Genomic DNA, 57671 nt, shown 5'->3' with positions numbered 1-57671 from the left:
AGTTCCGCTGGGAACATAATCAGGATCCGATGGCAGTCGAAAAGCTGGCGGAGGGGATCCGCCTGTTCGCTGTCGATCAACGCAAACTGGAAGATCTGCTTGCCGCCAAACTGTCACTTTAGTCTCACGGAGAAAACTATGTCCCGAAGAGAGCTTGCCAACGCCATCCGCGCCCTGAGTATGGATGCGGTGCAGAAAGCCAATTCCGGCCACCCCGGTGCGCCAATGGGGATGGCAGACATTGCCGAAGTGCTGTGGAACGATTTTCTCAAGCACAATCCGCAGAACCCTGGCTGGGTGGACCGCGACCGCTTTATTCTGTCCAACGGCCACGCGTCGATGCTGCTCTACAGCCTGCTGCACCTGACCGGCTACGATCTGCCGCTGTCAGAACTCAAGCAGTTCCGTCAGTTGCACTCTAAAACGCCGGGCCACCCGGAGCATGGCTATACTCCCGGGGTGGAAACGACCACTGGCCCGCTGGGCCAGGGGCTGGCGAACGCCGTCGGCATGGCCATCGCCGAACGCACCCTGGCGGCGCAGTTTAACCGTCCTGGGCATGAGATTATTGACCATTACACCTGGGTTTTCATGGGCGATGGCTGCCTGATGGAGGGGATCTCCCATGAGGCCAGTTCGCTGGCCGGCACGCTCGGACTCGGTAAGCTGATCGGTTTTTACGATCACAACGGCATCTCCATCGATGGCAAAACCGACGGCTGGTTTACCGATGATACGGCGGAACGCTTCCGCGCCTATCACTGGCACGTTATTGGCGACATTGATGGCCACGATCCACAGGCCATTAAACAGGCCATTGCGGAAGCACAGGCGGTGAAAGATAAGCCGTCGCTGATCATCTGCCGGACCATTATCGGCTTCGGTTCGCCCAACAAAGCGGGGTCGGAAGAGTCTCACGGCGCGGCGCTGGGCGAAAAAGAGGTGGCCCTGGCCCGCCAGCAGTTGGGCTGGAAATATCCGCCCTTTGAGATCCCGAAAGAGATCTACCAGGGCTGGGATGCGCGTCCGCGTGGCGAGAAAGCCGAGCACGCCTGGAACGAGAAATTCGCCGCCTACCAGCAGCAGTTCCCGGAGCTGGCCGCTGAGCTGACCCGCCGCATGGATGGCGCCCTGCCGGAAGATTTTGCCGCGACGGCCCATCACTACGTGGCGAAGCTGCAGGCCGAGCCGGCGAAAATCGCCAGCCGCAAGGCCTCGCAAAACGCGCTGAACGCCTACGGCCCACATCTTCCGGAACTGCTGGGCGGTTCGGCGGATCTCGCGCCGAGTAACCTGACCATCTGGTCTGGCTCGACATCGATTAAAGACGATCCTGCGGGCAACTATATCCACTACGGGGTGCGCGAATTTGGCATGACCGCAGTGGCCAACGGCATCGCCCTGCACGGCGGTTTCATCCCTTATACCTCGACCTTCCTGATGTTCGTGGAGTACGCCCGCAACGCCGCGCGCATGGCGGCCCTGATGAAGGCCCGGCAGATCATGGTCTATACCCATGACTCCATCGGTCTGGGGGAAGACGGCCCGACCCACCAGGCGGTGGAACAGCTGGCCAGTCTGCGTCTGACGCCGAACTTCAGCACCTGGCGCCCCTGCGATCAGGTGGAGACCGCCGTCGCCTGGCAGGCGGCCATTGCGCGCCAGAATGGGCCAACGGCGCTGATCCTGTCGCGACAAAACCTGGCGCAGATGCCGCGCACCCCGGATCAGGTGCAGGCTATCGCCCGGGGGGGCTACGTGCTGAAAGATGCCGGCGGTAAACCCGACCTGATCCTCATCGCCACCGGGTCGGAAGTGGAGATCACCGTGCTGGCCGCAGAAAAACTGTTGGCGAACGGGGTGAATGTGCGGGTGGTCTCGCTCCCTTCCACCGATGTGTTTGATGCCCAGGATGAGGCCTGGCGCGAGTCGGTACTGCCGTCGGACGTCAGCGCCCGGGTGGCGGTCGAGGCCGGGATAGCAGACTACTGGTATAAATATGTCGGCTTAAAAGGCAAGATCGTCGGTATGACCGGCTATGGTGAATCCGCGCCTGCGGAGCAGCTGTTCCCGTTCTTTGGCTTTACGGTCGACCATATCGTCACCACTGCGGAGCAGGTGCTTAACGGGTGATCCACAGCGTGGGCCAGGCGTCTGGCCCCTGCCAGTTATCACACGTCGGCTGCTGCGCGTAGCGGGAGAGACTGAACCGCTGGCCGTCAAAACGCCAGCGGGTCTGGATCCCGCAATCGCCGGCCTCGCGGCCTTTATCCAGGGTCACCAGCTCATGGCGGCGATCATCGTAGCTGGCGTTGATAAGCTCAATCTCCCGCGGCGCCTCGCCCGGCGGCTGAAACGGCAGCGTCAGCCGCACCTGACGGGCGACATAGGGCCGCTGGCGGGAGACCAGCCAGGCCAGCCAGACGGTGTTGTACGCGCCGGATTCGCAGCTGGTCATCAGCAGCACTTTGTCATCCGTCAGCGCAGTAACGCGAATTTCGCGGCGGAAGGGATCGAGGGAGCAGTTACTGTTGTTCATCCGCTCATTACCGTAGTCCATCAGATCGTTGAGCTCCTCACGCCCCAGCGGCGACTGCGCTGTTTCCGCGGTCGCCACCGCGCGCAGCGCCGGAGCCGGCGGTACACTGAGCGGTGGCTCTTCCCCTTTGCCGACCCAGGCCGTTTCGCTGCCTACCCGTTTTTGCCGATCGTCGATAAAAAACAGGGCCGCTTTCAGCCCCTGCAGGGAGATGCTCTGCAGGCCATTGGCCAGCGAGAGCGTTTTCCCCTCCTGAACCTGCTGGAGAAACGCATCGATCGTCACGCTGTCGCTGGTTTTAATGAGCTTATCTTCAATGTGCCAGCGCTTGTCGGTCAGGGACAACGGCTTGCCATCCAGCAGCAGGCGCGGCGCTATTGGCGCGAGCGTCGCCACCGGATTGCCGGTGCCACCCAGTTCGATACGCAGGCTGGCGTCAGTCACCGCCCCGGCGCTGCGGCTGAGGGTCATCACCAGCCCATAATGCAGCCCCACGTTGCGGGTGACGCAGAAATTTTGGTTGTTACAGGTGACCTGCCAGTCGTTGAAGCGCTGCTGCGTCGGTGCCGACCATGCCTGCGAGCAAGGCAGCACCGCCAGAAAGAGGAAATAAATGATGCGAAAAAGCATGAACCGCCCGACCCCAGATAAACCCGACCACGGCGCCTATCCTGGACAACGGCAGCCGCTTACTCAATCGGATTTGTCAGAGTTCCCCGACATCAGGCCGGAGGTTTGCAGATACTGCAGCAGAATAACCGCCTTACCGTCGCGGATCTCCCCATTAGCAACCATCTGCAGCGCTTGGCTAAAGGGCAGCTCAAGCACCTCGATGGCTTCATCATCCACCCCGCCGCCGCTGGTGGTTCGCTGCGCATCGCTGTACTCAGCGATAAAGAAATGCACCACTTCGGTAACGCCACCTGGCGACATAAACAGCTCAAACAGCTTACGCACCTCACCCACTTCATAGCCGGTCTCCTCCACCGCCTCTTTACGAATGCACGCTTCCGGTTCGTCGTTGTCCAGCAGCCCGGCGCAGGTTTCAATCAGCATGCCGTCATGATTACCATTGACCCAGGTGGCGACCCGAAACTGACGCACCAGGACCACCGTTTGCTTGCGGCGATTGTACAGCAGCACGGTAGCGCCGTTGCCACGATCGTAGACCTCGCGTTTATGGCGCACGACGCTGCCATCCTCGCGCGTCAGCTCATAGGTCATGTTGCGTAACACGAACCAGTTTTCAGAGAGGATTTTATCTTTAATGACGTGAATATTGAGTGACATACCGACCCCACAGCGTAAAAGGACGTCCTCATACTACGCTGCGGGGCCGGGTTTGTCGTCAGTGAAGCGGCGTCGTTTTCAGCGCCAGATAGTCCAAAATCCCCTGCGCCGCGTGACGGCCTTCCGCCATCGCCGTCACTACAAGGTCTGCGCCGCGCACGGCATCGCCGCCGGCAAAGATCTTCTCCTGACTGGTCTGGTAACGGTAACGGCTCTCGACGCCGGCTTTGATGCGCCCCTGGCTGTCCAGCGCCACGCCCGCCGCTTCCAGCCAGGGCATGCGGTGCGGGTGGAAGCCAAAGGCCATGATCACCGCATCTGCCGGCATAACAAACTCACTGCCGGGGATCGGCGTCGGGCGGCGTCTTCCTCCCGCGTCCGGGGCGCCCAGTTCGGTGCGCAGAAAACGTACCCCGTTCACCCGCCCGCTCTCGTCCAGCTCCAGGGTCACCGGCTGGACGTTAAACTCAAAGACCGCCCCCTCTTCGCGGGCGTTTTTGACCTCTTTTTTCGAGCCCGGCATGTTGGCTTCATCCCGCCGATAGGCGCAGGTCACCTGGCGGGCGCCGTGGCGCAGCGCGGTTCGCACGCAGTCCATCGCGGTATCGCCACCACCCAGCACGACGACGTTCAGCCCGGCGGTGTTGATATAGGGCTCCTGAGCCGATGCCGCCAGCCCCATCACCTGTTTGGTGTTGGCGATAAGAAACGGCAGCGCATCGTAGACGCCGGGGGCCTCTTCGTTCGGCAGCCCCGCCTTCATGGAGCGATAAGTTCCGGCGCCAACGAACACCGCGTCATAATCGGCCAGCAGCGTCGCCATGGGGATATCTTTCCCCACCTCACAATTGAGCTCAAAGCGGATACCCATCTCGCTGAAAATTCCCCGCCGCCGGGCCAGCAGCGATTTATCCAGCTTGAACGCCGGGATGCCGAAGGTCAGCAGACCGCCGATCTCCGGATGACGGTCAAAGACCACCGGCTGGACGCCGTGACGCACCAGCACATCGGCGCAGGCCAGCCCGGCCGGCCCGGCGCCGATAATCGCCACCCGCTTACCGCTCGGCTTAACCTGCGAGAGGTCCGGACGCCAGCCGCTGGCCAGCGCCTGGTCGGAAATATAGCGCTCAATGTTGCCGATGGTGACTGCGCCGCTTTCATCGCGCAGGGTGCAGGCACCTTCACACAGCCGGTCCTGGGGGCAGACGCGACCGGTGATCTCCGGCAGGCAATTGGTCTGATGGGAAAGCGCGACCGCGGCGGCGATATCCCCCGCCTTAACCAGCTCGACCCACTGCGGAATATGGTTATGCAGCGGGCAGGTCCATTCGCAAATACTGTGTTCCCCACATGTGAGGCAGCGGGCGGCCTGCTGCTGCGCCTGCGTCGGGGTGAACGGCTGATAGATCTCCTCAAAGTGGCTCTTACGCACCTCCGCCGCCAGCTTATCCGGCTCCCCGCGCGGCGGCGTCATCGCCATTTGGCTGGCCTTCGCGCCAGCATTGGGCTGGCTGCAGGGCGGCGTACCGCGCTGCCACGGCTGCGCCTCCTGGCATGCCGAGCGCAAACGCCGCTGCTTCGCCAGCGTGGTCAATGTCTCATCATCGGCGAGGGTCAGCGCCTGCGCGGGACAGTTTTCCACACAGGCCGGTCCCGCCTCGCGGCCCTGGCACAGATCGCACTTCTGCGCGCTGGCCTTTACCTGACCTGCAGCCTGCGGCGTCACCACCACCTGCATCACCCCGAACGGGCAGGCCACCATGCAGGATTTACAGCCAATGCATTTCTCCTGACTGACCTGAACGCTGTCGCCGGACTGGGCGATAGCGTCGTTGGGACAACTGCGGATGCAGGGTGCGTCTTCACAGTGGCGGCAGGTGATAGCGTTACGCTGGCCCTCCGCTTTGATGACGGTGATACGTGGCAAAAAGCGCTGCGGGGTCAGCACGTGTTGCTCCTCGTTATGCGCCATTACGCAGGCCACTTCGCAGGCCTGGCAGCCGATACATTTTCGACTATCGCTCAAAATAAAGTGGTTCATGGCTTCCTTTTGTCTTATTGGTGAATAACCCCTCAATACGCATGCCTATTTATTACCCGACAAGACGGCGCCGGAACAATGTCCAAATGCCCAGGATAAACTTTTTCTGGAGAGAATCCGTTTTGGATCAATTTTTTTGACTTAACTGAAATGAGGTTTCACACCGGCAAGGGATAATGCGCCCCGGCTGCGGCAGAGAAGCTGAATGTCTGCCTGCTGACAGGAAAGTTCGATGTTTCTTTACGATACGGCAAAAGCAACATGATAAATTACACTATCTCCTTAATTTCTCCACGATTGCCGGAGGCGCTGGCGCTAAAGTGGCACAGGCTGTGCAATAACAAAAAAATGTGCATATGAGGTCTTTATTCTGATGGCGAATTTCTTTATCGATCGCCCCATTTTTGCGTGGGTGCTGGCAATCCTGTTATGTCTGACGGGCACCCTTGCCATTTTGTCGCTTCCGGTTGAACAGTATCCCGACCTGGCCCCGCCGAACGTGCGGATCACCGCTAACTATCCCGGAGCCTCCGCGCAAACCCTGGAAAATACCGTCACCCAGGTTATCGAGCAGAATATGACCGGCCTCGATAACCTGATGTATATGTCATCCCAGAGCAGCGCCACTGGCCAGGCGACGATCACGCTCAGCTTTACCGCCGGTACCGACCCGGATGAAGCCGTGCAGCAGGTTCAGAACCAGCTGCAGTCGGCGATGCGTAAACTGCCGCAGGCGGTGCAAAACCAGGGGGTGACGGTGCGCAAGACCGGCGACACCAATATCCTGACCCTCGCCTTCGTCTCCACCGACGGCAGCATGGATAAACAAGATATTGCCGACTACGTCGCCAGTAACATCCAGGACCCGCTCAGCCGCGTCAACGGCGTGGGGGATATCGACGCCTACGGCTCGCAATACTCAATGCGCATCTGGCTCGACCCGGCGAAGCTCAACAGCTACCAGATGACCACCAAGGATGTGACCGACGCCATCAGTTCGCAGAACGCCCAGATTGCCGTCGGCCAGCTTGGCGGGACGCCTTCGGTCGATAAGCAGGCGCTAAACGCCACCATCAACTCGCAATCGCTGCTGCAAACCCCGGAGCAATTCCGTGATATCACCCTGCGCGTCAATCAGGATGGTTCAGAGGTGACGCTGGGCGATGTCGCCACCGTCGAGATGGGTGCAGAAAAGTACGACTACCTCAGCCGCTACAACCGTCAGGCCGCTTCTGGTCTGGGAATAAAGCTCGCTTCCGGCGCCAACGAAATGGCCACGGCGGAGCGCGTGATCAATCGCCTCAATGAGCTGTCGCAGTTTTTCCCCCACGGTCTGGAATATAAAGTTGCCTACGAGACCACCTCCTTTGTGAAAGCCTCTATCACCGACGTGGTCAAAACGCTGCTGGAGGCGATCCTGCTGGTCTTCCTCGTGATGTATCTGTTCCTGCAGAACTTCCGCGCGACCCTGATCCCTACTATTGCCGTACCGGTGGTGCTGATGGGCACTTTCGCGGTGCTGTATGCCTGTGGCTACAGCATCAATACCCTGACGATGTTCGCAATGGTGCTGGCAATCGGCCTGCTGGTGGATGACGCCATCGTGGTAGTGGAGAACGTCGAGCGCATCATGAGCGAGGAAGGCCTGTCGCCGCGCGAGGCGACCCGCAAATCGATGGGGCAAATTCAGGGCGCGCTGGTGGGGATCGCCATGGTGCTGTCGGCGGTGTTTGTGCCGATGGCCTTCTTCGGCGGCACCACCGGGGCCATCTATCGCCAGTTCTCGATCACGATCGTCGCGGCGATGGTCCTTTCAGTGCTGGTGGCCATGATCCTCACCCCGGCCCTCTGCGCGACGCTGCTCAAGCCGGTTAAGCCTGGTGAATCCCATGAAAGAAAAGGCTTCTTCGGCTGGTTCAACCGCACCTTCAACCGCAGCGCCAGCCGCTACGAAACCTTTGTCGGCAAAATTCTTCACCGCTCGTTGCGCTGGATGCTGATTTACGTTGTCCTGCTCGGCGGGATGGTATTCCTGTTCCTGCATCTGCCCACCTCGTTCCTGCCGCTGGAAGATCGCGGGATGTTCACCACCTCGGTCCAGTTGCCGAGCGGCGCTACTCAGCAGCAGACGCTGAAAGTAGTGCAAAAAGCGGAAGATTACTTCCTCAATAATGAGAAGCAGAACGTCGAGTCGGTATTTGCCACCGTCGGTTCCGGCCCCGGCGGCAACGGGCAGAACGTGGCCCGCATGTTTGTGCGTCTCAAAGACTGGGACCAGCGCGACCCGGAAACCGGCTCCTCCTTTGCCATTATTGAACGCGCCACCAAAGCGTTTAATCAGATCAACGAAGCGCGAGTCATCGCCAGCAGCCCGCCGGCCATCAGCGGCCTCGGTAGTTCGGCAGGCTTCGATATGGAGCTGGAGGATCACGCCGGTAAGGGGCACGACGCGCTGATGGCGGCACGCGATACGCTGCTTGAACTGGCCGGCAAAAACCCGCTGTTGACCCGCGTCCGCCATAACGGGCTCGACGACAGCCCGCAGCTGCAGGTCGATATCGATCAGCGTAAAGCGCAGGCGCTGGGCGTCTCCATTGACGACATCAACGATACGCTGCAAACCGCGTGGGGGTCGAGCTACGTCAACGACTTTATGGATCGCGGCCGAGTGAAGAAAGTCTACGTCCAGGCAGCGGCGAAATACCGGATGCTGCCTGACGATATTAATCTCTGGTATGTCCGCAACAGCAGCGGCACGATGGTGCCGTTCTCGGCCTTCGCCACCTCACGCTGGGAGACAGGCTCACCGCGTCTGGAACGCTACAATGGCTACTCGGCGGTGGAGATCGTCGGTGAGGCGGCGCCGGGTATCAGTACCGGCACCGCGATGGACATGATGGAGAAGCTGGCCGCGCAGTTGCCAACCGGCTTTGGCCTCGAATGGACCGCCATGTCCTACCAGGAACGCCTCTCTGGCGCTCAGGCGCCGGCACTGTACGCGATTTCGCTGCTGGTGGTGTTCCTGTGCCTGGCGGCGCTGTACGAGAGCTGGTCGGTGCCGTTCTCGGTGATGCTGGTGGTCCCGCTCGGGGTGATTGGCGCCCTGCTGGCGACCTGGATGCGTGGCCTGGAGAATGATGTTTACTTCCAGGTGGGCCTGTTGACGGTGATCGGCCTGTCGGCGAAAAACGCCATTCTGATCGTTGAGTTCGCCAACGAGCTGAACGAGAAAGGCCAGGATCTGCTCAGCGCCACGCTGTCGGCCTGCCGTCAGCGTCTGCGCCCCATCCTGATGACCTCGCTGGCGTTTATCTTCGGCGTGCTGCCGATGGCGACCAGCACCGGTGCCGGCTCCGGCAGCCAGCATGCGGTCGGTACCGGGGTGATGGGCGGGATGATCTCTGCTACCGTACTGGCCATCTTTTTCGTGCCGCTGTTCTTTGTGCTGGTACGCCGTCGCTTTCCGCTGAAAGAGCGTGCGCAATAAAACCTCGGGCGTTGGCGGCGAGGCGTAATAACAGAAAAGGCGACCATTAAGGTCGCCTTCTTTATGTGTTCAGAACCATGACGCGCTTATTTACTTCGCGTTATTCCCCTGCTCACATTGCGGAAATTTATTTACGAAGCATGCCTTCAATAAAATCTTTCCAGTTCCCCAGTTCATGTTCAATCATAATAGCCTCTCTTATTATTATGGTCGATTCTATATAACTTCATTGCTGATGGGAAGTTGTGCTCCCCTATTGCTCTGATTGTCTAGTGGACCGCTGACAGAGATAAAACCTCTGGATGCCGCCACTATGCCGCCTCGCATGTAAAAATTATGTGACACAGAGCACCCTCAAACCACATTTTTGCAATATTGTTAATGACCTCACATCACGCCCGTGAGTGGGCAAAAATTAATCACCTGAGTCCATTGTCTGAGATCCCCGGTAAAAAGTTATATTTATTCATCTGAATCACGTATTATTTCATTAAGACTTATATATTCGGAAATATCTGAGTTAACCGCTTAATTGAATGTAAAAGGGTTATCTATGCTCACCATGTACGGAATTAAAAACTGCGATACCATTAAAAAAGCCCGTCGCTGGCTGGAAACGCATCAGATTGCGTATCAGTTTCATGACTACCGCGCCGATGGCCTTGACCGCGCGCAACTGGATACTTTTATTGCCGAACTGGGCTGGCAGGCGCTGCTGAATACCCGCGGCACCACCTGGCGCAAACTCGACGAGTCGCTGCGCAACAGCATCGATAATGCCGACGCTGCCGCCGCATTGATGCTGGAAATGCCGGCGATTATCAAACGCCCATTGCTCTGCGCGCCCGGTCGTCCTATGCTGCTGGGTTTTAGTGAAGCAAGTTATCAGCAGTTTAACGAGGTATAGTCTATGTCTTGCCCGGTCATTGAGCTGGCTCAGCAGCTTATTCGCCGCCCTTCCCTTAGCCCCGATGATGCGGGATGCCAGGCGTTAATGATTGAACGCCTGCGTGCGATCGGCTTTACCGTTGAACCGATGGATTTCGGCGATACACAGAATTTCTGGGCCTGGCGCGGCCACGGTGAGACGCTGGCCTTCGCCGGCCACACCGACGTGGTTCCGCCGGGCGACGCTGACCGCTGGATCAACCCCCCGTTCGAACCGACCATCCGCGACGGCATGCTGTTCGGCCGCGGTGCAGCAGATATGAAAGGCTCGCTGGCGGCGATGGTGGTGGCGGCGGAACGTTTTGTCGCGCAGTACCCGAATCATCGCGGCAGACTGGCGTTCTTGATCACCTCAGATGAAGAGGCCAGCGCCAAAAACGGCACCGTCAAAGTGGTGGAAACGCTGATGGCGCGTAATGAGCGTCTGGACTACTGTCTGGTCGGCGAACCCTCCAGTACCGAGGTGGTCGGCGATGTGGTGAAAAACGGCCGCCGCGGCTCGCTGACCTGCAACCTGACCATTCACGGCGTGCAGGGCCATGTCGCCTATCCGCACCTTGCCGATAACCCTGTCCATCGCGCGGCGCCGATGCTGGCGGAGCTGGTCAATATCGAGTGGGATAAAGGCAATGAATTTTTCCCGCCAACCAGCATGCAGATTGCCAACGTGCAGTCCGGTACCGGTAGCAACAACGTGATCCCCGGCGATATGTTCGTCCAGTTCAACTTCCGCTTCAGTACGGAACTGACGGACGAGATGATCAAAGCCCGCGTGGTCGCCCTGCTGGAAAAATACCAGCTGCGTTACAGCGTGGAGTGGTGGCTCTCCGGCCAACCGTTCCTCACCGGGCGCGGCAAGCTGGTGGATGCGGTGGTGAGCGCAATTGAGCACTATAATGAGATCAAACCGCAGCTGTTGACCAACGGCGGCACCTCTGACGGACGGTTTATCGCCCGCATGGGGGCGCAGGTGGTTGAGCTGGGCCCCGTGAACGCAACCATTCACAAAATTAATGAATGTGTGAACGCCGCCGACCTGCAACTGCTGGCACGGATGTATCAACGCGTAATGGAACAGCTGGTCGCCTGACGAATTGACGTAAAGAGGAAGCGCGCATGGAATGGCTTATTAAACACTGGTGGATTCTGGTTCTGGTCTTTTTGGTGGGGGTGATTATCAACGTGATCAAAGATCTGAACCGCGTTGACCACAAAAAATTCCTTAACAACAAACCCGATCTGCCGCCGCACCGCGATTTTAACGATAAATGGGACGATGACGACGACTGGCCGAAGCACGACCAGTCGAAGAAACCGTAAGTTTGCCTTTATCGCGGTACTGCCCGCCTGTAACCCCGTCCGCCGGGGTTACAGCATTTCGATGATATCGTCCCCTTTTGGCGTACTGCCGCTCAGCGCCTCATCAAAATAGTGCTTCGGCACGGTATAACGCAGACGTTCGATCGCGAACTGCATGCTGCGATCGTCAATGGCATGCCCCAGATCGTCAACAATATCTAACGTCACGTCGCCGCCCGCCTGCTGTAATGCCTCCTGAGCCGACACCGCCCACGCCAGATCGATAACCCGATCTTCGCCCCCGTGGATCAGGTGAATGGTGGTGGCTGTCGTTGCCGTCACCGGCAGCGTCGCGTAGCGGCCATTAAAGGCAATCACTCTTGAAGCCAGAGCCGGCGCCGCTTTGATACTCTCCAGCGACATAATCGCCCCCTGAGAGAAACCGATCAGCGCGGTGGCCAGTGGGCTGACGCCGCTTTTCTCCTGCCAGTAGCGCACAATGTCAATGAAGGTCGGCATAATGGCATCAATGCGCTGCTGACGATTCTCTTCCGTCACTCCCTGCACCGAAAACCACTGCCGACCGTTGGGGCCGCAAGGTTCGACCCCGCCGATGCTGACAATTAGCGCATCGGGAAACTGCGGCGCGAACCAGCTGCCGATTTGCCCCATAGAGACCGGGTTATCACCCACACCATGAAACAGCAGCAACAGCTGTTGCGCAGGCGTCGCAGGGCTTTGAACAATAAAATGATCGTGTTTCATGGCTGTCTCCTTAGTGTATGCGGGCAGTTTACGCCGCTCGCCAGATATGACCATGTCATTTAACTGAATGAGTTAGTTAAAAAAATTGCAGATGCGCCACCTGCTGACGCAGCGCCTCAGCACGTGCTGCATCGAGGAAGCATAAGGCGTCAGCGGCCTCAACACGCCATCTCGCCAGCAGGGCTTTACGCCCCGTCAGCCGCAGCGCAGCGCACAGCGCAGCTTCCTCTTCTCCCTGCAGACGCCCGCGCAGGGCCGGTAACGGCATGTCGACCTGCATCAGCAGGCGGTTGAGGCAGCCCAGCGCCGCGGCCAACGGGCGATGGGCGAAGGCAAAGCTCGCCGCTTCCAGCCAGTCTTCATCACTAAGCATAGCGTCTGCGACGGCCGGCAGCGGCGCGGATTCCTCCCGCCATGGGCGAAGCCAGTGTTCATCGCGCTGCAGCCGCTGCGCCTCCCGCTGCGCGAGCTGGTGCCCCGTCGCGGTCAGCGGGAACAGAGCCATCGCGGTATAGCAGCCGCTGCTGGCCTCGCGATGGGTTCCCAGCCGCACGAGGATAAACCCGCAGCGTTGCCAGAAGCGCCACAGCTCAGGGGTATAGCCGAAGCTGACGGACAGATAGTCATAGCCTGCGGCAGCGGCGGCGATATCGGCGATCATCTTCTGCCCGAGACCTTCGCGCTGACGGGCAGGATGGACAGCGATCCGACTGACCCGCAGCCCGGACAGCGTCGCCGCCAGGGGACTGCCGCCATGGGCCGCCAGCGACTGAGCGACCAGATTACCGCGCGGCCGGCGAAACCCTGCCCACACCGCCCGGCTGAGTTCGGGAGAAAGTCCCCCCTCGGCCACCAGCCACAGCGCGCCCGCCACCGCGCCGCCGGCGCGAGCACAGTGAAAAGCCTGGCCCGGGGCATCCATCATGCGCCGCAGATCGAGCGGGGAAGTCCGGTAATGCGCCCCGGACAATAGCTGATACATCGCCTCCGGTAGCGCAGGCAGCGATTGCCAGCAGGACTGATTGACCGCCTCCAGCACCACCTCCCCCGTCGGCTCGTCGCGAAATGCCTCATCATTAAAGATCAGCAGTTGACGGATGGCTGACTCCAGCGGACAGCCCGCTGCCCAGCGGATCGGGGCGCTCAGGCTGAATGACTGCAGATGGGGCAAGCTGGCGCAAAATTTCAGCAGGAATCCGCGACCAGTGCCTTCATAACCCTGTACCGTCGTGGTGAGCAGCGTGCGGGGAAAACGGCTTACCAGCTGCCGGAGAAGCGGAGCCGGGATCGACGCGGCCTCATCGACAATCAGCCAGGCCGCCGTTTCTTGCGACGCCAACAGCGCATCCGGCGCCATAAAGCGAAACGCCTCGCCGGCAAAGCTCGCCAGCACCTCGACGGCGCTACGCGTTGGGGCGATGACGATGGCCTCGCCCCCAAGCTGGCGCAGCAGCATGCCCGCGAGAGCGGATTTCCCTCGCCCGCGCTCTGCCGTCACCGCCGCGATACCGGGCGGCAGCCGCGACAGTTGCTCCAGGATTAGCGCCTGCTCGGCCTGGGGGTGGCCATCGGCGGGATGCCAGTCAGGGCGCGGGGCGGCCAGCGGGAAGCGCGGCCGGTCCGACTGCTGCCAGAGCAGCACCTCCGGATCGGCGATAAACTGCCGGCAGCAGCGGTGAACAAAGTTGGGGGTAACGATAGGGTCGGGAGTATCGCTCCAGCGCAGGGAGTCCTCATCCGCCCGGGTCAGCCAGTCGGCGAAGGGGGGCGTCAGCAGCACCAGCCAGCTTCCCGCCCGCAGCGTTCCGCTCAGGGCCGCCAGGGCCGCCACGTCACACCCGCGCCGGGCATCGAAAAAGGCGTGCATCACTTCCCGCCCCAGCAGCGTCTTCAGGGCGCCGGGCGCCACGCAGGGCGCAAAAACCGGATCGGAGCCTACCCACAGACCATCGCCGCCGAGCCGCTCCCGTAGCGCCTGCGCCTGCTGCTGCGTCCAGGCCTCATCGCCGCTGAGCACCAGCAGGCGACGGATCCCCTCTCGCGCCATCTGCGCGGTGAGGTTAAGCAGCGTGTCCATCATGGGCGAGGATTACAGCGCGCTGCCGAAGGTGTTGCACTGCGCCGGATCGCCGCTGTCGAAACCGCGTTTGAACCAGGTATAACGCTGTTTTGACGTGCCATGAGTAAAGCTGTCCGGCACCACGCGCCCCTGGCTCTGCTGCTGCAGACGGTCATCACCGATGGCTTCGGCAGCGTTCAGCGCCTCCTGCAGATCGCCGGTTTCCAGAATATCCTGCTGCTGCATATTATGGCCCCAGACGCCGGCGAAGCAGTCCGCCTGCAGCTCCATCTTCACCGACAGACGGTTGGCTTCGGCCTCGGTGGCATGCTGCTGTTGCTGGCGAACTTTCGGCTCAATGCCCAGCAGTTTTTGCACATGGTGACCCACCTCATGGGCAATAACGTACCCCTGGGCAAAGTCGCCATCGGCGCCCAGTTTATTTTTCATCTCATCGTAGAAGGACAGATCGATATAGACCGTGCTGTCGGCAGGACAGTAGAACGGCCCCATCACCGACTGGCCGGTGCCGCAACCGGTACGGGTCGCGCCGCGGTAGAGCACCAGTTTTGGCTGCGGGTACTGGCGGCCCATCTTTTCAAAGATCGGTCCCCAGGTATCTTCGGTGGTGGCCAGAATCACGGAAGTAAACTTCGCTGCTTCATCGTCTTTCGGACTGATGGAGCGCTGCGTGGAGGTCTGCTGCTGCGGCATCGGCTCCCCGGTCAGCATGCCGGTCAAATCCACGCCGTAGTAGCCCGCCACCAGCACGATAATCAGCAGCACAATGCCGCCCTTCCCGCTCGGCAGACGGAAGCCACCGCCTCCACCACCGCCAAACGGCGAGCCTGATTGACCACGTCGATCTTCAACATTGTCGCTTTCGCGACGCCCTTGCCAGCGCATAAGCACCTCATTCCCTGTTATGTATCAATAGCAGAGATCGTAGGCGGTTCAGCGCAGGATTACCACAGGAAACAGCAGGAAGCGCGCCAGAAGATGAAGCTATCTTCTGGCGGCAGGCGGGTTAGTCGAGCTTAACACCCAGGCGGTGAGCCACTTCTTCGTAGGCTTCAATCAGGCCGCCAAGACTCTGGCGGAAGCGGTCTTTGTCCATTTTATCGAGAGTGTTTTTGTCCCACAGGCGGCTGCCGTCCGGCGAAAACTCATCGCCCAGCACCACTTCGCCTTTGAACAGACCAAACTCCAGCTTAAAGTCCACCAGAATCAGACCGGCGTCATCGAACAGCTTTTTCAGCACATCGTTGGCTTTGTAGGTCAGCTCGCGCATCCGCGCCAGATTCTCTTTGCTCACCCAGCCGAAGGTTTCGCAGTAGGAGTCGTTGACCATCGGATCGTGCATAGCATCGTTTTTCAGGAACAGGTCGAACAGCGGCGGGTTCAGCTCGATACCTTCTTCAATGCCTAAACGTTTTACCAGCGAGCCTGCCGCACGGTTACGCACCACGCACTCTACCGGCACCATATCCAGTTTTTTCACCAGACATTCGGTATCGGAAAGCAGCGCTTCCATCTGGGTAGGGATGCCCGCTTCTGCCAGTTTGCTCATAATGAAATGGTTGAACTTGTTATTCACCATGCCTTTACGATCGAACTGCTCGATGCGCGCGCCATCACCTGCTGACGTATCGTTACGGAATTCCAGTACCAGCAGGTCCGGATTATCGGTGCTGTAAACGGTCTTCGCTTTACCACGATACAACTCAGCTAGCTTTTTCATCTTTCACCACTCCAGTGATATTAAGCCCAAAAAAATACGTCGCAGCCTATACACAAAAGCATTCAAAGTGCATCGAGGCGGCAACTGAGCGAATCCCCGGGAGCTTACAGAAGTAAGTGACTGGGGTGAACGAAGGCAGCCAACAAAGAGGCGATTTGAAGGATAATGTGTATACGCACACGTTTGCGTCACTATACATTAAAAAGGGCCGGATTGCTCCAGCCCTTTTGATTACTTGTTAAATGCGGCCTGGAATACGGCTACCAGGGCGTCATTTTGCGACTGCGTCAGGGTGTGGCCTTTCGGGTCGATGAACTGCAGGCTACTGCGGTTATCGAGGTCGCCGACCTGCAGTTTGTAGTCACCGGAAACCAGCTGCGGATCGCGTGCACCCAGCTCCTGCCAGCTGCTGTCAGACAGCGGCTTGTAGGTCAGCGCCATGCTGCCCTGAGAGCGCGTGCTGTCGGTCACTTTCATTCCCACTTTTTCGAGGGCTCCCGGCAGACGTTGCCACACCATGTTAAACGGCGCGCGAACGACAAGCATCGGCAGGCCGGTATCGTCGGCAGCGCTCTGCACGTCGAAGGTGGCGCCAGCACTGCGCTGGGCCGCGTTCTGGGCGCTGGTGGCGCTCGCATCAAGGCCTTCAGAAATGACGTTCAGCATGGCGGTGCTGTAGCGCTGCAGTGACGCCGGATCGGCAACCGGTTTACCCGCCTGCTCCAGATTCACCAGCTTAACGACCACCGCTTGCTGATAGCCCTGCGGTTTGACGGAGATTTGATAACGACCGCGATACTGCTGATCTTCATCAAGGCGGTTCCACTCAACCCAGTCGGTGTTCAGCGTCTGGCTCGCATCATCGCGTTTCGCGATAACGTAGTTCTTCGACTGAAGGATACTGGTGACCTGCGCCCACAGCGAGCCGCTGCGGCCGTTCTCAACCATCAGCGTCGCGGTATCGCCATTAAACTGGGTCCGCGCACCGCTGACCAACGCCAGCGGCTGCGCTGGCGGGCGAATGTCCAGCGCTTTGCCCACCGCGCCGGTGCTGTTGGCCACAGGAATGTTGTAATCACCCACCTGAATCGGCAGGATCATCCCCGCCGGCGCGTGAAGTTCGCTCAACGGTGATGCCTGTAAATAGGCCTCATCACCGCTCACCTGACGCTTATAGCGCGAGTCGGAACTACAGGCCGCGAGGAGTAGAACCAGCGAAACACCCGCAACCTTCGCCAGGCGCGACTTCTGTACTGAGTAAGCCATCAAATCTCCCTAAACTTTACAGCAAACCGGCATGCTTCAGCGCGGCGGTGACAGCTTCACGACCGTGGTCAGTGATGGGCGTCATCGGCAAGCGCAGCGTATCGGTCGCCACAAGACCCAACGCCTTGCATCCCCATTTCACCGGGATAGGATTGGGTTCGACAAATAATTTTGTATGCAGTGGCATCAGACGCTGATTAATCGCACGCGCTTCGGCAAATTGACCCGCCAGCGCCAGACGGCACATGTCGGCCATTTCACGCGCCGCCACGTTGGCCGTGACGGAAATCACGCCCACACCGCCGAGCTGCATGAAGTCCATACCGGTCGCATCGTCACCGCTCAGCAGGATAAAGTCGTCTGAAACCAGCTCTTTGATCTGGTGAACTCGACTTAAGTTCCCTGTTGCTTCCTTAATACCGACAATATTTTTAATTTCCGCCAGACGGCCAACGGTTTCCGGCAGCATATCGCAACCGGTACGGGACGGCACATTATACAGAATTTGCGGCAGGTCAGTATGTTCAGCGATAGCTTTAAAGTGTTGGAACAGGCCTTCCTGGGTCGGACGGTTATAGTAAGGAGTGACCGTCAGGCAGCCGACAACACCGCTGTCGTTAAAACGTTTGGTCAGGCTAATCGCCTCTGCGGTTGCATTGGCTCCCGTTCCAGCGATAACCGGGATACGCCCGTCAGCCAGTTCCAGCGTCATCATCACCACGTCGCCATGCTCTTCATGGCTCAGCGTTGCGGATTCACCGGTAGTCCCTACCGAAACGATCGCCGAGGTTCCGTTGGCGACATGGTAATCAATCAGTTTTTTCAGGCTTGTCCGGCAGACATTACCGTTTTCATCCATCGGCGTGACAAGCGCTACAATACTTCCCGTGAACATGGGCCATCCTCAGAGCAGAAGTGCGACAAGATTCTCAATGTTACGTTTGGAGCTGCAATAAAAGCAAGAGACCCGACGCCATCAGGGATGTTGTATGGCGGTTTTTTTTATGCTTTCCTAATGTTACCTCACCTTTTTAAAGGAAGAACAGGTTTGACAGCCTCATTACAACACTATCTGGTTATTACCGCCCTGGGGGCTGACCGTCCCGGCATCGTGAATACGATCACTCGCCACGTCAGCAGCTGCGGTTGTAATATCGAAGACAGCCGGCTGGCCATGCTCGGTGATGAGTTTACGTTTATCATGCTGCTTTCCGGGTCGTGGAATGCGATTAACCTGATCGAATCAACCCTGCCGCTGAAAGGTGCGGAGCTGGAACTGTTGATCGTGATGAAACGCACCACCGCGCGCCCGCCGCAGGCTATGCCAAACACCGTTTGGGTCCAGGTTGAGGTGCCGGACTCACCGCATATCATCGAGCGCTTTACTGCCCTGTGCGATACATGGAATATGAATATCGCGGAACTGGTGTCCCGCACTCAGCCGGGAGACGGCGATTCCGCGCAGCTTTTTATCCAGATAACTGCCCACAGTCCTGCGACGCAAAATGCAGCAAATATCGAACAAGCGTTCAAAGCCCTATGTACAGAACTCAACGCACAAGGCAGTATTAACATCGTTAATTATTCACAGCATGATGAACAGGATGGAGTTTAACCCATGACCCCACTGAAAGCCGGTGATATCGCACCGAAATTTAGCTTACCGGACCAGGACGGCGAGGAAGTAAATTTAACCGACTTCCAGGGACAACGTGTCCTGGTTTATTTTTACCCGAAAGCCATGACCCCGGGCTGCACCGTACAGGCGTGCGGCTTGCGCGATAATATGGACGACCTGAAGAAAGCCGGTGTAGAAGTGCTGGGTATCAGCACCGATAAACCGGAAAAGCTTTCGCGTTTCGCCGAAAAAGAGTTACTGAACTTCACGCTGCTGTCTGATGAAAACCATCAGGTGTGCGAGCAGTTTGGCGTCTGGGGCGAAAAATCCTTTATGGGGAAAACCTACGACGGTATTCACCGTATTAGTTTCCTCATCGATGCCGATGGCAAAATCGAACATGTCTTTGATGACTTCAAAACCAGCAATCACCACGACGTGGTGCTGAACTGGCTGAAAGAAAACGCCTGATGCAAAGCAAGACGCCGGGGGAGGAAATCCTCGCCCGGCGTCTTTTTTATCCCGACCCCGTCAGTCGTCGTCAACCACCAGACCATCCGGCCAGGCATGCACCACCGCTTTAATTAGCGTGGCCAGCGGAATGGCGAAGAAGACGCCCCAGAACCCCCACAGTCCGCCAAAGATCACCACCGACAGGATAATCACCAGCGGGTGTAAATTGACCGCTTCTGAGAATAGCACCGGGACCAGCAGGTTGCCGTCCAGTCCCTGAATAATCAGATAGACCGCGAACAGGCTCCAGAACTCGGTGCCAGCGCCAAACTGAAACAGCGCCACGCCCACCACCGGGATAGTCACCACAAACGCGCCAATATAGGGGATCAGCACCGAGAAGCCCACCAGCACAGCCAGCAGCAGCGAGTAGTTGAGGCCAAACAGAATAAAGCCTATCCAGGTGGCGACGCTGACGACAATCATCTCCAGCACCTTACCGCGAATGTAGTTGGTGATTTGCTGATTCATCTCCTTCCACACCTGCCCGGCGAGCCCGCGGTTGCGCGGCAGCACACGGCGCACCGCGTTAAGCATTTGCTCTTTATCCTTCAGCAGGAAGAAGACCATCAGCGGCACCAGCACCAGATAGACCGCCAGGGTGAGCAGCCCCACCAGCGAGGCCAGAGAGTACTTCACTACCGAGTCGCCCACCGTCAACATCCGATTGCGCATATTTTCCGCCATCGCATCGATGATGCCGGCATCCATTAACGCCGGATAGCGCCGCGGCAGCGTGGCAGCGAAATCAGAGAGTTTGTTGAGCATGCCCGGCATATCGCGGATAAGATAGATCCCCTGCTGCCAGGCCACCGGCATTACCACAAAGGCCAGCAACAGCAGGATGCCAACGAACAGGATCAGCACCAGCGAGGTCGCCCAGGTGCGCGACAGGCCAATCCGCTCCAGACGAACCGTCGGCCACTCCAGCAGATAGGCCAGTACGATAGCCACCAGTAACGGGGCTAACAGACCGCTGAAAAAGAACATGATGCCGAAACCGGCAAGCAAAATAACCAGCAGCGCTATCGCCTCAGGGTCGCTGAATCGACGGCGGTACCACTGCATTAACATCTCAAGCATAAAACCTTCCCTGAAGGGCCAAGCGGCGACAATCCGGGGAATTGTATCGAAATGTCACAAAAAAGACTTCGCTTTTTGATGCGCCGCAGACAAACCGTTCTCCGCCGTGAAGATCATATTTTCAAGGCGGCCAACGCCAGCTAAACTCGCTGGGATGCGGCCAGGGAACATTGCGTCGCACAATCGGTCAAACTGGCACACCCACATTACAGGACAGAGGTTATGTTCAGGCAGTTGAAGAAAACGCTGGTGGCGACCGTCATCGCCTCGCTGACGCTGGGTTCGATAGGCCCTGCTTTTGCTGACTCCGCAGATACGCTGCCGGACATGGGGACCTCTGCAGGAAGCACGCTGTCAATTGGTCAGGAAATGCAGATGGGGGATTACTATGTGCGCCAGCTGCGCGGCAGCGCGCCGCTGATTAACGATCCCCTGCTGGTACAATATATCAACGGGCTGGGCATGCGTCTGGTGGCGCACGCGAACTCAGTGCGCACCCCGTTCCATTTCTATTTGATTAATAACGACCAAATCAACGCCTTCGCCTTCTTTGGCGGCAACGTGGTCCTCCACTCCGCCTTGTTCCGCTACTCTGATAATGAGAGCGAACTGGCCTCTGTCATGGCGCACGAAATCTCCCACGTCACGCAGCGGCATCTCGCCCGTGCGATGGAAGATCAGAAACGCAATGCGCCGCTCACTTGGGTCGGTGCCCTAGGTTCGATTCTGCTGGCGATGGCCAGCCCGCAGGCCGGAATGGCGGCGCTGACCGGGACACTGGCCGGGACTCAACAGGGTATGATCAGCTTCACCCGGCAAAATGAAGAAGAAGCCGACCGGATTGGCATTCAGGTTCTACAGCGCTCGGGTTTTGACCCGCAGGCCATGCCGATGTTTATGGGTAAACTGCTTGATGAGTCGCGCTACTCGACGCGGCCGCCGGAAATGCTGCTCACCCACCCCCTGCCGGAAAGCCGACTGGCCGATGCCCGTAACCGCGCCAACCAGATGCGCCCGGTGGTCGTGCAGTCCTCGGCAGACTTCTATCTGGCGAAGGCACGTACCCTTGGGATGTACACCAACGGCGACAATAAACTGGGCACCGATCTGCTTAACGCCTGGGATAAGGGCAACATCCGCCAACAGCATGCCGCGCAATATGGCCGCGCCCTGCTGGCGATGGAAAGCAACAACTTTGACCAGGCACGCAAAACGCTGCAGCCGCTGCTCAGCGCCGACCCGCAAAACGCCTGGTATCTTGACCTGGCCACGGATATCGACCTTGGGCAGAAGAAAACCAGCGACGCCATCAACCGCCTTAAAAACGCCCGCGAGCTGCGCACCAATCCGGTACTGCAGCTGAACCTGGCCAACGCCTTGCTGCAGGGTGGACAGCCCGGGGAAGCGGCGACCATTCTGAATCGTTATACCTTTACCAATAAAGAGGATGGCAACGGCTGGGACCTGCTGGCCCAGGCGGAAGGCGCGCTGGGCAATCGCGATCAGGAGCTGGCGGCGCGGGCAGAAAGCATGGCGCTGGTCGGTCAGTTGGATCAAGCCATTTCCCTGCTCAGTAGCGCCAGCTCGCAGGTGAAACTTGGTAGCCTGCAGCAGGCGCGTTACGATGCCCGTATCGACCAGCTACGCGATCTGCAGGCCCGCTTCCGCCCCTATCAAAAAATGTAAGGAGACCCCATGACCGACGCGGTAAAAATTTACCATAACCCACGCTGCTCGAAGAGCCGCGAAACGCTGAGCCTGCTGCAAAGCCGCGGCATCGATCCAGAGGTGGTGCTCTATCTCGACACACCGCCGGATGCCGATACGCTGCGTCAGCTGCTGCAGCTGCTGGGTATGGAGAGCCCCCGCGAGCTCATGCGCCAGAAGGAGGATCTGTACAAATCGCTCAATCTTGCCGACCAGGCGCTTAGCGACGCGGCGCTGATTCAGGCGATGGTCGACAATCCTAAGCTCATCGAACGCCCTATCGTCGTCAGCCATGGCCAGGCGCGTATTGGCCGTCCGCCGGAGCAGGTCCTTGAGATCGTAAGCTAACCCACCTGCGCCGCGCTTTCGCGGCGCTTTTTTTACGTGACCGATTCCAGATCTTCCACGCCCATCCCTCCCGCCCGCCGGGTAGTGCTACTGTTCATCTATCGCTCAATCCACTGGACGGATGAACATGAAAAAACCAACCTCCACGCCCCATGACGCCGTGTTTAAGACCTACCTCTCCCATCCCGATACCGCCCGCGATTTCCTGCAACTGTATCTGCCCGAAACGCTGCTTAAAGTATGCGATCTGCGTACGCTGCATCTCGAGTCGGGGCATTTTGTCGAAGACGATCTGCGTCCCTTTTATGCCGACATTTTGTATTCCCTGAAAACCACGGCGGGAGACGGCTATATTTATGCGCTTATCGAACACCAGAGCACGCCCGACCGGCATATGGCCTTTCGTCTGATGCGCTATGCCATCGCCGCCATGCAGCGTCATCTCGATGCCGGTCACGCTCGTCTGCCGCTGGTGATCCCTGTCCTCTTCTATCATGGTCAGGTAAGCCCCTACCCGTTCTCACTGCGCTGGCTCGATGAATTCACCGCCCCGGAGCTGGCCAGTCGTCTTTATCACGAAGCGTTTCCGCTGGCGGACATTACCGTCATTCCGGATGACGACATTGCCACCCACCAGCGCATGGCAGCGCTGGAGTTACTGCAAAAACATATTCGACAACGCGATCTGGCGCAGCTCCTCGACAAACTGGGCGAATTATTATTGACTGAACTGGCGACGGAATCGCAGGTACAAGCCCTGATGCACTATCTGGTACAGGCAGGCAATACGCGCGAGCCGGTCAAGTTCATTCGCGAACTGGCGTTACGTACGCCGCAGCATAAGGAGACGTTGATGACGATTGCGGAATATCTCGAGCAACAGGGACTGGAGCGGGGACTGGCGCAGGGGCGACAGGAAGGCCGACAGGAAGGCCGGAAAGAAGAGGCACTGCGTATCGCCGCCGCCATGCTACACAGTGGCCTGGCGCGCGATCTGGTCGCTCATCTGACCGGACTGACGGAGCAGGAGCTGGCCCCACTGGCGGACTAGAGCTTAAGGATCTCTTTCACGAAGGGGATCGTCAGCTTGCGCTGGGCGGTAATCGAGGCATGATCCAGCTGATCGAGGGTCATAAACAGCGAGCGCATCTCGCGATCCAGCCGCTTCAGCAGGAAGCGGCACACGTCTTCCGGCATCTCGAAGCCGCGTAATCTGGCGCGCAGCTGCAGCGCCTGCAGTTTGTCTTCATCCGACAGCGGCTGCAGCTTATAGATCTGCCCCCAGTCCAGCCGCGAGGCGAGATCCGGCAGACCAAGATTTAACTGCCGCGGTGGCCGATCGCCGGTGATCAGCAGTCGGGTTTTGCCTGATTCCAGGATCCGGTTGTAGAGATTAAAGATAGCCATTTCCCAGGGCTCATCCCCGGCAACGCATTCAATATTATCAATGCAGACCAGCGCCAGCTGTTCCATCCCCTCCAGCACCTCCGGCACAAACCACGTCCGTTTATCCAGCGGCACGTAGCCCACCGCATCCCCGCGCTGGGAAAGCTCGGCGCAGGCGGCGTGTAACAGGTGGCTGCGACCTGCCCCTTCACGTGACCAGATATAAATGTACCCGCTGTGTTCCTGCCGCAATACGTTCTGGAGGGCAGCAAGTAGGGAAGGATTATCACCCGGCCAGAAACTCGCGAAGGTTTCGTCGTCAGGAAGATACAGTGGCAAAGAGAGCTGTGCCGGTGCGTTCAGATGGACCTCAACATAGGCTTACAGAAAAACGCGGAGAGTTTACCACAGATTTAGGTCAGGAGAGAACCGGGCGGGATCGCCGCCCGGTCAGGAGATCGTTATTTAGCCTCTTCGCTATCAGCGGCGTCGAGGACCACCTCTTCCGGACGCAGGACGCTGATAAGCTTGAAAATCAGGCTGAGCGCGATGCCCACGATGGTCGCCAGCGCCATCCCTTTCAGCTCAGCAGCACCGATGTGCACTTTAGCACCGCTGACGCCGATGATCAGGATCACGGAAGTGAGGATCAGATTCTGCGCTTTGCTGTAATCCACCTTCGATTCAATCAGTACACGGATCCCCGAGGCGCCGATCACCCCGTACAGCAGCAGCGAAACGCCCCCCATCACCGGTACCGGGATGATCTGGATAGCCGCCGCCAGTTTGCCAACGCAGGAGAGCAGAATCGCAATGATCGCCGCGCCGCCGATAACCCAGGTACTGTAGACCCGGGTAATCGCCATCACGCCGATATTTTCACCGTAGGTGGTGTTGGGCGTCGAACCGAAGAAACCGGAGATGATCGTCGACAGGCCATTGGCAAACATCGAACGATGCAGGCCCGGGTCGCGGATCAGATCGCGTTTAACGATATTGGCGGTCACCACCAGGTGCCCCACGTGCTCGGCAATCACCACCAGCGCGGCAGGCAGAATGGTGAAGATGGCGAACCACTCAAAGCGCGGCGTGTAGAAGGTTGGCAGGGCGAACCAGTGCGCTTCGGCAATCGGGGTGGTATCGACCACGCCCATCACAAACGACAGCGCATAGCCCACCAGCACGCCGATCAGGATCGGGATAATCGCCAGGAAGCCGCGGAACAGCACGGAACCAAACACCGTCACCCCCAGCGTCACCATCGAAATAATGATGGTTTTGCTGTCAGGTGATTGGCCATCCGCCGGCAGCAGCCCGGCCATATTGGCCGCCACGCCCGCCAGCTCGAGGCCGATAACCGCCACAATGGCGCCCATCGCCGCCGGCGGGAACATCACATCCAGCCAGCCGGTACCGGCTTTTTTGACAATAAAGGAGACGATGCAGAACAGCACGCCGCACATAATAAAACCGCCCAGCGCCACTTCGTAGCCCAGCGGCAACAGCAGCAGCACCGGGGAGATAAAAGCGAAGCTCGATCCCAGATAAGCGGGAATTTTTCCTTTACAAATAAAGAGGTACAACAGCGTACCGATGCCGTTGAACAGCAGGACGGTGGCCGGGTTAATGTGGAACAGAATAGGCACCAGTACCGTTGCGCCAAACATGGCGAACAGATGTTGCAAACTAAGCGGGATTGTCTGTAAAAGCGGCGGTCTTTCACTCACCCCGATGGCACGGCGCGTCATAGTGTATTCCTCTGAGAGTCGTCTGTTATTTGCTGTGGATTACTTTTATTCAAAAAAAAGCCGACTCTCAAAGTCGGCTTTTTTCGCGGTATGTTTTATTTCGTTCCAAAAATCTTGTCGCCGGCATCGCCGAGACCGGGAATGATATACCCGTGTTCGTTCAGCCCCTTATCGACAGAGGCGGTATACAGCTCAACGTCCGGGTGGGCTTTCTCCAGCGCGGCAATCCCTTCCGGCGCCGCTACCAGTACCAGCACCTTAATACTGGTGCAGCCGGCGTTTTTCAGCAGATCGATAGTGGCGATCATCGACCCACCGGTTGCCAGCATCGGGTCAACCACCAGCGCCATACGCTCATCGATGTTGGACACCAGCTTCTGGAAGTAAGGTACCGGCTCGAGAGTCTCTTCATTACGATAGATACCGACCACGCTAATGCGCGCGCTGGGGACGTGCTCCAGCACCCCTTCCATCATGCCAAGGCCTGCGCGGAGGATAGGCACAACGGTAATTTTCTTGCCCTTGATCTGCTCAACTTCCACTGGGCCATTCCAGCCTTCGATGGTCACTCTCTCGGTCGCCAGATCGGCGGTGGCTTCATAAGTCAGTAAGCTGCCCACTTCTGAGGCGAGTTCACGGAAGCGTTTGGTGCTGATGTCGTGCTCGCGCATCAGGCCCAGCTTGTGTTTGACGAGTGGGTGTTTGACTTCCACAATCTTCATTCTCTTTCTCCTCTGAGGGGCAGCCACAAAAAAAATCGCGGGATTATACCGCTTTTTGCGGATTGTGCCATACCCATCTTGCTTGACGTATATCAAGCAAAGTGATTTAGAGACAAAAAAACCGGAGGCGAGGCTCCGGCTTGGGTGCGGGGTGCAGTCCATACGCTTACGCGGGCCTACGAGTATTGTAGGTCGGTTAAGCGTTAGCGCCACCCGACGACGGCAGGTTCTCCCCGTTGCTGGCAATCACCTGCTGATACCAGGCAAAGGACTTTTTCCGGCTGCGAGCCAGCGAGCCATTGCCTTCATTATCTTTATCGACATAAATGAAGCCGTAGCGTTTTTTCATTTCCCCTGTGCCGGCGGAAACCAGATCGATACAGCCCCACGGGGTGTAGCCCATCAGATCAACGCCATCCTCGACTACTGCCTTTTTCATCTCCGCGATATGAGCGGAGAGATAATCGATACGATATTGGTCATTGACGCTGCCGTCCGCTTCACGGACATCGATCGCGCCAAAACCGTTTTCGACAATAAACAGCGGCAGTTGGTAGTGGTCCCAGAACCAGTTCAGCGAATAGCGCAGGCCGACCGGATCAATCTGCCAGCCCCAGTCCGACTTTTTGACGTACGGGTTGGAGACCAGGCTGGTGGTTTCATCATAATCAAGCAAGGGGTTGTCTTCAGTGGCTTTGGTAGCGAATGACATATAGTAGCTAAAGCCAATGTAGTCGACACAGCCCTCGGTTAACGCCTGGCGATCGGCTTCGGTGATATCCAGGGTAAAGCCGCGGCGGGCAAAATAGTTGAGCAGATGCTGCGGATAGTGGCCGCGCACGTGAACGTCGGTAAACCAGTAACGGCGGTGCATGGCGTTCATCGCCATCATCATATCGTCCGGCGCGCAGGTCAGCGGATAGATGGGACACATAGCGATCATGCAGCCAATCTGCAGTGCAGGGTTAATCTCGCGCGCCGCTTTCACCGCCAGGGCGCTGGCCACCAGCTCATAGTGCGCAGCCTGGTACATCACCGGCTCCCGGTCTTCACCCGGCAAATATCTCAGACCAGAGTTGGTGAAGGGGGCAAAGTCCTCATGGAAGTTGGCCTGGTTGTTGATCTCGTTAAAGGTCATCCAGTACTTCACTTTATGTTGATAGCGGGTGAAAACGACCCTGGCAAAGCGCACGAAAAAGTCGATCAGCTTCCGGTTGCGCCAGCCGCCGTACTCAGTGACCAGGTGATAAGGCATTTCAAAATGCGACAGCGTAATCACGGGCTCAATGCCGTGTTTCAGGCATTCGTCGAACAGATCATCGTAAAACTTCAGGCCAGCCTCGTTGGGCTCCAGCTCATCACCCTGCGGGAAAATACGCGTCCAGGCAATCGAGGTGCGAAAACATTTGAAGCCCATCTCGGCAAACAGCGCCAGGTCCTCCGGATAGCGATGATAAAAATCGATCGCCTCATGGTTAGGGTAATTTTTCCCCGCCACCACGCCGTCGGTAATTTCACGCGGCACGCCGTGGGCACCGGCGGTCATCACGTCCGCCACGCTGATCCCCTTGCCGCCCTCCTGCCAGCCGCCCTCTAACTGATGCGCCGCGACCGCGCCGCCCCACAGAAAACCTTTTTTAAATCCGGACATAGTCTCTCCCTAATGTCGATCGTCGCCAGGCGAACGATAGTGCTGATTGAAATGGTAAACCGCGCCAATCAGGCCGGCATCGTTGCCGTGACTGACGGTATCGAGATAGTCGGCAATGCCGAACCAGGCCAGATGCTCCTGTAGCAGCGCCAGAAATCCTGGACGTTCCACAATGCCGCCGCCGATAAAGATGGTCTGCGGATCGAAGATATTGACGAGGTTATAAAGGCCATGACCCAGGCCATTGAAGAACTCAGCGACCAGGCGCTGACAAACCGGGTCGCCGGCGTCATAGCGGTCAAAAATCATTTCGCCTGTCACGCTGTCCAGCGGCACACCGATATGTTCCGCATAGCGATGGCGTAGCACTCGCAGGGTGCAGTTCTCATTCATCGAATAGCGACGAGGATCGCGCCCGCCGGGACGGTCGGTGAGCATGTAACCGAACTCACCGGCGCGAAAACGCGCCCCGTGAACCAACTGATGATGGCAATAAATCGCCCCGCCAATGCCTGTGCCAATGGTGAGTACCAGAAAATTGGCCATTTCCGCCGCTTTGCCCTGCCAGCGCTCGGCCAGCAACACACAGTTGGCATCATTTTCAACTGAGACCGGCAGTCCGGTCCGGGCTTCAAGCCATGCTTTCATGGCGAAGTTATCAAATCGACGAATAGCGCCGCCCATGGTGATAAAGCCGCTGTGCGGATCAACATAACCCGGCGCGCTGATGGCTACCCCTTCACACGACGGGTGGGCCGCCAGCCACGACAGCATTGCCTGTAAAATATGATCGCCATCGCTGTCATTGATCGACTGCTTCGCGCTTTCCAGCAGCCTGCCGTCGCGGGTCATCACGCCCATTTTTAATGCGGTGCCACCAATATCGAATGCCGCAATTTTCATTCATCCCTCTCCTGACCAGCGTCAATCACCGGAAAAATGCGTGGCAAACCAACACAGAAACCGGTTTCAGTCGTATGATGAGGATTCCTTTACGCTGAGGCAAGCACAAGACTGTACCCGGTTTCATTTTCGTGAGCAGTATCAAATTTGACCATCCATCCGCTGTTTCACGCCGACTGTAAAGCAGGCTCGCAAACGTTTGCTTTCCCTGTTAGAATTGCGCCGATTTTTCTTGCTTACCGCAAACGCGTGGAGACTTCGCAGTGACCGACAAAACCTCTCTCAGCTATAAAGATGCCGGCGTGGATATTGATGCAGGCAACGCTCTCGTCGACCGTATTAAGGGCGTGGTGAAGAAAACCCGTCGCCCGGAAGTGATGGGGGGACTGGGCGGATTCGGCGCGCTGTGCGCACTGCCGCAGAAATACCGCGAGCCGGTACTGGTCTCCGGCACCGACGGCGTCGGTACCAAGCTGCGTCTGGCAATGGATCTGAAGCGTCACGACACCATCGGCATCGACCTGGTCGCCATGTGCGTGAACGACCTGGTGGTTCAGGGTGCTGAGCCGCTGTTTTTCCTGGATTATTACGCCACCGGTAAACTGGACGTCGATACCGCGGCCAGCGTCATTAACGGCATCGCCGAAGGCTGCCTGCAGTCCGGTTGCGCGCTGGTGGGCGGTGAAACCGCAGAAATGCCGGGGATGTACCACGGTGAAGATTACGACGTAGCGGGTTTCTGCGTCGGGGTGGTGGAAAAATCAGAAATCATCGACGGCAGCAAAGTGGCCGACGGCGATGTGCTGGTGGCGCTAGCCTCCAGTGGCCCGCACTCTAACGGTTATTCGCTGGTGCGTAAGATTATTGAAGTCAGCGGTGTCGACCCGCAGACTACCGACCTTGACGGCAAACCACTGGCCGACCATCTGCTGGCGCCAACCCGCATCTATGTGAAATCAGTGCTCGATCTGATCGCCAGCGTTGATGTTCACGCCATCGCCCACCTGACCGGCGGCGGTTTCTGGGAAAATATTCCGCGCGTGCTGCCGGATAACACCCAGGCGATCATAGATGAGTCCTCCTGGCAGTGGCCGTCCGTCTTCAACTGGCTGCAAACCGCCGGTAACGTCAGCCAGCATGAAATGTACCGTACCTTTAACTGCGGCGTGGGGATGGTTATCGCCCTGCCGGCTGCAGAAGCAGACAAGGCCATTGCCCTGCTGAACGAGAAAGGTGAAAACGCGTGGAAAATCGGTTATATCAAAGCTTCCGATTCCGAACAGCGTGTGGTCATTGCATGAAAAACATCGTGGTGCTGATTTCCGGTAGCGGCAGCAATTTGCAGGCGATCATCGACGCCTGCGGCCGTAAACAGATAAACGGTACCCTGCGTGCGGTATTCAGTAATAAGGCCGATGCGTTCGGTCTTGAGCGCGCGCGCGCGGCCGGCATCCCGGCCCACGCGCTGGCGCAAAGTCAGTTTGCCGACCGGGAAGCGTTCGATCGGCAACTGATGCATGAAATCGACGCCTATGCCCCGGATCTGGTGGTGCTGGCGGGCTATATGCGTATCCTTAGCCCGGCGTTCGTCAGCCACTATCAGGGACGTCTGCTGAACATCCATCCTTCGTTACTGCCGAAGTATCCTGGCCTGCATACGCATCGTCAGGTGCTGGAAAACGGTGATGAGGAGCATGGGACCTCGGTGCACTTCGTCACCGATGAGCTGGACGGCGGTCCGGTTATCCTGCAGGCCAAGGTGCCGGTCTTCGCTGGCGACAGCGAAGATGAGGTGACGGCGCGGGTTCAGGCCCAGGAACATGCCATTTATCCGCTGGTCATCAGCTGGTTCGTTGATGGGCGTCTGCGCATGGCAGGCAACCACGCCTGGCTGGATGAACGACAACTTCCGCCCCAGGGCTATGCCGCTGAAGAATGAACAACAGCCCCGCCTGTCCCTGTCGCGGGGCTTTTTTTTATTAAAATTGTTTATTAATCAAACATCTCACAGAAATAATTCTTCTTACTGTCATATAGTTGTGACACAGTAAATCGCTATGCAGAAAAATTCGTCATAATAGTCTACGTCCTGTGAGTAAAACGGAGTGTGAGCGGTAATGGGCCAGGAAAAGCTATACATCGAAAAAGAACTCAGCTGGTTGTCTTTTAACGAGCGCGTGCTGCAGGAAGCGGCGGACAAGAGTAACCCGCTGATTGAGCGCATGCGCTTTCTGGGGATCTACTCCAACAACCTTGATGAATTTTACAAAGTGCGCTTCGCTGAGCTTAAGCGGCGGATTATTATCAGTGAAGAACAAGGCAGTACCGCCCATTCTCGCCATCTGTTAGGCAAAATTCAGGCCCGCGTTCTGAAGGCCGATCAGGAATTCGATAGTCTGTACAACGAGCTGCTGCTGGAGATGGCGCGTAACCAGATCTTCCTGATCAACGAGCGCCAGCTGTCTGTCAATCAGCAGGCCTGGCTGCGCAACTACTTCAAACAGTATTTGCGTCAGCATATCTCGCCGATTCTGATTAACCGCGAAACGGACCTTGTGCAGTTCCTGAAAGATGATTACACCTATCTGGCGGTGGAGATTATCCGCGGGGAAAACATCAACTATGCCCTGCTGGAAATTCCGTCAGACAAAGTGCCGCGCTTCGTAAACCTGCCGCCGGAAGCGCCTCGCCGCCGTAAGCCAATGATCCTGCTGGATAACATCCTGCGCTACTGCCTGGATGATATCTTTAAAGGCTTCTTTGATTACGATGCGCTGAACGCCTACTCGATGAAAATGACCCGTGACGCCGAGTACGATCTGGTGCATGAGATGGAGTCGAGCCTGATGGAGCTGATGTCTTCCAGCCTCAAGCAGCGTCTGACCGCCGAGCCGGTTCGCTTCGTCTACCAGCGCGATATGCCGGATGCGATGGTCGAAATGCTGCGCGATAAGCTCTCCATCTCCAACTACGACTCGATGCTGCCGGGCGGCCGCTATCACAACTTTAAAGACTTTATCGGCTTCCCGAACGTGGGCAAGGCGAATCTGGTCAATAAGCCGATGCCGCGCCTGCGTCATCTGTGGTTTGATAAATTCCGCAACGGCTTCGACGCCATTCGCGAACGCGACGTGCTGCTCTACTATCCCTATCACACTTTTGAGCATGTGCTGGAGCTACTGCGTCAGGCCTCGTTCGACCCCAGCGTACTGGCGATCAAAATCAACATCTACCGCGTGGCCAAGGATTCGCGCATCATTGACGCGATGATCCACGCCGCCCACAACGGTAAAAAAGTCACCGTGGTGGTAGAGCTGCAGGCGCGCTTCGATGAAGAGGCGAACATTCACTGGGCGAAACGCCTGACGGAAGCGGGTGTCCACGTTATCTTCTCCGCGCCGGGTCTGAAGATCCACGCCAAGCTGTTCCTTATCTCGCGTAAAGAAGGCGATGAGGTGGTGCGCTACGCCCACATCGGTACCGGTAACTTTAACGAGAAGACCGCGCGGATCTACACCGACTATTCGCTGTTAACCGCCGATGCGCGCATTACCAATGAAGTCCGCCGCGTGTTTAACTTTATTGAAAACCCCTACCGCCCGGTCAGCTTCGATTACCTGCTGGTGTCGCCGCAGAACTCGCGCCGTCTGCTGTATGAGATGATCGATCGCGAGATCGCCAATGCGCAGAACGGGCAGCCCTCCGGGATTACGCTGAAGCTGAACAACCTGGTGGATAAAGGGCTGGTGGACAGACTGTACGCCGCCTCCAGCTCCGGCGTGCCGGTCAATCTGTTGATCCGCGGCATGTGCTCGCTGATCCCTGGACTGGAAGGTATCAGCGAGAATATCCGCGTCATTAGCATCGTTGACCGTTTCCTCGAGCACGACCGGGTCTATTGTTTTGAAAACGGTGGCGATAAACAGGTCTGGCTCTCCTCTGCCGACTGGATGACGCGTAACATCGATTACCGTATTGAAGTTGCTGCCCCGCTGCTCGACCCGCGTCTGAAACAGCGAGTGCTGGATATTTTTGATATCTTGTTCAACGATACGGTAAAAGCACGCTATCTTGATAAAGAACTGAGTAATCGCTATGTGCCGCGCGGCAATCGCCGTAAAGTACGCGCACAGATGGCGATTTACGATTATCTCAAATCACTCGAACAACCCGACTAACCTATGCCAATAAACGAAATAACCCCTCGGCCGCAGGAATTCGCTGCGGTCGATCTTGGTTCGAACAGTTTTCATATGGTGATCGCCCGTGTCGTCGATGGCGCCATGCAGATCATTGGACGCCTGAAACAGCGCGTGCATCTGGCCGATGGCCTTGATGAAAACTCGGTGTTGAGCGAAGAAGCGATGACCCGCGGGCTGAACTGCCTGTCGCTGTTTGCTGAACGTCTGCAAGGGTTCTCCCCTTCCAGCGTCTGCATCGTCGGGACGCATACGCTGCGTCAGGCGACCAACGCGGCGGAGTTTCTTAAACGCGCGGAAAAAGTGATCCCCTACCCGATCGAGATCATCTCCGGCAATGAAGAAGCGCGCCTGATTTTTATGGGCGTTGAGCATACGCAGCCAGAGCGCGGTCGTAAGCTGGTGATCGATATCGGCGGCGGTTCGACCGAGCTGGTCATCGGTGAAGATTTTGAACCCCGCCTGGTGGAAAGCCGTCGCATGGGCTGCGTGAGCTTCTCGCAGGCCTACTTCCCTGGCGGGACAATCAATAAAGAAAATTTCCAGCGAGCTCGCCTGGCGGCGGTACAAAAACTGGAAACCCTGGCCTGGCAGTTCCGTATTCAGGGCTGGACCGTGGCGCTGGGCGCCTCCGGCACCATTAAAGCTGCGCAGGAAGTGCTGGTGGCCATGGGTGAGAAGGACGGGTTTATTACGCCGGAACGCCTCGAAATGCTGGTCAGTGAGCTGCTGAAGCATAAAAACTTCGACGCGCTCAGTCTGCCTGGCCTTTCTGAAGATCGTAAAGCGGTCTTTGCCCCGGGGCTGGCGATTCTGTGCGGCGTGTTTGACGCGCTAGCCATTAAAGAGCTTCGTCTGTCCGATGGCGCCCTGCGTGAAGGCGTGCTGTACGAGATGGAAGGCCGCTTCCGCCACCAGGATATTCGTAGCCGCACGGCGCAGAGTCTGGCGAATCAGTACAACATCGATCGCGAACAGGCACGCCGGGTGCTGGAAACCACCACCCATATGCTGGAACAGTGGCAGGAACAGAACCCCAAGCTGGCTAATCCGCACCTTGCGGCGCTGTTGAAGTGGGCGGTGATGCTCCATGAGGTAGGGCTGAATATCAACCATAGCGGTATGCATCGCCACTCGGCCTACATTCTGCAGAACAGCGACCTGCCGGGCTTCAACCAGGAGCAGCAGATGCTGATGGCCACCCTGGTGCGCTATCATCGCAAAGCGATAAAACTCGACGACCTGCCGCGCTTTACGCTGTTCAGGAAAAAGCAGTTTCTGCCGCTGATCCAGCTGCTGCGCCTGGGCGTGCTGCTGAATAACCAGCGTCAGGCCACCACCACGCCGCCGACGCTACGGCTGCAGACGGAAGCTCACCACTGGACACTGACCTTCCCGCACAACTGGTTTAGCCAGAATGCGCTGGTGCTGTTGGATCTGGAAAAAGAGCAGCAGTACTGGGAAGGTGTGCCGGAATGGCTGCTGAAGATTGCTGAAGAAGAGCCAGACGCCTGAGCCGCGCTCCTGAATATTCTCCAGGCCGGGCCATCGCGCCCGGCTTTTTTCCGCTTCAGGCAGTCATCCCCTCCGCCAGCTGCGCCAGTGGCACCGGTACGCCGATATCGTAGCCCTGCAAATAATCGATCCCCAGCGCGATAACCGCCTGGCGTATCTCCGGCGACTCGACATATTCAGCCACCACCTGCATGTTCTTCATGCGCGCCAGACGACAAATAGAGTCCACTACCTGATAATCGAGGCTGCTGGCAAGCAGATTGCGAATAAAGCTGCCGTCGATTTTAAGAATGTCGACGTTCATCGTTTTTAACCGGGCGTAGCTGGCGTAACCGGTACCAAAATCATCGATCGCCACCCGGCAGCCCAGCGCCCGCAGATGCTCTAATGTCTGACAGACCAGCTCAGGGTTACTGAGCGCATAGTTCTCGGTCAGCTCGAAAATAATCTGCCATGGCTCAATGTTGTACGTCTGCAGCAGCGCCTCGACCTCCTGAGGAAACTGGCTGCGGCTCAGCGAGACCGGAGAGAGATTGATCGCCAGCCGCAGACCGGGCAGTGCCTCGCGGTGGGTATCCATAAAGGCCAGCGTGTGCTCAACGACCCACTGGTCGACGCGGGTGGAGAGGCCAAACTCGTGCGCCACTGGCAGGAACGCGTTTGGCCCCGTCAGTTCGCCTGATACCCCTTCCATCCTCAGCAATACTTCATGGTAGTTATCGCCGCGGATGCCCTGAATAGGTTGCGCCATCAGGACAAAATGGTCTTGCTCCAGCGCCTTCAGGATGCGATTCATCATCACCACTTTATCTTTCAGATCCTGCTGAACATGGCCGGCGCCGCGGCGCTGCATATTCTCTGGATGGCCGCTGGCCAGCGACATGTCGGCAATCGTGTTTAGTTCGCCAAGCAGCAAATACAGATGCTTGACCGGTGAGCGAACGTTGCAATAGCTCATGCCGATCCGCGGCTGCAGCGGGACGCCATCCCAGTGAAAACGGAACTGTCGGAGGGAGCGGTCGATTAAATGAATGCGCGCCTGATGCCCTTCGCTGTTAAGGCGAAAAACCAAATCATGGCCGGCAAGGTGATACACCGCTTCGTTGGGCTGCAGCAACGCACTCAGGTGGTTCGCCAGCATTTGCTTATACTGAATGCGTAACAAAACCCCGTAGTGGCGCCCCAGCAGTTCCAGCTCAGGAATGCGCAGAAAACAGAGCGTCGACCAGCTCGTGCCATTGAGCGCACGGCTCAGCGCCCGCAAATTAGGCATATGTACGACCGGGTCGAGGAAAGCCATTTGCCGGACGCGAGCGTAGATCAGACGCTGCTGTGTTGCCAGCATCGCCGTGTAGGCGACAATAAACGAGAACACCAGATAGCTTGACGAGGTGATCGCCAGTTGGGTGTTATAGCTCGGATAAACCGGTAAGTAACGGTAATGAAAATGGATCACAGCGATCAACACCGGCGTCCAGATCAGCGAGATAAAACGATAGCCAAAACGCATGGCTCCCCAGAGCATGACCGGCATAAGTAATGATAACGTATAATTCGTGCTAAATATGGTGCTGGTATCATTAAGTGGCATCAATAATAGACCCAGCAGCAGGATTAATATCGCCGCCCAGCAAATGATTTCAATGGTTTTTATTTTTGGATCAATTTGTAAGCGAACCTGAGAAATAAATCCGCGAAAATGAAAAGGGTTGCGTATTAAACGCAGCAGAAAATAACACAGCGGCACGCCCGTCAGACACCCCACCATCAGCGCCTGAAAGGTGATTAACGAACGTAAACTGAAGGGCGTAATACCCGTCATCTCCGTCGTACGCGGATGCAGTCCCAGGTATTCAGCGATCTGTGACAGAATCAGAAAAATGACCGAGGGGAGTAGCATTTGCCAGAACAGACGATGCGGCATCAGTTTGACGTTACCATGCGAGACCTGCTGGCGCCGGGGGACAAAGATCCGATACCCACCCCAGCACAGCACGCAGGGAATGAGAAAATGAAACAGCACGCCGATAGCCTGCTCGGGCGTCATTCCTCGGGCCAGCGTGAGCAGCAGGCCAATGATGATACCCGGGATCGCCGCCCAACCGAAAAACATCATCAGGCTGAGTACCAATGCCAGGGGAAGATAATAGAGAAATACCATGTGACCATTCAGCATGGTGTAGGTATTCGCCAATCTGGCAAGAGGTAATAACAGCGCAGGCAGGACAAGCGGTAAAGCCCACCACTTGTCGCGATATTGTTGATAGTATTTTAATAAATTCATAGGTGCTCTACAGGGAACCTCTGCTCCTGCGAGGCATATTCAGGCAGGCATCCAACCACCCCATGCTGACCGCATAAGTAATAACGATACGGTAATGTCCGCTGATTTTAGTGGTCAAGAAAATAGGGCTGTTGATATAAATCAACAAATACTGACGCTAACATTAATAAAACTTATTTTTTTACCTTTTTATCGCTAATAAAGTGAGCATGTAAATACGATGATTATCTTATATAACATTAATTAATGTTTTCACTGCGGCACTTTTACATCTGCATCAATTGACCCCAGCTCGTTCCTGTGCCTTAATACCCCCATCGCCCATCTTCGGGTATACTTCAAGGAACCTTTTGTGAGTCAGGCACCCAGTATGCGTAAACGACATCGATTTAACCGTCGCATGACCCGTATCGTACTGCTTATCAGCTTTCTCTTCTTCTTTGGACGCTTTGTCTACTCCTCCATCGGCGCCTGGTACCATCACCAGGATAAAAAAACGTCGCAGGAGTCTTCACTCACCGTCGAGCCCTCAGCCCGCGAGTAATTCTTTGATTCTGATACAGGAAGCACCACACTCCGCAGTCAGAGCGACCTGCGGCTGATGTCCTGCCTTTGATACAGTCGTTTTGCCGTCGGCGATTTATAAGCGCACGGCATGCAGCAGGCGCAGCATTTCCGCGATACCTTTTGTCACAATTTTGTCCTGACGCATGACTACCGCCAGCTGTCGATATAGCCGCGGCGCCAGCGAGTGCACGCTTAATCCGTCGCGATCCTCCTCCTGCTCCACCGCCATGCGGGGCACGATGCTGTAGCCCAGTCCTGCCCGCACCATCCGTTTAATCGCCTCGATGCTGCCCAACTGCATCACCGGCGTGACCGCCAGTCCCGCCGAGCGGAACCAGCGGTCAATCAGATCCCGGGTGCCGCTGCCGGCTTCGAAGGCAATGAGCGGCAGCGCCTGCAGCTCGGCAGGGGTACAAACCGCCGACATCGCTGCTTCGTGGCGAGCATGGATAACCACGAACTCCTCGTCAACCACTGAGGTCACTGCCAGACTGCGTCCCTGTACGGGCAGGGTAACCAGTCCGAGATCGAGGCGGTTTTCCTCCACCGCCCGGACGATATCCAGCGTGTTGCCGGTGGTCACCCCCACCGTCAACAGCGGGTGCTGTTGACGAAGATGCTGCAGCAGCGGTGGGAGAAGATGAATGCAGGCCGTCGCCCCGGTCCCTAACGTCAATGACCCATTAACTTCCTGACTGAATGCGCTGACCGACTGCACCGCGCTATTCACCGCCCGATCGATCTGCTCACTGTGGGCCAGCAATGCCATTCCCGCCGCCGTCGCCTTGATCCCGCGTCCGGTGCGCTCCAGCAACCGGATCTGTAGAAACTGCTCCAGCTGACGCACCTGCAGGCTGACGGCAGGCTGGGAGATCCCCAACGCATCGGCGGCGGCTGAAAAGCTGCCGCGTTGTACGACCAGCCGGAAGGTCGCCAGGTTTCCCAGGTTCAGTGTTGTCATGCAAAGTTTCTCTTATACCGCGCATAAGGTGGCCGCTATGCCAGAACAATAGCCTGCCGGGTATGCTCAGGACAACTGCCTTAACGGAATGAAAACCATGGAAACGCCAGCTATTCCCCGACGCCTCGCCTTCACCGCGGGCGGTCAGCAACTGATCAACTGGGGGATCTCTTTTTATATGCCCGGCACCTTTGCCCAGGCCATCGCTGCCGACAAGGGGTGGACGTCACCGCAGATCTATCTTGGCCTGACGCTCGCCATGCTGATGATGGCCGTTGTTTCTCCGTTCGTCGCCAGACTGCTGGCTCGCTTTGGCGGGCGGCACGTGGTCACCAGCGGAACCTTACTGATAGCCGTCAGCTGCGCTGTCATGGCCTGGTGTCCTTCACTTGCCGGCTGGTACGGCGCCTGGCTGCTGACCGGAATTGGCATGCGGCTCTCGCTGTATGATGCGCTGTTCGCCGCGGTGGTGAATCTGTACGGCCAGCAGGCGCGGAAAACCATTTCCCACATTACTCTTGCCGGCGGCCTGGCTTCGGCCCTCTTCTGGCCGCTGGGCGAAGCGTTATTAACCGTCATGTCCTGGCAGGATGCCCTGCGGATCTATGCGCTGTTTGGCGTACTGAGCGCCTGTCTGAGTTATCAGTTGCCGCGCCAGCAACTCAGTACATCGGTGAAAATGATAGCCCCAACGACGACAGCAGAGGGCGATCGGCGTAACGGAGTGCGTTACGCGATCTTTATTGCGCTGATCACCTTCATCTCCAACGGTACCTCCACCCATCTGCCGGAGTTTATCAGCCACTTTGGTCTGCCGGTTGCCGTCGGTATGCTGTGGGGGTTTGGCCAGACCGGCGCCCGGCTGGGGGAAGTGCTGGCCGGTCCCCGGGTCACCCCACTCACGCTGACGCGTTTTACTGCGCTCGCCATGCCGCTCTGTTTTCTCCTTGGATTGAGCAGCACGGCTTATGCCGGGTTCGCAGCCGGGTTTGTGCTGGGCTATGGCGCGATTAACGGGCTGGTGACGATTGTCAAAGCGACGCTACCGCTGGCGCTGTTTAGCGCAGAAAGCTATGCCAGCCGCACCGGTATCCTGCTGATCCCCGGGCAACTGATGGCGGCTGCCTCACCCTTTGCCTACGCATGGCTGAACCACCGGCTGGGCATTATCGGCGGAATGTGGGTGTCCACCGGGTTAACGCTGATCGTTGCCGGACTGGCGCTGGCGATGGTGCGTGGGGCGGGCAAGGCACAGCCGGGCAAACTTCCCACACTCCACCCGGCGGCGGCAAAAAATGGGCCAGCTGAACATCTGCCGGAACCGTAAACGGGGAATTCACAGCCCCCCTGCCAGATAGCGTCCAGGGATGATGGGATTGAGGAGAGGCATAAAGAAAAAAACCCTCTGTAAAAACAGAGGGTTTCGTTTCATTCAGCTAACGCCGGGGATTATTCCCACTCAATCGTTGCTGGCGGCTTACCGCTGATGTCATACACCACGCGGGAGATACCGTTCACTTCATTGATAATGCGGTTAGAGACGCGGCCGAGGAAATCATACGGCAGGTGCGCCCAGTGCGCGGTCATAAAGTCGATGGTTTCCACCGCACGCAGGGAAACGACCCAGTCGTATTTACGGCCATCGCCCATTACGCCGACGGAACGAACCGGCAGGAACACGGTAAACGCCTGGCTCACTTTGTTGTACAGGTCAGCTTTGTGCAGCTCTTCGATGAAGATAGCGTCCGCACGACGCAGCAGGTCGCAGTACTCTTTCTTCACTTCGCCCAGTACGCGCACGCCGAGGCCCGGGCCCGGGAACGGGTGACGGTAGAGCATATCGTACGGCAGGCCCAGTTCCAGACCGATCTTACGCACTTCGTCTTTGAACAGCTCACGCAGCGGCTCAACCAGCCCCATCTTCATCTCTTTCGGCAGGCCGCCCACGTTGTGGTGAGATTTAATGACGTGTGCTTTACCGGTAGCGGAAGCGGCAGACTCGATAACGTCAGGGTAGATGGTACCCTGCGCCAGCCATTTGACGTCGTCCAGCTTCAGCGCTTCTTCGTCGAACACTTCCACGAAGACGCGGCCAATGATTTTACGTTTCGCTTCCGGATCGTTCTCGCCTTTCAGCGCGTCGAGGAAGCGCTGCTCGCCTTCGACGTGAACAATGTTCAGACCAAAGTGGTCGCCAAACATGTCCATCACCTGCTGCGCTTCATTCAGACGCAGGAGGCCGTTATCCACGAATACGCAGGTCAGGTTTTTGCCGATGGCGCGGTGCAGCAGCATCGCGGTCACGGAGGAGTCCACGCCGCCGGAGAGGCCGAGTATCACTTTGTCATCGCCAACCTGCTGGCGGATACGCTCGACGGCGTCGTCGATGATTTTCGCCGGGGTCCACAGCGCTTCGCACTGGCAGATGTCGCGCACGAAGCGCTCCAGCATACGCATCCCCTGACGGGTGTGGGTCACTTCCGGGTGGAACTGCACGCCGTAGAAGCGTTTTTCTTCGTTGGCCATAATGGCAAACGGGCAGTTGTCGGTGCTGGCGACGGTGACGAAGTCAGACGGGATGGCGGTGACTTTGTCGCCGTGGCTCATCCACACGTCCAGCAACGGTTTGCCGTCCGCGGTCAGGGAGTCTTCGATACCGCGCACCAGCGCGCTGTCGTTAACCACTTCAACCTGCGCGTAGCCAAACTCACGCTCGTTAGAACCTTCCACATGGCCGCCCAGCTGCATCGCCATGGTCTGCATGCCGTAGCAGACGCCAAATACCGGCACGCCGGCTTCAAACACATACTGCGGTGCGCGCGGGCTGTTCTCTTCGGTAGTACTTTCCGGGCCGCCGGAAAGAATGATGCCGCTTGGATTGAATTCGCGGATCTGTGCTTCTGTGACATCCCACGCCCACAGCTCACAGTAGACGCCCAGCTCACGCACGCGACGCGCCACCAGCTGAGTATACTGAGAGCCGAAGTCGAGAATGAGAATGCGATGTTTATGAATGTTTTCCGTCATTGACGCTAATTCCGAGGCAAGTGAAACAGAGTAAATAAATCGCCCGACGCTAGGTCGGGCGAAGAAATCAGGAGCCCAGACGGTAGTTCGGGGACTCTTTGGTGATGGTCACGTCGTGAACGTGGCTTTCCTGAATGCCCGCACCGCTGATGCGTACGAATTCAGCTTTGGTACGCAGCAGGTCAATGGTACCACAGCCGGTCAGACCCATACAGGAACGCAGACCGCCCATCTGCTGGTGAATAATCTCTTTCAGGCGACCTTTATAGGCCACGCGGCCTTCGATACCTTCCGGCACCAGTTTGTCAGCAGCGTTATCGCTCTGGAAGTAGCGGTCAGAGGAGCCTTTAGACATCGCGCCAAGAGAGCCCATGCCGCGGTAAGATTTGTAAGAACGGCCCTGGTAGAGTTCGATTTCACCCGGGGACTCTTCGGTACCCGCCAGCATAGAGCCGACCATCACCGCGGCCGCGCCGGCAGCGATGGCTTTGGCGATATCGCCGGAGAAACGGATACCGCCGTCAGCGATAACCGGAATACCGGTGCCTTCCAGCGCTTCCACCGCGTCGGAAACGGCGGTGATCTGCGGCACGCCTACGCCGGTGACGATACGGGTCGTACAGATGGAGCCCGGGCCGATACCCACTTTCACTGCGCTGCAACCGGCTTCCGCCAACGCGCGCGCGCCTGCACCGGTGGCCACGTTGCCGCCGATGATCTGCAGGTCCGGGTATTTCGCGCGGGTTTCACGAATGCGCTGCAGGACGCCTTCAGAATGACCGTGCGAGGAGTCGATCAGCAGAACGTCAACGCCCGCGGCGACCAGCGCGTCTACGCGCTCTTCGTTGCCGGCACCGGCGCCGACCGCCGCGCCTACGCGCAGACGGCCCTGCTCATCTTTACAGGCATTCGGTTTACGTTCTGCTTTCTGGAAATCTTTAACGGTGATCATGCCGCGCAGGTGGAAGCTCTCATCCACGACCAGCGCCTTCTCAACGCGTTTTTCATGCATCTTAGCGAAGACCACTTCGCGGCTTTCGCCTTCACGAACGGTAACCAGACGCTCTTTCGGCGTCATGTAGACGCTGACCGGCTGGTTCAGATCGGTGACGAAACGCACGTCGCGGCCGGTGATGATACCGACCAGTTCGTTGTCTTCAGTCACCACCGGGTAACCGGCGAAGCCGTTACGTTCAGTCAGCTCTTTCATTTCGCGCAGGGTGGTGGTCGGCAGAACGGTCTGCGGGTCGGTGACCACGCCGGACTCATGTTTCTTCACGCGACGAACTTCTTCCGCCTGGCGCTCGATGGACATGTTTTTGTGAATAAAGCCGATGCCGCCTTCCTGTGCCAGGGCAATAGCCAGACGCGCTTCCGTTACGGTATCCATGGCTGCGGAGAGCATAGGAATATTCAGACGAATGGTTTTCGTCAGCTGAGTGCTGAGATCGGCAGTATTCGGCAGAACGGTAGAATGTGCGGGAACGAGGAGGACGTCGTCAAACGTCAGGGCTTCTTTAGCGATACGTAGCATGGGCAATATCTCGACCAGGGTGGATAAATATTGCCGTGGCATTATACAGAGCGTAACCGATTGCATCTACCCTTTTTTGCAAATAATACTTGCCATCCCCTCTGAGCGCGTTACTATCGACTGAATAACCTGCTGATTTAAAGTTTGATCTTGCTCACATGTTACCCTCTCAATCCCCCGTAATTTTTACCGTAAGCCGCCTGAATCAGACGGTGCGTTTGCTGCTTGAGCACGAAATGGGCCAGGTGTGGATCAGCGGCGAGATCTCTAACTTCAGCCAGCCTTCTTCCGGCCACTGGTACTTCACCTTAAAAGACGATAACGCCCAGGTGCGCTGCGCGATGTTCCGCAACAGCAACCGCCGGGTGACGTTTCGCCCACAGCACGGGCAGCAGGTGCTGGTTCGCGCCAACATCACCCTGTATGAGCCGCGCGGCGACTACCAGATTATCGTCGAAAGCATGCAGCCCGCCGGCGAAGGGTTATTACAGCAGAAGTATGAGCAGCTCAAAGCGCAGTTAACGGCGGAAGGACTGTTCGAGCAAAAACATAAGCAGGCGCTCCCCTCACCCGCCCACTGCGTCGGCGTCATCACCTCGAAAACCGGTGCGGCGCTGCACGATATTCTCCATGTTCTCAGGCGCCGCGATCCCGGGCTGCCGGTGATCATCTATCCAACCGCGGTCCAGGGTGACGATGCCCCCGGGCAGATTGTGCGCGCCATTGCGCTGGCCAACGCGCGCCAGGAGTGTGACGTGCTGATTGTCGGGCGCGGCGGCGGTTCGCTGGAGGATCTGTGGAGTTTTAACGATGAACGGGTGGCACGGGCTATTTTCGCCAGCCAGATCCCTATCGTTAGCGCCGTCGGCCATGAAACCGACGTCACGATCGCCGATTTTGTTGCCGACCTGCGAGCGCCGACCCCTTCTGCCGCCGCGGAGATCGTCAGCCGCAATCAGCAGGAGCTGCTGCGCCAGCTACAGTCCGGGCAACAGCGGCTGGAGATGGCGATGGACTATTTCCTCGCCAGTCGCCAGCGCCGTTTTACCCAGCTGTTCCATCGCCTGCAGCAACAGCATCCGCAACTGCGGCTGGCCCGCCAGCAGACCGCCCTGGAACGCCTGCGCCAGCGGATGCGCATCGCCGTGGAATCGCAGCTTAAGCGCGCCGAACAGCGGCAAAAGCGCACCGTTCAACGTCTGGATCACTACAACCCGCAGCCACGGATCCACCGGGCGCAATCGCGGATCCAGCAGCTGGAATACCGGCTGGCGGAAACTATGCGTGGCCGCCTCAGCGAGCGGCGTGAACGGTTTGGCAACGCGGTGACCCATCTGGAGGCGGTGAGTCCCTTAGCCACCCTGGCGCGCGGCTACAGCGTCACCTCGGTGAATGACGGTACGGTGTTGAAGCAGACAAAACAGGTCAAAACCGGCGATCTGCTCACCACCCGCCTGAAAGACGGCTGGGTCGAAAGCGAAGTGAAGCAGATCGCGCCGGTAAAAAAAACGCGGGCCAGAAAGCCTTCACCCACTAAACCAGCGGAATAAATTCCACCCGTTTTTTCGAGATCAGGCCGTGCCCGTGCTGACAAAAGTAATCCACCGCGCCGCACGCCTTGAGCACCTCCAGCGGCTGGTGGCATTCCGGGCAGCGGGCCTCGAGGGCAAATACCCTTTCGCACTGGGCGCAATGCGCGCTGCTGCCTTTGACATCTAACGGCGCGTGGCACAGAGGGCAATCAAGTTCCATAACCATTCCTTTCAACGTTTATCTGCACCTATTTTATCATGTTCCGGGTTTAATGAGGGCCGCGTAATTGCTGCTGCAACCTGAGCAGCCATTCCACTTCCTCAAGCCGACGTCGCGTCAACCCGGCCACGCTGTCGGGCGCCCGGATAAACAGATTATCCGCGCCGAGGATCTGCTCATCGAGGCAGTGCGAATAGATCGTCCCGGGGCGGGTCCAGCGCTGGATCCGCTCGCCGTCGTGCAGCGTCACCACTTCGCCCTCAGGGCAGCGGTCGAGGATGAGGATTCGCCCGTCCCGCAGCCCTATCCGCATTCCCTTTTGCCCGCCCGCGGGGCCCGCGTATTTGTTTAGCCAGATATTGAGCGGGATAGTGCCCAGGGTCCCCTGCAGATGCGCCTCCCCCTCTGCGGTGACCGTATCCCCAGGGGCAATGTCATGGCCGAGGCGGTCTTTCGCCACCCGAAGGGAAAGGCTCAGCGCCGTATCGCTTCCGCTGGCGTGCAGGGTTTCGCGCAGCATCGCCAGAACATGGGTGCCAATATCGAGGATCACCCCATCAGGGTGGCGCAGCTGCCGGGTATCCAGCTCCCCGGTGGCAAAATTGAGTGCAACCGGCTCACCGGCGGCGTTAAAGCCGCTTGGCTCCTGTAAATAGCCTTCGAGCCAGACGATCTCTTCCGCCCGCCACGGCGAAGTAATCGCATTCAGCGCAACGCCCCGCGCCATCCAGTGGTCAAGAGCCAGCACCCGCGCGGCCTGCTCAGGCGGCGCCAGCAGCGCCCGCAGCCGGGCGGCCTGCTCAAGGTTGGCCACAATCGGCTTTTCCACCACAATGCGGGAAATGCCGCTGGCTAACGCCCTCTCCAGCACGGGCAGATGCTGAAGTGATGAGGTGGTAATGAAGAGCGTATCCAGAGGTTTGGCCAGCAGTGCCGACAGCGAACTACAGCGCTGGATCCCCGGCAGCGCTCTGCTGCTGTCGAGGTCATAACCCCAGCAGTTGTCGATGGCGTACCCCAGGCGACGCAGCACCGGTAAATAGGCGGTTTCCACCACCGCGCCAAGGCCGATAAAACCAATCTGCATAGTAAGTCCACCTTTGAGCCGCTCTGTTCCCCGCGAAGTATCGCGGGATTATGGCGGAAGGTTTTGACATTTACCGGCATGGCGGCCACAAAAAACCCGCCAATATGAATTTCAATTTTGAAATGATGTATAAAATTGTACCTACTACGAGATACCTGGCATTTTTTGCGTGAAAATAATGGAGTCATGCACAACAACGGTCATTCCATGAGTCGCGGTAGTAAATATTTCCGTCCATGTATTTCCAGGTGATCGCCTCATAACGCATCTCGAGCGTTTCCAGGTGGGTACTGCTCATACCAGTAGGTGATAAATACGGCGCAACCGTAGTGACTTTGACGTTCTCCAGGATGATGTTGAAATACTCGGCCTCAATGCCCGCCTCCAGAATGCGATACATCTTTATAATCGCCTTCTTCATCGGGCGCCCCTCACACACGGCACGATACAAAAGCGGTGTTGTCTGATCGAATTCCTTCACTATCGACACAGGACGATGTATACGCGTACCTGTCAGTTTTCCCCAGCTTGGATCAACTGGAATAGTAATACCATGAGAGAATGATTTTAACTCAATAGATCCAAGACGTGTTGACATCATGCAGCTTCCAATGATCGGAGAACCGTTTTCATCTTCAAGCCATAAATGTGCGGGAGTAGACATATAATTTCCTTATCATAAATAACGTTAGAATTACCATTTCACATAGCGCCCAAAGATAATAATTATAAGTACAGCGAATATACCAACAGGCCAAACTGGCCCCTCAGGAAAAATTTGAAAAAAAACCACTGCAAATATGACAATACAAAGTGGTGGGGCATACAGCGAAATTAATTGCTGGAACAACCACAAAAGCGCTCTTTTAATAAATGACATCATCACTACCTAATCATTCTTTCGATGATATTAGCGATCTCTGCCTCTGAAGCCCATTGAGCTTTAAAAGCGTCGGCATGTTCAAATAATGGCGCCACCAGGAAATACATCATTTCAAGCTCTTGTTCGTATAGTATAGAAAAGAATGCCGGATAACAGATTCGGAGACGCTCAGCGCTATCTGCAGCCTTCTGCACAACGCCATACACGCCAGCCACTGTAACGGCGACCCCCGCAGAACGCCCAGCAATCGCTCCCATATCAAGGCTTAGTTTCATGCCTACCGAAACACAGGTAGCCGTAGCTATAACAAATCCAGATTTGGTTAGAGAGTCTGCAGCGATATGAATGTTAACAGCCATCAGAACTCTTTTAATATGCTCTAACTGCTCTGTTGTTTTGTGCCTAAATATTTCTTCAAAATATATTTGAAGCATTTCACATACAATATCATTACGCTGTAAAAGATGGTAGATACCTTTAGCAAATCTAACATCCTCATTCTTCTGCTTTTTACATACATCCTGATACTCATCAGTAAAACAGGATGTATAATACAGGGTCCGAGTTACGCCAGCGCCTATTGTTTTAACCTGACTGGAAACCCGTTGTTCTATGCCTGAAACAGCGCGTTCAAGTTTCATTGCGAGAATTTTATTGGCCTGCAAAAGGCTGATGACGACATTGCTGTAATACATTATCACTCCTTGCTGATTAATTTCACCCTCCTGTGAAGAAACCTAACTTACCATAATACTCAGCCATAAAGTAGACTCTCCAGTTTCTCCCGCATTACAGGAAAACGGCACCGTGGAATTCCCCCAACATATCCAGAAGCGTTTTCTCTCTTATCATTGCGATAACTTTCTACGTATATATTATCAAAGCGTACTCAAAAAATTGCTTGGGCAAGCGAAGCTAACAAATGAGAAATTTCATAGGATACGTGCAGTTATACATGCCAATCATGCGCGTTGTTGCGTCGCTACAATCGCCCTTAATAAAAAAGCCCGGCAGATGCGGGCTTTGAAGGATTCATGTTGGTGGGTAAATCTTGCTGATAGCTTATTTGCTTTTCTTGATGTGCTTGATCAGGCGCTTACGTTTACGCATCTGGTTCGGCGTCAGGGTGTTGCGCTTGTTGGCGAACGGGTTTTCCCCTTCCTTGAACTGGATCCGGATTGGCGTACCCATCACGTCGAGGGATTTACGGAAGTAGTTCATCAGGTAGCGCTTATACGAATCCGGCAGATCCTTCACCTGGTTACCGTGGATCACCACGATAGGCGGGTTGTAGCCTCCGGCGTGGGCATATTTCAGCTTCACGCGACGGCCACGCACCAGCGGCGGCTGATGATCTTCCGCCGCCATGTTCATAATCCGGGTCAGCATCGCGGTGCTTACGCGGCGGGTGGCGCTGTCATAGGCTTCACGTACCGATTCAAACAGGTTGCCGACGCCGCTGCCGTGCAGGGCGGAGATGAAGTGCACCCGGGCAAAATCGATAAAGCCCAGACGATAGTCGAGGGTCTCCTTCACCTGCTCCTTCACTTCCTGACTCAGGCCGTCCCACTTGTTGACGACAATCACCAGCGAACGGCCGCTGTTGAGAATAAAGCCCAGCAGCGACAGGTCCTGATCGGAGATCCCTTCGCGAGCATCGATCACCAGCATCACGACGTTGGCGTCTTCAATCGCCTGCAGCGTTTTGATCACCGAGAACTTTTCCACGACATCGGTGATTTTCCCGCGCTTACGTACCCCGGCGGTATCGATGAGCACATATTCACGCTCGTCACGCTGCATCGGGATGTAAATGCTGTCACGGGTGGTGCCCGGCATATCGTAGACCACCACGCGATCTTCACCGAGGATGCGGTTAGTGAGGGTAGATTTACCGACGTTAGGGCGTCCAACAATCGCCAGCTTGATCGGCAGATCCTGCGGATTGAAGTCGTCCTCCGGCTCTTCTTCCGCTTCGCCATTCTGCTCGGCTTCGAATTTTGCCCAGTATTCGGCGTCTTCATCCACCTCTTCCTGCGGGCTGATCTCATCCACCCATGGCAGCAGGGCCTGTTCCAGCAAGCTGGTCACGCCGCGGCCATGCGAAGCGGCGATAGGATAGATATCGCCCAGGCCTAAGGACCAGAAATCCGCCATCGCCTGGTCGACGTCGATGCCGTCGGTTTTATTGGCCACCAGAAAGGTGGGCTTTTCACGAGAGCGCAGATGTTTAGCGATCGCGGTATCCGCCGGCATCAGGCCCGCGCGCGCATCGACCATAAACAGCACCACATCGGCCTCTTCGATAGCCAACAGCGACTGCTCCGCCATCCGGGTTTCCACGCCCTCTTCCGTACCATCAATACCACCGGTATCGATACAGATGAATTCGCGGCCTTCGACTTCGGCCCGACCGTACTTACGGTCACGAGTCAGCCCCGGGAAATCCGCAACCAGCGCATCACGAGTGCGCGTCAGGCGGTTAAAGAGCGTGGATTTTCCAACGTTAGGGCGCCCGACAAGCGCGACCACAGGTATCATGTTAAATGCCTCATACAATCACTAAGCAACATCGTCTTAACGACGTTTTTAAAAAAGTCAAAACGGCCCCTGTCTGCCAGGGGCCGTTTCTTAATCACTCACGACAGCGGTAATTAACGCGTAATCGCGTACAGCGTACCGTCTTTCGCCTGGATCAGCAGTCGACCATCAGCAACCACCGGGTCGGTCAGGAAGCCGGAACTATCGACTTTCTGCTGCGCCACAAAATGGCCATCTTCCGGATTCACCCAGTGCATGTAGCCTTCGCTATCACCGACCACCAGATTGCCATTATACAACACCGGCGCGGTCAGCAAACGGTGCAGCAGATCGCTCTGCGTCCACAGGGTCACACCACCATCGGTGGTCAGTGCCAGCAGGCGATCGTTCTGGTCAACCAGGTAGATACGGTTACCATCGACGATGAAATCATTCACCGAACCCAGTTCGCGTTTCCACATAATCTGGCCGCTACGCAGATCCAGCGCGGTCAGGTTACCGTTATAAGCCAGCGCATAAACCACACCGTTGACGATGATCGGCGTCGTGTCGACGTCGTTCAGGCGATCAATTTCCGTCGGCCCGGTGGCCGTAGAAATACGCTGCTGCCAAATCATCTGCCCCTGCTGCATCAATACCGCGCTGACGCGGCCGTTGTCACCGCCGACGATCGCCGCGCCATAAGCGGTCGCAGGCGCAGACTCGCCGCGCAGGGAGAGTGCTGGCATATCGAGGTTAACGGTCCACTTCACGGCACCATCGGTCTCATTCAACGCCTGCAGCTGGCCGTTACTGGTATGCACCAGCACCATGCCGTCGCTCACCACTGGACGCGACAGCGCCTCACCGGCGACACGGGTTTGCCAGGCAACGGTACCATCGCTGGTATTCAGCGCATACAGCTGCGCTTTCTCACTGCCGATATAAACATGGCCACCAGAGACGGTCACACCGCCGGAAAGCAGCGCTGGCGTGCGCGAGAACCAGCCATCTTTCTCCGCCAGGTTCACAGACCACACCTCTTTGCCGTCGTCCGCGTTCAGCGCTTTGACGGTGCCTTTACGGTCAGCGGCATACACTACGCCGTCGGCGAAGGCCGGATGGAGGTTAGAGTAAAATTCGCCGATACCATCGCCAACCGAGGTGCTCCAGGACGTGGACGGCGTAAACTGGTTTTCTACCGTCGGCAGCGGTGACATTTTCACCACATCTTCTTCGCTATTAAACAGCGAACACCCGCTCAGCAAGGTAACGGAAAGCAGCCCTGGCAAAAGTAATTTACGCAATTGCATCGAGTCCCTCTCAGATGGACAAATTATTCATTTTCATACGCATCATTTCGCTGAGCGCAGGAGAAGCATCGCTTTTCACGCCAGCTTCCCACGCCGCACGGGCCCCTTGCTTATCACCTTTGCTCAACAGAATTTCGCCGCGCAAATCAGCCACAATCGCGGTCCAGCCTTCACCTTTGATGCTGTCGAGGGTTTTCAGCGCCGCATCAGCCTGCTTCATCTGCAGCTGAACGCGGGCAAGACGCATATTGATAACCGATTTCAGATTATCATCAGACGCGGCCGCCAGCCCCTGCTGAAGCTGCTTTTCGGCGTTCGGCAGATCGTTCTGTTCAACAAAATGTTGTGCCAGCTCGAGGGAAGCGAAGGCGCCGTAGGTATTTTTATTATCAGCCGCGAACTTCTCCGCCCCTGACAGCACTTCTGGCGTATTCGATTTCAGCGCGGAAGTCGCCTGTTCGTAAGCCAGCGAAACATCTCTGGCCGTATCCTGCTGATGGGAGGTCCAGTAGCGCCAGCCAACCAGCGCACCAACCCCTAAAATCACCCCGACCGCCAGCGCTTTGCCGTTTTCGGCAAAGAAACGCTTCAGCGCATCGACCTGATCGTTCTCGTTGTTAAAAGTTTCCACGCAGTCCTTCTCCTGACTAATAATTCCCGGGAGATTAACCCAGAAGTGTGCGCAAATGCGCGGCAACGCTCTCCTGCGTTACGGTAGTTTGCTCACCTGAGCGTAAATCCTTCACTACCACGTTTCCGTCAGCGATCTCTGACTCACCGACCACCAGGGCGATACGGGCGCCCCATTTATCGGCGCGGGCAAACTGCTTCTTAAAGTTGCCGCCGCCGTGGTTGGTCATCAGCTTCACGCCGGGCAGCGCATCGCGAACCTGCTCAGCCAGACGCATTGCAGCAGACTGAGTATCGGTCCCGGAGGCTACCAGGTATATATCGACAACAGGATCGGCTTTAAATTCCGGATTCACTGCCTGGACCAGTAAAACAAGACGTTCCAGCCCCATAGCAAAGCCCACGCCCGGGGTGGCACGACCGCCCAGCTGCTCAACCAGGCCGTCGTAACGACCGCCGGCGCAGACGGTGCCCTGGGAACCGAGGCTGGTGGTTACCCACTCGAACACGGTGCGGTTATAGTAGTCGAGGCCGCGTACCAAACGCTGGTTGACGCTGTAGCGGATCCCGGCATCATCGAGCAGCGCGCACAGGCCGGCAAAGTGGGTTTTCGATTCTTCGTCGAGGTAGTCGCCGAGCGCCGGCGCGTCGTTCAGCAGCGCCTGCACGTCCGGGTTCTTGGAGTCCAGCACCCGCAGCGGGTTGGTGTACATCCGGCGTTTGCTGTCTTCATCCAGCTTATCGGTAAACTGCTCCAGGTAAGCCACCAGCGCGTCGCGGTAGTTGGCTCGCGCTTCCAGCGAACCGATGGAGTTCAGCTCAAGGCTGACGTGATCGGAAATGCCCAGCTCACGCCACCAGCGCGCGGTCAGCATAATCAGCTCGGCATCGATGTCCGGGCCCTGCAGGCCAAACACTTCGGCGCCGATCTGGTGGAACTGGCGGTAGCGACCTTTCTGCGGACGCTCGTGACGGAACATTGGCCCGACGTACCACAGACGCTGTTCTTGATTGTACAGCAGACCATGTTCGATGCCGGCACGTACGCAGCCCGCCGTCCCTTCCGGACGCAGCGTCAGGCTGTCGCCGTTGCGGTCCTCAAAGGTATACATCTCTTTCTCAACCACGTCGGTCACTTCGCCGATCGCGCGTTTGAATAACGGGGTCTGCTCTACAATCGGCAAACGGATTTCGCTGTAACCGTAGCTACCGAGCACCTGCTTCAGTGAGCCTTCAATGCGCTGCCAGAGAGCGATTTCGCCCGGCAGATAATCGTTCATGCCACGGATGGCTTGAATGTTCTTTGCCACGTTTATTCTCTTTATATATACAAAAATGAACCCCGGCGCCTTGCGCCCGCAGGTTCAATCATACACGGGAAGCGTATCGCTTCCCAACACGTTATTTTGCTTCAAGCTGTTGAACGTCAATACGACGGGCTTCATCGAGCATCGAGGCTTTGGCACGAATACGCGCTTCCAGCTGGTCGATCATGTCGTCGTTGTCCAGTCGATCTTTACGCACGCCGTCTTCATACAGACCGCTTTTCTTGTTGCCGCCGGTCACGCCGAGGGTGGAGACCAGCGCTTCGCCCGGACCATTCACCACGCAGCCGATGATCGAAACATCCATCGGGGTGATGATATCTTCCAGACGCTGCTCCAGGGCGTTGACCGTACCGATAACGTCAAACTCCTGACGCGAGCAGGTTGGGCAGGCAATGAAGTTAATGCCGCGAGCACGAATGCGCAGGGACTTGAGGATATCGAAGCCGACCTTGATCTCTTCCACCGGATCCGCCGCCAGCGAGACGCGCAGCGTATCGCCGATCCCCTCTGATAACAGCAGGCCCAGACCGATCGCGGACTTCACTGCGCCGCTACGTGCGCCACCCGCTTCGGTGATCCCGAGATGCAGCGGCTGATCGATCTGTTTCGCCAGCAGACGATAGGATTCCACCGCCAGGAAGACGTCAGACGCTTTAACACTGACTTTAAACTGATCGAAGTTCAGACGATCGAGATGATCGACGTGACGCATGGCGGATTCAAGCAGCGCCTGTGGCGTCGGCTCGCCGTATTTTTCCTGCAGATCTTTTTCCAGCGAGCCGGCGTTGACGCCGATGCGGATAGGAATGTTTTTATCGCGCGCGCAGTCCACGACCATGCGGATGCGCTCTTCGTTGCCGATGTTGCCTGGGTTGATACGCAAGCAGTCAACACCGTATTCCGCGACTTTCAGCGCAATACGGTAGTCAAAGTGGATATCGGCGACCAGCGGCACGTTAACCTGCTGTTTGATCAGTTTGAACGCTTCGGCGGCGTCCATCGTCGGAACAGAGACGCGGACGATGTCCGCGCCCACGCGCTCTAACGCTTTGATTTGGCTTACCGTCGCGGCCACATCGGTGGTGCGCGTATTGGTCATTGACTGGACGGCGATGGGAGCCCCATCGCCAATTGGCACATTACCAACGTAAATACGTTTAGATTTTCTACGTTGAATCGGAGCCTGGTTATGCATGAAAAATCTCCCGCGTTACCCGTCTGTTACTGCGCCGGTGATTGTTCGGCATTAAGGGTCAGACGCGCAACCTGGTTAGTTCTGATAAAACGACTCAAATCGACTGGCTTGCCGAGGAACTGGATCTGTACCGCTGCCGGGGCGCCAATTTTCAGTTTATACGGCGCCTGACCGCTCAGGTTCAGGTTGCCGCCTTTACGCTGCAGGCCGCTGAACAGTTTTTTACCGGTGGCATCGCTCACTTCCAGCCAGCAGTCGGCGGAAAAGTTCATCACCAGATCCTGTGCCGACGCCGCTGGGGTCGTGACGTTCGCCTGATCGGTCGGTAACGGCGAGGCCGGCGTTGCCGGGGTCGTCGGGGCCGTTCCGGCGGTATCGACATTAGCCTGAGAAGGTGCCACGACCGCGTTATTGTCCGCTGGCGTCTGAGCCGGGGCGCTGGTGGTCGGTGCGCTGGCGGTATCGGTTGGCGCGCTGTTCGCGGCGCTATCGGTGCCTGAGTCTACCGGCGCGCTGGTATCCAGCGGCACGTTCTGGCTGTTGGCGTCACCGCCGTTCAGCTCAGCGGAAGACTGATCGGCCATGGTCGAGATCTCTTCCTGCTGCGCCTTATGGTCTTGCCACCACCAGGCACCACTCAGGCCAATGACCACAAACAGCACCAGCCAGGTAACGCTCATCAGCCAGCCATCGCGCTTTTTGCGACGCTTGCCTAAAGAGAAGCTCTGCATTGGCGCCACCTTCGCCGCCCTGATAGGCGCCTGCTTGGCCATCATCGGCAGCAGCTCTTCTTCAGGAATATGTACGAGGCGGGCGTAGGAGCGGATGTACCCACGCAGGAAGGTGGAGGCGAGGTCGGCAGGTGCCTTATCGTCTTCAATATCACGAACCGTGGACACCTTCAGGCATAAGCGTTCAGCCACCGCTTGCTGGCTAAGTCCGAGTTGTTCGCGGGCGTGACGCAGACGCGCGCCCGTGGTGTTTGCTTCTTGATGATCTTGAGTGGCTTCAGTATTCATTCGCTACAACTACTGGTACGTGAAATTTAAAGTTCAGCGCGGGAAAACGCCGGCGCCGCGAGACATCTGTGGTACGTCAGCCTCACAGTATAGGACTGTCAGGCGCGCGATCACAGAGACGAATCAAAATTGAATGCTAAGCGGTTGTTGTGCCGCTACATACTGCCTCAAAGTCGACAAAAACGCACCGTAATTATTAACCGAATCAGCGTATTTCGCCTGGTTATTGGTCATAAATATGACCCGCGCCGCCTGTGCCGCGCGGGTCATCATTTATCAGACCGCTTTTACGTCAATCGCTTCACCCTGCATCCGCTTACGCAGCGTACGCTTGGTTCGGTCAATAACATCGCCCGCCAGCTGACCACAGGCGGCATCGATATCATCGCCGCGAGTTTTACGCACGATGGTCGTAAAGCCGTACTCCATCAGTACCTTGGAGAAACGGTCAATGCGGCTGTTGGAGCTGCGACCATACGGCGCCCCCGGGAAGGGGTTCCATGGGATCAGGTTGATCTTGCACGGGGTGTCCTTCAGCAGCGCCGCCAGTTCGTGGGCGTGCTCGGTACCGTCGTTGACGTGATCCAGCATGACGTACTCGATGGTCACCCGACCCTGGTTGGCGTTGGACTTCGAAATATAACCACGCACCGAGTTGAGGAACGTCTCGATGTTGTATTTTTTGTTGATCGGGACGATTTCGTCACGAATGGTGTCGTTCGGCGCGTGCAGGGAAATCGCCAGCGCGACGTCGATCATATCGCCGAGTTTATCCAGCGCCGGCACCACGCCGGAGGTCGACAGGGTCACGCGACGTTTGGAGAGACCAAAACCGAAGTCATCCAGCATGATTTCCATCGCCGGGACGACGTTGTTGAGGTTCAGCAGCGGCTCGCCCATGCCCATCATTACCACGTTGGTGATAGGACGCACGCCGGTGGTCTTCACCGCGCCGACGATTTTCGCCGCGCGCCAGACCTGGCCGATAATTTCGGAAACCCGCAGGTTGCGGTTAAAGCCCTGCTGAGCGGTGGAGCAGAATTTACATTCCAGCGCGCAGCCTACCTGAGAAGAGACGCACAGGGTGGCGCGGTCTTCTTCCGGGATATAGACGGTCTCGACGCGCTGATCGCCAACGGCAATCGCCCACTTGATGGTCCCGTCGGTTGAGCGTTGCTCTTCAACCACTTCCGGGGCGCGGATCTCGGCGACTTCTTTCAGTTTGCCGCGCAGGACTTTGTTGATGTCGGTCATTTCATCAAAGTCGTCGCAGCAGTAGTGATACATCCATTTCATCACCTGATCGGCGCGGAAAGGCTTCTCGCCCATGTTTTTGAAAAACTCGCGCATCTGCTGACGGTTTAAATCCAGCAGGTTGATTTTGGCATCTTTGTTCGGCACCGTCAGAGCGGCGGTATCAGGCGTGACAATTTGTTCAGACATAATGTTTTCCGGCCTCGTTATTACACGTTATGGCCCCAGGTGGGTTGAAAAAAGAAACGCCCCGGAGAGCGACTGCTCGTCCAGGGGCGCTATATTCTACAAATTCTGGCGCATGGAAGCCATGCCTGCGCGCAGTCAATGATAAAAAAATCGTAACCGCGTGCTTAATCCTCTAAGGCTTTTCGATTGTCAGGCCAACGCCGCGACGGTCGAAAAGACGAGGTTTATATCTCCAAAGTATTTCAGGTCACCGCGAGGCGGCGAATTCGCAAATCCCCGGGAGCATAGATAACTATGTGACCGGGGTGCGCGAATGAAGCCAACAAAGCGGTGGCGTGAAAGACGCAGGAGATTAGCGAGTGCGCGGGCAAACCTCGCCTTCAGCAAAGAAGAACGCGATTTCGCGAGCAGCGGATTCTACAGAATCGGAACCGTGGGTGCCGTTCTCGGTGAAGCTGTCAGCGTAGTCAGCGCGCAGGGTACCGGCCAGAGCGTTCGCCGGGTTGGTGGCGCCCAGCAGGTCACGGTGACGCTGAACCGCATTTTCGCCTTCCAGTACGGAAACCACGATCGGGCCGGAGGTCATGAATTCAACCAGACCGTCGAAGAACGGACGACCTTCGTGCTCAGCATAGAAACCACGAGCCTGCTCAACGGTCAGATGCAGCATTTTGGTGCCGACGATTTTGAACCCTGCAGCTTCAAAGCGAGAAAAGATGCCGCCAATAACGTTTTTTGCCACCGCGTTTGGTTTGATGATGGAAAAAGTACGTTCAATAGCCATGATTACCTCTAATTAAATGTTCTGTTGTTGCGCATACGATCGTATGGCCTGGCGCGCATTATAATGAGCAACGTCGGCGATGCCTACGGATGAAGGTAACATTTTGTTAAAATAAGATGAGTATTGGAAACACAAACTGCCAACAACAAATTTACCCTGGTTATTGCAGGGTGAAACTGGTGGCCGCCGTTTGTCCTGCCTCATCCATGACCACCAGCTGCCACTCGCCGGGCTTATCCAGCGTTAGCGTGGTTGTCGCACCGGTAGCGTCTAACGGCTGGCCGTTGATAAACCACCAGCGTCGCCCTTCCCCACCGCTGGTTTGCAGGGGTAACACCACCCGCACCTCACCCGGCAGACGTTTTATTACCGCCCCTTCGCGAATACCTGACAGCACCAGCGGTGCGGCATCCTGAGTTTGCAGCGGCGGACACGCTGTCGATACCGGTCCCAGACGCGCACGTCGGCGCTCGCTGGCCGGCAGCCAGGGTTCCAGCGGTAGCGGCCAGACATCAA

General features: G+C 57.2%; 51 protein-coding genes and 1 pseudogene (2 of these 52 only partly in view). 18 read left to right on the top strand and 34 right to left on the bottom strand.

Annotated elements, in window-relative coordinates:
• Both tal and tkt read left to right on the top strand, forming a co-directional pair.
• Positions 1-122 carry the end of a transaldolase gene (gene tal / locus CWM53_RS11570; protein WP_061153706.1) on the top strand. The gene continues 835 nt to the left of window position 1, outside the view, so only the last 122 of its 957 coding nucleotides appear in the window; its start codon lies beyond the left edge, outside the window; it ends in the stop codon at positions 120-122.
• A gap of 16 nt (positions 123-138) precedes the next feature.
• Positions 139-2133: a transketolase gene (gene tkt / locus CWM53_RS11565; RefSeq protein ID WP_100631844.1), complete on the top strand. Its 1995-nt coding sequence runs from the start codon at positions 139-141 to the stop codon at positions 2131-2133.
• Here the strand turns inward: tkt and CWM53_RS11560 are convergent.
• The 3 genes from CWM53_RS11560 to aegA all read right to left on the bottom strand — a co-directional run bounded on the left by CWM53_RS11560 (position 2123) and on the right by aegA (position 5870).
• Entirely contained in the window at positions 2123-3169 is a 1047-nt protein-coding gene (locus CWM53_RS11560) for a DUF1176 domain-containing protein (RefSeq protein ID WP_100631845.1), read from the bottom strand. The genes tkt and CWM53_RS11560 overlap by 11 nt on opposite strands.
• A gap of 63 nt (positions 3170-3232) precedes the next feature.
• Positions 3233-3829, bottom strand: a complete 597-nt coding sequence (nudK, locus tag CWM53_RS11555; RefSeq protein ID WP_074387884.1) for a GDP-mannose pyrophosphatase NudK — start codon at positions 3827-3829, stop codon at positions 3233-3235.
• 58 nt (positions 3830-3887) lie between these two features.
• Positions 3888-5870 carry a formate-dependent uric acid utilization protein AegA gene (gene aegA / locus CWM53_RS11550; protein ID WP_100730297.1) on the bottom strand — a complete coding sequence of 661 codons (1983 nt, stop codon included), beginning with the start codon at positions 5868-5870 and terminating at the stop codon, positions 3888-3890.
• Between the two features lie 373 nt (positions 5871-6243).
• Between aegA and acrD the strand changes: the two genes are divergently transcribed.
• Entirely contained in the window at positions 6244-9357 is a 3114-nt protein-coding gene (acrD, locus tag CWM53_RS11545) for a multidrug efflux RND transporter permease AcrD (RefSeq protein WP_074387882.1), read from the top strand.
• Between the two features lie 127 nt (positions 9358-9484).
• On the opposite strand, the gene ypfM is transcribed toward acrD, so the two are convergent.
• Complete coding sequence (ypfM, locus tag CWM53_RS11540) at positions 9485-9544, bottom strand: protein YpfM (RefSeq protein WP_100181659.1); 60 nt, start codon at positions 9542-9544, stop codon at positions 9485-9487.
• 366 nt (positions 9545-9910) lie between these two features.
• Between ypfM and CWM53_RS11535 the strand changes: the two genes are divergently transcribed.
• The 3 genes from CWM53_RS11535 to CWM53_RS11525 are packed head-to-tail and all read left to right on the top strand — an operon-like array spanning position 9911 to position 11625.
• Positions 9911-10264 (top strand): ArsC family reductase, encoded by a 354-nt coding sequence (locus CWM53_RS11535; RefSeq protein WP_100730298.1) that lies wholly within the window; start codon positions 9911-9913, stop codon positions 10262-10264.
• 3 nt (positions 10265-10267) lie between these two features.
• Positions 10268-11395, top strand: a complete 1128-nt coding sequence (gene dapE / locus CWM53_RS11530; RefSeq protein WP_061153699.1) for a succinyl-diaminopimelate desuccinylase — start codon at positions 10268-10270, stop codon at positions 11393-11395.
• A gap of 26 nt (positions 11396-11421) precedes the next feature.
• The gene (locus CWM53_RS11525; RefSeq protein WP_002913768.1) at positions 11422-11625 is read left to right on the top strand and encodes a YpfN family protein; all 204 of its coding nucleotides are present in this window, start codon (positions 11422-11424) and stop codon (positions 11623-11625) included.
• Positions 11626-11673: 48 nt separating this feature from the next.
• On the opposite strand, the gene ypfH is transcribed toward CWM53_RS11525, so the two are convergent.
• The 6 genes from ypfH to dapA all read right to left on the bottom strand — a co-directional run bounded on the left by ypfH (position 11674) and on the right by dapA (position 18330).
• On the bottom strand, positions 11674-12369 hold the full coding sequence (gene ypfH, locus CWM53_RS11520; protein WP_074387881.1) for an esterase: 696 nt from the start codon (positions 12367-12369) through the stop codon (positions 11674-11676).
• A 76-nt stretch (positions 12370-12445) separates the two neighbouring features.
• Positions 12446-14449 (bottom strand): tRNA(Met) cytidine acetyltransferase TmcA, encoded by a 2004-nt coding sequence (locus CWM53_RS11515; protein ID WP_100730299.1) that lies wholly within the window; start codon positions 14447-14449, stop codon positions 12446-12448.
• Between the two features lie 9 nt (positions 14450-14458).
• A complete protein-coding gene (locus CWM53_RS11510) occupies positions 14459-15334 on the bottom strand; it encodes a neutral zinc metallopeptidase (RefSeq protein WP_004201945.1) in 876 nt (291 codons plus the stop codon).
• 121 nt (positions 15335-15455) lie between these two features.
• Entirely contained in the window at positions 15456-16169 is a 714-nt protein-coding gene (gene purC / locus CWM53_RS11505) for a phosphoribosylaminoimidazolesuccinocarboxamide synthase (RefSeq protein WP_061153695.1), read from the bottom strand.
• A 231-nt stretch (positions 16170-16400) separates the two neighbouring features.
• Positions 16401-17435 (bottom strand): outer membrane protein assembly factor BamC, encoded by a 1035-nt coding sequence (gene bamC / locus CWM53_RS11495; RefSeq protein ID WP_061153694.1) that lies wholly within the window; start codon positions 17433-17435, stop codon positions 16401-16403.
• A 16-nt stretch (positions 17436-17451) separates the two neighbouring features.
• Positions 17452-18330, bottom strand: a complete 879-nt coding sequence (gene dapA, locus CWM53_RS11490) for a 4-hydroxy-tetrahydrodipicolinate synthase (protein WP_002913803.1) — start codon at positions 18328-18330, stop codon at positions 17452-17454.
• Between the two features lie 153 nt (positions 18331-18483).
• Between dapA and CWM53_RS11485 the strand changes: the two genes are divergently transcribed.
• Both CWM53_RS11485 and bcp read left to right on the top strand, forming a co-directional pair.
• Entirely contained in the window at positions 18484-19050 is a 567-nt protein-coding gene (locus CWM53_RS11485) for a glycine cleavage system transcriptional repressor (protein WP_002913804.1), read from the top strand.
• A 3-nt stretch (positions 19051-19053) separates the two neighbouring features.
• Complete coding sequence (gene bcp / locus CWM53_RS11480) at positions 19054-19524, top strand: thioredoxin-dependent thiol peroxidase (protein ID WP_002913805.1); 471 nt, start codon at positions 19054-19056, stop codon at positions 19522-19524.
• Positions 19525-19584: 60 nt separating this feature from the next.
• On the opposite strand, the gene CWM53_RS11475 is transcribed toward bcp, so the two are convergent.
• Positions 19585-20649: an AI-2E family transporter gene (locus CWM53_RS11475; RefSeq protein ID WP_012540911.1), complete on the bottom strand. Its 1065-nt coding sequence runs from the start codon at positions 20647-20649 to the stop codon at positions 19585-19587.
• A 54-nt stretch (positions 20650-20703) separates the two neighbouring features.
• Positions 20704-20820: a hypothetical protein gene (locus CWM53_RS30995; RefSeq protein WP_012540910.1), complete on the bottom strand. Its 117-nt coding sequence runs from the start codon at positions 20818-20820 to the stop codon at positions 20704-20706.
• 51 nt (positions 20821-20871) lie between these two features.
• Between CWM53_RS30995 and bepA the strand changes: the two genes are divergently transcribed.
• The 3 genes from bepA (at position 20872) to CWM53_RS11460 (ending at position 23755) form a co-directional block, all read left to right on the top strand.
• On the top strand, positions 20872-22335 hold the full coding sequence (gene bepA / locus CWM53_RS11470; RefSeq protein ID WP_100631848.1) for a beta-barrel assembly-enhancing protease: 1464 nt from the start codon (positions 20872-20874) through the stop codon (positions 22333-22335).
• Between the two features lie 9 nt (positions 22336-22344).
• Positions 22345-22704: an arsenate reductase (glutaredoxin) gene (gene arsC, locus CWM53_RS11465; protein WP_061153691.1), complete on the top strand. Its 360-nt coding sequence runs from the start codon at positions 22345-22347 to the stop codon at positions 22702-22704.
• A 127-nt stretch (positions 22705-22831) separates the two neighbouring features.
• Complete coding sequence (locus CWM53_RS11460; RefSeq protein WP_100730300.1) at positions 22832-23755, top strand: Rpn family recombination-promoting nuclease/putative transposase; 924 nt, start codon at positions 22832-22834, stop codon at positions 23753-23755.
• Here CWM53_RS11460 and CWM53_RS11455 read toward each other — a convergent pair.
• From CWM53_RS11455 to bglK, 5 genes are all read right to left on the bottom strand, one after another.
• Positions 23752-24453 carry a DnaA inactivator Hda gene (locus CWM53_RS11455; protein WP_020947395.1) on the bottom strand — a complete coding sequence of 234 codons (702 nt, stop codon included), beginning with the start codon at positions 24451-24453 and terminating at the stop codon, positions 23752-23754. The genes CWM53_RS11460 and CWM53_RS11455 overlap by 4 nt on opposite strands.
• Positions 24454-24551: 98 nt before the next feature.
• The gene (gene uraA, locus CWM53_RS11450) at positions 24552-25838 is read right to left on the bottom strand and encodes a uracil permease (RefSeq protein WP_061153689.1); all 1287 of its coding nucleotides are present in this window, start codon (positions 25836-25838) and stop codon (positions 24552-24554) included.
• Between the two features lie 95 nt (positions 25839-25933).
• Positions 25934-26560, bottom strand: a complete 627-nt coding sequence (upp, locus tag CWM53_RS11445; RefSeq protein ID WP_061153688.1) for a uracil phosphoribosyltransferase — start codon at positions 26558-26560, stop codon at positions 25934-25936.
• A gap of 196 nt (positions 26561-26756) precedes the next feature.
• On the bottom strand, positions 26757-28211 hold the full coding sequence (locus CWM53_RS11440) for a 6-phospho-beta-glucosidase (RefSeq protein ID WP_074387877.1): 1455 nt from the start codon (positions 28209-28211) through the stop codon (positions 26757-26759).
• Positions 28212-28220: 9 nt separating this feature from the next.
• Entirely contained in the window at positions 28221-29114 is an 894-nt protein-coding gene (bglK, locus tag CWM53_RS11435; RefSeq protein ID WP_074387876.1) for a beta-glucoside kinase BglK, read from the bottom strand.
• Positions 29115-29377: 263 nt separating this feature from the next.
• On the opposite strand from bglK, the gene purM reads away from it, so the two are divergent.
• The 4 genes from purM (at position 29378) to ppx (ending at position 34828) form a co-directional block, all read left to right on the top strand.
• Positions 29378-30415 (top strand): phosphoribosylformylglycinamidine cyclo-ligase, encoded by a 1038-nt coding sequence (gene purM / locus CWM53_RS11430; RefSeq protein ID WP_008803825.1) that lies wholly within the window; start codon positions 29378-29380, stop codon positions 30413-30415.
• Positions 30412-31053, top strand: coding sequence for a phosphoribosylglycinamide formyltransferase (purN, locus tag CWM53_RS11425; protein WP_012540904.1), 642 nt, complete (start codon positions 30412-30414; stop codon positions 31051-31053). Before purM ends, purN begins: the two co-directional genes overlap by 4 nt.
• Positions 31054-31231: 178 nt before the next feature.
• Entirely contained in the window at positions 31232-33292 is a 2061-nt protein-coding gene (gene ppk1, locus CWM53_RS11420; protein WP_002913838.1) for a polyphosphate kinase 1, read from the top strand.
• A 3-nt stretch (positions 33293-33295) separates the two neighbouring features.
• The gene (gene ppx / locus CWM53_RS11415) at positions 33296-34828 is read left to right on the top strand and encodes an exopolyphosphatase (RefSeq protein WP_008803823.1); all 1533 of its coding nucleotides are present in this window, start codon (positions 33296-33298) and stop codon (positions 34826-34828) included.
• Between the two features lie 55 nt (positions 34829-34883).
• Here ppx and CWM53_RS11410 read toward each other — a convergent pair whose 3' ends face one another.
• Positions 34884-37112: an EAL domain-containing protein gene (locus CWM53_RS11410; protein ID WP_100631852.1), complete on the bottom strand. Its 2229-nt coding sequence runs from the start codon at positions 37110-37112 to the stop codon at positions 34884-34886.
• A gap of 370 nt (positions 37113-37482) precedes the next feature.
• Here CWM53_RS11410 and CWM53_RS11405 point away from each other — a divergent pair, with 370 nt between their 5' ends.
• A complete protein-coding gene (locus CWM53_RS11405; RefSeq protein ID WP_064774528.1) occupies positions 37483-37656 on the top strand; it encodes a YfgG family protein in 174 nt (57 codons plus the stop codon).
• A gap of 96 nt (positions 37657-37752) precedes the next feature.
• On the opposite strand, the pseudogene CWM53_RS11400 reads toward CWM53_RS11405, so the two are convergent.
• A pseudogene (locus CWM53_RS11400) lies at positions 37753-38665 on the bottom strand (LysR family transcriptional regulator).
• Between the two features lie 72 nt (positions 38666-38737).
• On the opposite strand from CWM53_RS11400, the gene CWM53_RS11395 reads away from it, so the two are divergent.
• A complete protein-coding gene (locus CWM53_RS11395) occupies positions 38738-39967 on the top strand; it encodes an MFS transporter (RefSeq protein ID WP_100730313.1) in 1230 nt (409 codons plus the stop codon).
• Positions 39968-40089: 122 nt separating this feature from the next.
• On the opposite strand, the gene guaA is transcribed toward CWM53_RS11395, so the two are convergent.
• Both guaA and guaB read right to left on the bottom strand, forming a co-directional pair.
• Positions 40090-41667, bottom strand: coding sequence for a glutamine-hydrolyzing GMP synthase (guaA, locus tag CWM53_RS11390; RefSeq protein ID WP_008803811.1), 1578 nt, complete (start codon positions 41665-41667; stop codon positions 40090-40092).
• A 67-nt stretch (positions 41668-41734) separates the two neighbouring features.
• Positions 41735-43201 carry an IMP dehydrogenase gene (gene guaB / locus CWM53_RS11385; RefSeq protein WP_061153681.1) on the bottom strand — a complete coding sequence of 489 codons (1467 nt, stop codon included), beginning with the start codon at positions 43199-43201 and terminating at the stop codon, positions 41735-41737.
• A gap of 158 nt (positions 43202-43359) precedes the next feature.
• Between guaB and xseA the strand changes: the two genes are divergently transcribed.
• On the top strand, positions 43360-44751 hold the full coding sequence (gene xseA / locus CWM53_RS11380) for an exodeoxyribonuclease VII large subunit (protein WP_100730301.1): 1392 nt from the start codon (positions 43360-43362) through the stop codon (positions 44749-44751).
• On the opposite strand, the gene CWM53_RS11375 is transcribed toward xseA, so the two are convergent.
• From CWM53_RS11375 to pbpC, 13 genes are all read right to left on the bottom strand, one after another.
• On the bottom strand, positions 44735-44953 hold the full coding sequence (locus tag CWM53_RS11375; RefSeq protein WP_004201901.1) for a zinc ribbon domain-containing protein: 219 nt from the start codon (positions 44951-44953) through the stop codon (positions 44735-44737). The two genes, xseA and CWM53_RS11375, sit on opposite strands and share 17 nt — an antisense overlap.
• 49 nt (positions 44954-45002) lie before the next feature.
• Positions 45003-46040 carry a Gfo/Idh/MocA family oxidoreductase gene (locus tag CWM53_RS11370; protein ID WP_074387868.1) on the bottom strand — a complete coding sequence of 346 codons (1038 nt, stop codon included), beginning with the start codon at positions 46038-46040 and terminating at the stop codon, positions 45003-45005.
• Between the two features lie 184 nt (positions 46041-46224).
• Entirely contained in the window at positions 46225-46704 is a 480-nt protein-coding gene (locus CWM53_RS11365; protein WP_048290000.1) for an Hcp family type VI secretion system effector, read from the bottom strand.
• Between the two features lie 221 nt (positions 46705-46925).
• A complete protein-coding gene (locus CWM53_RS11355) occupies positions 46926-47618 on the bottom strand; it encodes a hypothetical protein (protein ID WP_100730302.1) in 693 nt (230 codons plus the stop codon).
• A gap of 367 nt (positions 47619-47985) precedes the next feature.
• The gene (gene der / locus CWM53_RS11345; protein WP_061153676.1) at positions 47986-49464 is read right to left on the bottom strand and encodes a ribosome biogenesis GTPase Der; all 1479 of its coding nucleotides are present in this window, start codon (positions 49462-49464) and stop codon (positions 47986-47988) included.
• A gap of 113 nt (positions 49465-49577) precedes the next feature.
• Positions 49578-50756, bottom strand: coding sequence for an outer membrane protein assembly factor BamB (gene bamB / locus CWM53_RS11340; RefSeq protein WP_002913889.1), 1179 nt, complete (start codon positions 50754-50756; stop codon positions 49578-49580).
• A 10-nt stretch (positions 50757-50766) separates the two neighbouring features.
• The gene (locus tag CWM53_RS11335) at positions 50767-51387 is read right to left on the bottom strand and encodes a YfgM family protein (RefSeq protein WP_061153675.1); all 621 of its coding nucleotides are present in this window, start codon (positions 51385-51387) and stop codon (positions 50767-50769) included.
• A 34-nt stretch (positions 51388-51421) separates the two neighbouring features.
• The gene (hisS, locus tag CWM53_RS11330) at positions 51422-52696 is read right to left on the bottom strand and encodes a histidine--tRNA ligase (RefSeq protein WP_100730303.1); all 1275 of its coding nucleotides are present in this window, start codon (positions 52694-52696) and stop codon (positions 51422-51424) included.
• 91 nt (positions 52697-52787) lie between these two features.
• Complete coding sequence (ispG, locus tag CWM53_RS11325) at positions 52788-53909, bottom strand: flavodoxin-dependent (E)-4-hydroxy-3-methylbut-2-enyl-diphosphate synthase (protein WP_074387865.1); 1122 nt, start codon at positions 53907-53909, stop codon at positions 52788-52790.
• A gap of 26 nt (positions 53910-53935) precedes the next feature.
• Positions 53936-54928, bottom strand: coding sequence for a cytoskeleton protein RodZ (gene rodZ, locus CWM53_RS11320; RefSeq protein WP_074387864.1), 993 nt, complete (start codon positions 54926-54928; stop codon positions 53936-53938).
• A gap of 276 nt (positions 54929-55204) precedes the next feature.
• Positions 55205-56371: a bifunctional tRNA (adenosine(37)-C2)-methyltransferase TrmG/ribosomal RNA large subunit methyltransferase RlmN gene (locus CWM53_RS11315; protein ID WP_008803802.1), complete on the bottom strand. Its 1167-nt coding sequence runs from the start codon at positions 56369-56371 to the stop codon at positions 55205-55207.
• A 352-nt stretch (positions 56372-56723) separates the two neighbouring features.
• The gene (ndk, locus tag CWM53_RS11310) at positions 56724-57155 is read right to left on the bottom strand and encodes a nucleoside-diphosphate kinase (protein ID WP_004114414.1); all 432 of its coding nucleotides are present in this window, start codon (positions 57153-57155) and stop codon (positions 56724-56726) included.
• A gap of 160 nt (positions 57156-57315) precedes the next feature.
• Positions 57316-57671, bottom strand: partial view of a peptidoglycan glycosyltransferase PbpC gene (pbpC, locus tag CWM53_RS11305; protein WP_100730304.1) — the end only. The gene runs 1969 nt beyond the window's last position; only the last 356 of its 2325 coding nucleotides appear in the window; its start codon lies beyond the right edge, outside the window — the gene reads right to left on this strand; the stop codon is at positions 57316-57318.

It is taken from the genome of Klebsiella sp. A-Nf5 (assembly GCF_002810545.1).
GTDB classification, from domain to species: Bacteria; Pseudomonadota; Gammaproteobacteria; order Enterobacterales; family Enterobacteriaceae; genus Klebsiella; species Klebsiella variicola.
Note: the sequence above shows the minus strand (reverse complement) of the source record. Positions and strands in the feature narration are given on the sequence as shown.

What these genes read in the sequence shown, in the direction of transcription:
- guaA (WP_008803811.1), bottom strand. Translation starts at nt 41,667, where the DNA reads ATGACGGAAAACATTCATAAACATCGCATTCTCATTCTCGACTTCGGC.
- CWM53_RS11515 (WP_100730299.1), bottom strand. Translation starts at nt 14,449, where the DNA reads ATGATGGACACGCTGCTTAACCTCACCGCGCAGATGGCGCGAGAGGGG.
- purC (WP_061153695.1), bottom strand. Translation starts at nt 16,169, where the DNA reads ATGAAAAAGCTAGCTGAGTTGTATCGTGGTAAAGCGAAGACCGTTTAC.
- guaB (WP_061153681.1), bottom strand. Translation starts at nt 43,201, where the DNA reads ATGCTACGTATCGCTAAAGAAGCCCTGACGTTTGACGACGTCCTCCTC.
- CWM53_RS11535 (WP_100730298.1), top strand. Translation starts at nt 9,911, where the DNA reads ATGCTCACCATGTACGGAATTAAAAACTGCGATACCATTAAAAAAGCC.
- ppx (WP_008803823.1), top strand. Translation starts at nt 33,296, where the DNA reads ATGCCAATAAACGAAATAACCCCTCGGCCGCAGGAATTCGCTGCGGTC.
- CWM53_RS11395 (WP_100730313.1), top strand. Translation starts at nt 38,738, where the DNA reads ATGGAAACGCCAGCTATTCCCCGACGCCTCGCCTTCACCGCGGGCGGT.
- arsC (WP_061153691.1), top strand. Translation starts at nt 22,345, where the DNA reads ATGACCGACGCGGTAAAAATTTACCATAACCCACGCTGCTCGAAGAGC.
- uraA (WP_061153689.1), bottom strand. Translation starts at nt 25,838, where the DNA reads ATGACGCGCCGTGCCATCGGGGTGAGTGAAAGACCGCCGCTTTTACAG.
- CWM53_RS11560 (WP_100631845.1), bottom strand. Translation starts at nt 3,169, where the DNA reads ATGCTTTTTCGCATCATTTATTTCCTCTTTCTGGCGGTGCTGCCTTGC.
- der (WP_061153676.1), bottom strand. Translation starts at nt 49,464, where the DNA reads ATGATACCTGTGGTCGCGCTTGTCGGGCGCCCTAACGTTGGAAAATCC.
- upp (WP_061153688.1), bottom strand. Translation starts at nt 26,560, where the DNA reads ATGAAGATTGTGGAAGTCAAACACCCACTCGTCAAACACAAGCTGGGC.
- bamB (WP_002913889.1), bottom strand. Translation starts at nt 50,756, where the DNA reads ATGCAATTGCGTAAATTACTTTTGCCAGGGCTGCTTTCCGTTACCTTG.
- bglK (WP_074387876.1), bottom strand. Translation starts at nt 29,114, where the DNA reads ATGAAAATTGCGGCATTCGATATTGGTGGCACCGCATTAAAAATGGGC.
- CWM53_RS11510 (WP_004201945.1), bottom strand. Translation starts at nt 15,334, where the DNA reads ATGCGCTGGCAAGGGCGTCGCGAAAGCGACAATGTTGAAGATCGACGT.
- CWM53_RS11355 (WP_100730302.1), bottom strand. Translation starts at nt 47,618, where the DNA reads ATGTATTACAGCAATGTCGTCATCAGCCTTTTGCAGGCCAATAAAATT.
- CWM53_RS30995 (WP_012540910.1), bottom strand. Translation starts at nt 20,820, where the DNA reads ATGTTCCCTGGCCGCATCCCAGCGAGTTTAGCTGGCGTTGGCCGCCTT.
- CWM53_RS11315 (WP_008803802.1), bottom strand. Translation starts at nt 56,371, where the DNA reads ATGTCTGAACAAATTGTCACGCCTGATACCGCCGCTCTGACGGTGCCG.
- xseA (WP_100730301.1), top strand. Translation starts at nt 43,360, where the DNA reads ATGTTACCCTCTCAATCCCCCGTAATTTTTACCGTAAGCCGCCTGAAT.
- dapA (WP_002913803.1), bottom strand. Translation starts at nt 18,330, where the DNA reads ATGTTCACGGGAAGTATTGTAGCGCTTGTCACGCCGATGGATGAAAAC.
- CWM53_RS11525 (WP_002913768.1), top strand. Translation starts at nt 11,422, where the DNA reads ATGGAATGGCTTATTAAACACTGGTGGATTCTGGTTCTGGTCTTTTTG.
- CWM53_RS11370 (WP_074387868.1), bottom strand. Translation starts at nt 46,040, where the DNA reads ATGCAGATTGGTTTTATCGGCCTTGGCGCGGTGGTGGAAACCGCCTAT.
- bamC (WP_061153694.1), bottom strand. Translation starts at nt 17,435, where the DNA reads ATGGCTTACTCAGTACAGAAGTCGCGCCTGGCGAAGGTTGCGGGTGTT.
- CWM53_RS11375 (WP_004201901.1), bottom strand. Translation starts at nt 44,953, where the DNA reads ATGGAACTTGATTGCCCTCTGTGCCACGCGCCGTTAGATGTCAAAGGC.
- nudK (WP_074387884.1), bottom strand. Translation starts at nt 3,829, where the DNA reads ATGTCACTCAATATTCACGTCATTAAAGATAAAATCCTCTCTGAAAAC.
- aegA (WP_100730297.1), bottom strand. Translation starts at nt 5,870, where the DNA reads ATGAACCACTTTATTTTGAGCGATAGTCGAAAATGTATCGGCTGCCAG.
- ndk (WP_004114414.1), bottom strand. Translation starts at nt 57,155, where the DNA reads ATGGCTATTGAACGTACTTTTTCCATCATCAAACCAAACGCGGTGGCA.
- rodZ (WP_074387864.1), bottom strand. Translation starts at nt 54,928, where the DNA reads ATGAATACTGAAGCCACTCAAGATCATCAAGAAGCAAACACCACGGGC.
- CWM53_RS11475 (WP_012540911.1), bottom strand. Translation starts at nt 20,649, where the DNA reads ATGCTTGAGATGTTAATGCAGTGGTACCGCCGTCGATTCAGCGACCCT.
- ypfH (WP_074387881.1), bottom strand. Translation starts at nt 12,369, where the DNA reads ATGAAACACGATCATTTTATTGTTCAAAGCCCTGCGACGCCTGCGCAA.
- CWM53_RS11405 (WP_064774528.1), top strand. Translation starts at nt 37,483, where the DNA reads ATGCGTAAACGACATCGATTTAACCGTCGCATGACCCGTATCGTACTG.
- CWM53_RS11365 (WP_048290000.1), bottom strand. Translation starts at nt 46,704, where the DNA reads ATGTCTACTCCCGCACATTTATGGCTTGAAGATGAAAACGGTTCTCCG.
- ppk1 (WP_002913838.1), top strand. Translation starts at nt 31,232, where the DNA reads ATGGGCCAGGAAAAGCTATACATCGAAAAAGAACTCAGCTGGTTGTCT.
- dapE (WP_061153699.1), top strand. Translation starts at nt 10,268, where the DNA reads ATGTCTTGCCCGGTCATTGAGCTGGCTCAGCAGCTTATTCGCCGCCCT.
- CWM53_RS11440 (WP_074387877.1), bottom strand. Translation starts at nt 28,211, where the DNA reads ATGTCCGGATTTAAAAAAGGTTTTCTGTGGGGCGGCGCGGTCGCGGCG.
- bepA (WP_100631848.1), top strand. Translation starts at nt 20,872, where the DNA reads ATGTTCAGGCAGTTGAAGAAAACGCTGGTGGCGACCGTCATCGCCTCG.
- bcp (WP_002913805.1), top strand. Translation starts at nt 19,054, where the DNA reads ATGACCCCACTGAAAGCCGGTGATATCGCACCGAAATTTAGCTTACCG.
- CWM53_RS11460 (WP_100730300.1), top strand. Translation starts at nt 22,832, where the DNA reads ATGAAAAAACCAACCTCCACGCCCCATGACGCCGTGTTTAAGACCTAC.
- CWM53_RS11410 (WP_100631852.1), bottom strand. Translation starts at nt 37,112, where the DNA reads ATGAATTTATTAAAATACTATCAACAATATCGCGACAAGTGGTGGGCT.
- purN (WP_012540904.1), top strand. Translation starts at nt 30,412, where the DNA reads ATGAAAAACATCGTGGTGCTGATTTCCGGTAGCGGCAGCAATTTGCAG.
- ispG (WP_074387865.1), bottom strand. Translation starts at nt 53,909, where the DNA reads ATGCATAACCAGGCTCCGATTCAACGTAGAAAATCTAAACGTATTTAC.
- tkt (WP_100631844.1), top strand. Translation starts at nt 139, where the DNA reads ATGTCCCGAAGAGAGCTTGCCAACGCCATCCGCGCCCTGAGTATGGAT.
- acrD (WP_074387882.1), top strand. Translation starts at nt 6,244, where the DNA reads ATGGCGAATTTCTTTATCGATCGCCCCATTTTTGCGTGGGTGCTGGCA.